This is a genomic window from Thermoactinomyces sp. CICC 23799, from assembly GCF_016055145.1.
Lineage (GTDB): Bacteria > Bacillota > Bacilli > Thermoactinomycetales > Thermoactinomycetaceae > Thermoactinomyces > Thermoactinomyces intermedius.
Genome location: NZ_JAECVV010000011.1, coordinates 288 through 57,303, shown reverse-complemented (window position 1 = coordinate 57,303; position 57,016 = coordinate 288). Strand labels below are relative to the sequence as shown.

Below are 57,016 nucleotides of genomic sequence, written 5' to 3'. Positions count from 1 at the left end.
CAAACGGATCGGATAAATCTTCGGTAAAGGTATGCCAATAAGCCACACTGAACCGCAAGATCTCTTCCATGGTTTGGCTGCCGACTTTTTCCTCCGGATTGTAGTGCTTAAAAGCAAATGGATTGGATGATTCCGGACCTTCATACCGGATTTTTTTGATATTGGGGAAACTGCTCATCTGCCTCTTCTCCTTTCATGATTCGACGATGGAAAAAACCAAACTTTGTTTATCCTTTAAATTAAGTTAACCGCAAAATGAAAACGTTGTCAATATAAAATGCTTATTCAAACAAAGATATCTCGTTGTATCCATCAGATTATTTTCATCGACTTTATTCACCCTTTAAACTATTTATATCAAAAAACGAATAAAAAAGAGGCCTCCATTCATGGAATGGAGGCCTCTTTTATCAGATCAACGGGCTTTCAGGGCTTGATTACATCATGCCGCCCATTCCGCCCATTCCTCCCATATCCGGAGAACCGCTGTCTTTTTGTTCTTCCGGTTTGTCAGCCACAACGGCTTCCGTGGTGAGGAACATGGCAGCAACGGATGCTGCATTTTGCAGTGCGGAACGGGTTACTTTCGCCGGGTCCACAACACCAGCTTGGATCATGTCAACCCATTCGCCGGTTGCAGCGTTGAATCCGACTCCGGCTTCTTCTTTTTTCAGACGTTCCACGATGACGGAACCTTCCAATCCGGCGTTGAAAGCGATTTGACGTACCGGCTCTTCCAGTGCACGTTTGATGATGGAAACACCGGTTTTTTCGTCGCCGATCGGCAAGGAGCTTTCCAGATCTCCCACAACATTGATCACATTGACCAGCGCGGTTCCCCCACCGGCAACGATTCCTTCTTCCACAGCGGCACGGGTGGAGTTGAGCGCGTCTTCAATGCGCAATTTTTTCTCTTTGAGTTCGGTTTCGGTTGCGGCACCGACTTTGATGACGGCCACACCGCCAGCCAGTTTGGCCAGACGTTCTTGCAGTTTTTCTTTGTCAAACTCGGAAGTGGTTTCTTCGAGTTGTTGACGGATTTGGTTGACACGGGATTGGATGGCACTGGGTTCACCGTAACCGTCAACGATGATGGTGTCGTCTTTGTTGACGCGTACTTGGCGGGCACGGCCGAGCACTTCGAGTCCGACGGATTTCAGGTCGAGACCCAATTCTTCGGAGATGCGTTGTCCACCGGTCAAGATGGCAATGTCATCGAGCATTGCTTTGCGGCGGTCACCGAATCCGGGTGCTTTCACAGCCACAGCGGTGAACGTTCCGCGCAATTTGTTCACAACGAGGGTGGCCAATGCTTCCCCTTCCATGTCTTCAGCAATGATCAACAATTGTTTGCCTTGTTGTACCACTTTTTCCAAGATCGGCAGGATTTCTTGGATGCTGCTGATTTTTTTGTCGGTGATAAGAATGTACGGCTCATCCAAAACAGCTTCCATTTTGTCGGTGTCGGTTACCATGTAAGGAGAAATGTAACCGCGGTCGAATTGCATCCCTTCCACCACTTCGAGTTCGGTGGCGAATCCTTTGGATTCTTCCACGGTGATGACACCGTCTTTGCCCACTTTTTCCATGGCTTCGGCAATCAATTTACCGATTTCCTCATCGTTTGCAGAAATGGCTGCGACTTGGGCAATGGAGTCTTTTCCTTCGATCGGTTTTGCGATTTCATGAATTTGTTCAACAGCTTTTTTAACCGCTTTTTCGATTCCTTTGCGGAGAATCATCGGGTTTGCACCGGCAGCCACGTTTTTCAATCCTTCACGGATGATGGCTTGTGCCAAAACAGTAGCTGTGGTGGTACCGTCTCCGGCAACGTCGTTGGTTTTGGTTGCTACTTCTTTTACCAACTGTGCACCCATGTTTTCAAAAGGATCTTCCAATTCGATTTCTTTTGCAATGGTTACACCGTCATTGGTAATCAAAGGAGAACCGAATTTTCTTTCCAATACCACGTTACGGCCTTTCGGTCCGAGGGTTACTTTTACCGCATTCGCCAGTGCGTCCACTCCGCGCAGCATTGCACGACGGGCTTCTTCGCTGAATTGAATTTCTTTTGCCATGACTCACCGTCCCCTTTCCATATGTAAGTGAAATTTATATCTCAATGACTGTAATCAGTCAACAATTGCGAGGATATCACTTTCACGCAAGATGAGGTATTCTTTGTCGCCGTATTTTACTTCGGTTCCGGCATATTTGGAAAAGATCACATGGTCTCCTTCTTTGACTTCCAATGCGATCCGGTTTCCATTGTCATCCAGGCGGCCGCTTCCAACCGCAACAATGCGTCCTTCTTGCGGTTTTTCTTTGGCGGTGTCCGGCAAAACGATGCCGCTGGCTGTTTTTTCTTCTTTTTCTACTGCTTCCAAGACAACACGATCACCCAAAGGTTTGATCATTTGCGAAACCCTCCTTTGTTAGGTGGATGAATTTGTCATATTGTTAGCACTCATCAAAGCCGAGTGCTAACATCCATTAAATATAATATTCCTCTCATCTTCATTTTTCAAGTGGGGAGCCAAAAAAACTATCAAAAATCACGTTCCGGCAAAAAAGAAAGCGATTCCCAACCCGAATCGCTTTCCAAATCCCGGTCTTATGTTTTGTTTGCGAAATGCTCCATAAACAACCATCTCATATTGACTGGTTTAAATCAAGACGGATCTTAAAATCATCTTCCGGGCCTCCTGCTGACGAGTGGCCGGAAGAACCGCCGTCCTGGCGGGTTCCGCCTTTAAACAAAGGGAGCAACCGTTCTGCAAAAAATTTGGCGACACGCTGCCTGACCGATGGTATGGCCAATAACGTTATCAAGACAAAAGCGAAAAAAAACACCTTTGGAAAATGGTCTTTCGAACATGGACTCATGCTACTCCTCCTTCCATCAAGAATTGTTCCCCAATCCATATGAACCTATGTAACGCAAAAACTCCCGGCAGAAACCGGGAGTTTTTCGCCAATCATTCATTTTCTTCTTCCCACTCGGCATCTTCGCGCTCCATGCGCCGTGACAAAAACGAGGAAATGGAAATACTTACTTCATATAACAAGATCAGCGGAATGGAGACCAGGATGTTGGCAATTGGCTCCGGCGGCGTGATTAAAGCCGCGACAATCACCAGTCCCAAGTATGCATAACGCCGCACTTTTCGCAACAAATCCGGCGTCACCAGGCGGATGCGCGTCAAAAACAACGTGATCACCGGCAATTCAAAAAACAGCGCGAGCGGCAGGATCACCCCGAACAAAAAACTGAATGCATATTGTACGCTGAAGTTTTCCTGCAACCCCATCTGTCCGCCAAGCATCACCAAAAAATCAAGGATGTAAGGAAAGATGACAAAATACCCGAAAGCAACGCCCGTTAAAAACAATCCCAATGAGACCGGAATATAAATCAACGCGGCCCTTTGTTCATTCGGGTGAAGACCCGGACGGACAAACTGCCAAAGGTGATACATCCAGACGGGCGAACTGATCACCAAAGCCATAATGACCGATATTTGCATATAGATACGAATCGGATCAATCGGATTCAAAATGACGATTTTGTAATCGGAAAACAAGTCCTGCTTAATGAACAAAAACACATCCTGCGAATAAAAAAAGCTTCCGATTAAGGCGACGAAAAAAAAGACCAAGCTCCATATAATACGGCGTCGAAGCTCCCCTAAATGCTCTGTGATCGGCTGTTGTTCATCGCTCATGCTCCAATGCTCCCTTACAATCATCTGTGGCAATCATTTTTCCGTCGTCAAAGACTCTTCTTCGCTGTCCCCCGGGTTCCCTTCCGGAAAGTTTTTAAGGAAGTAAATCAATGTCTGCAGTTCGATCGTCAAATCGATATTGTGAATCCGCACATAAGGCGGTGCCGTCAGACGGGCCGGCGTGAAGTTTAAAATTCCCCGGATCCCGTTTTTGACCAAAAAATCTGCCGTGGATTGAGCTGCATTCAGCGGAACCGTCAAAATCGCCACTTCGACATTGTGCAGCTGGGTCACTTCCGACAGGCGATCCATGGAATAGACCGGAATGCCATCCACATCTTTTCCCACTTTGTTCGGGTCCTGGTCAAAACCGGCAACGATCTTTGTATTGTGGCTGCGGTAAAAATTATATCTCAATAATGCCGTTCCAAGATTTCCCACACCGACCAAAACCACATTGGTGACCTCGTCCTGTTTCAAGAAATCCCGTAAAAATTGAAGCAGATAAGTAACATTATAACCGTAACCTTTTTTCCCGAGCTCACCGAGGTAAGAAAAATCGCGGCGAATCGTCGCCGGATCTATATGCAATGCATCGCTCAAATCCGCTGAAGAAACGCGTTGTTTCCCAATCGCATGCAATTTTTCCAAATAACGATAATATAAAGGCAACCGCTTTGCCGTCACCTGCGGTATTTTATTTTCAGGCATCGTGCCAACATACACCTCCATCAATGTGAATCAACGCACAAAAGTTTGGCAAAAAACATCATACCATAAAACTTGTAAATTCGGGTGGTTCACTTAATTTTTAACCGGGTCAATTCCAACATCTGCTGCGGGGAAACCACCCAGTCCATCCGGCAATCATGGGGCTCGGGCTTCACATCCTTTACAATTTGCTCATCATAAGCGACGCCCATACGGACCGCTCCGGGGTGGCGGGATAAAAACCGGTCATAATACCCGCCGCCATATCCGAGACGAAAGCCTGACACATCGAAGCCGACGCCCGGTACGATCACCAATTCCACTTCCTGAACGTCAACCTCCTGACAAAAGGAAGCATCCGGTTCCAAAATGCCGTAGGCTCCTTCGGTCAAATCCTTCAACCCCCGAATCCGGAAGCAACGGATGGACTTTTTTTCTTTTTCGGTCTTTGGCAAAATCACCCGTTTGCCGGATGAAAGCGCTTCTTTCAATGCAGGCAAAACATCCGCTTCACCACGAACCGGCATATAAAACATCACCGTTTTTGCCTGCTTGTAAGCCGGATGGCCCGTCACCTTCCGGCAGATAATATCAGAACATTCTTTCTTATATGCGGAAGAAAGACGGCTGCGGACTTCAAGCAAATGCCGGCGCAGTTCCTTTTTATTTTTCATGTTATTCATTCCTTCAAGGCCATGAAAAAACAGTGATTGATTCTTACATTATAACCTTTCTTTTTTCAATAATCCACCGGCGATAAGAGACGGCCTGGATTGATTTGCCCTCCGGCAAGGACTCGATTACACTGGACATGAGCGAGGTGGAACGAATGCTGTTACAAGCGAAAAACATAGAAAAAACATTTGGGGGAAACATCATTTTTCAAAATGTGGACCTGAAAATCAATGAAGGGGAACATATCGGACTCATCGGCCCGAACGGCGCCGGCAAATCCACGCTTTTAAAAATTTTGATCCGGGAACTGCTGCCCGACGAAGGCGAAATTCATCTTTCCAAAAAAGCCGGAGTCGGCTATTTGGCGCAAAACAGCGGGCTTCAGTCCGAAAAAACGGTCTGGGATGAACTTTTGCTCCCGTTTCAAGAACTGATCGGGATGGAAAAACAGCTCCGCCAGTTGGAAACGGAAATGGGCAAAGAAGAAGTATACACCCGGCCGGACATCTATGAAAAGACATTGGAAAAATATTCCTCTTTACAATCCGCATTCGAAGAAAAAGGCGGATATGCTTATGAAGCCAAGATCCGGAGAGCTTTAACCGGATTGGGATTGGGCGGCATCGACTGGAAAGCGACACCGGTCCAATCCTTGAGCGGAGGGCAAAAAACCCGGGTCGCCCTGGCCAAATTGCTTTTGGAAGAACCGGATTTACTCATCTTGGACGAGCCGACCAACTATCTGGACATGGACGCGACAGCCTGGTTGGAGCAAATGCTCGCCAATTACCCGGGGGCTTTGCTTCTGGTTTCCCACGACCGGTATTTTCTGGACCGTCTGGTCACCATCATCTATGAACTGGAAAACCATCAGGTCACCCGGTATGTGGGCAATTATTCTTCCTATGTGAAACAGAAAGAAGCGAGATGGGAGCAACAACAAAAGCGGTACGAAAAGCAACAAGCCGAAATCAAAAGGATGGAAGAATTCATCGAGCGAAACATCGCCCGGGCTTCCACCACCAAGCGGGCACAAAGCCGCCGCAAAGCGCTGGAAAAAATGGAACGCATCGAACCGCCGTCCCCGCGCCCGCGCAAAGCGGCCATCCGGTTTGAACCGGCTGTCCGAAGCGGGAAAGAGATTCTGGAAGTCAAAAATTTAACCATCGGATACGAAAAGCCGCTCATCCAAAACCTCGACTTCCGCATCGAACGGGGGGAACACATTGCGCTGATCGGTCCGAACGGACTGGGGAAATCAACGTTGTTAAAAACCATCGCCGGCAAGCTTCCTCCGCTCGGCGGGACGTGGAAGTGGGGAACACAAGTGGAAATGGATTACTACGATCAGGAACAACAAGAGTTGAATCCGGATCTTTCAGTGATTGACGAACTGTGGAATGATCACCCCCGCCTGGATCAGACCACCATCCGCTCCGCACTCGGGCAGTTTCTGTTTTACGGGGACCATGTCTTTAAAAAGGTAAGCAGTTTGAGCGGCGGGGAAAAAGCGCGTCTTTCTTTATGTAAACGCATGTTAAACCGGGCGAATTTTTTGCTGATGGATGAGCCGACCAACCATTTGGATATGCCCAGCAAAGAACGGTTGGAGCAAGCCTTGGAAGAATTTCCGGGAACCTTGCTGTTCATTTCGCACGACCGGTATTTCATCCGTCGCCTGGCCACCCGCATCTGGGAATTGACCCCCGACGGCATACGGGATTACCGGGGAAATTATGAATGGTACCTCGAGAAAAAGTCATTGGAGCAGTTTGAAGACAAAACCGTCCCTTCCGCGCAGGGCCCTTCATCCCCTCCTTCGCGGACCGAAGCGGATGCCTACCGGAAACGGGAAAAAGAAAAGCAACGCAAACAAAAACAACGCCGTCAGAAGTTGGAACGGCTGGAGCAAGAAATTGAACAACTGGAATCAAAAATTGAAGAGATTCACGCCAAGTTGTGCGACCCGGAAGTTTACAACGACCCGGCCTCCAGTGCGCCTTTGCAACAGGAATTGGCAAAACTGGAAGAGCAATTGGAAAAAACCACCAACGAATGGGCGGACTTGGCGGATGAATCATAGTCAAGCAACGCGGTTACGGCTGCCATCTGACAAAGAAGGCAGCCTTATTTTTGGTTATGGGCGCTTAATTGTTTTAAAAAGCGGGCTTGTTCCATCAACGCTTCCCGCGCTTCTTCAAGCGACACCCGACAAAACCGGATCCGGTCGCCCGGCATCAACTGGGCGATCTTCGGAAAATCCGCACGGATCACCGTTGCAATTTGTGTGTACCCGCCGGTCGTCTGGCGGTCGGCCAACAGAATAAAGGGCTGTCCGTCCGCCGGAACCTGAATGGAACCAAACGTGACCCCGGCGGATATAATATCCGCTCCGTTTTTGTGTTCCACCGGCCCACCCAAACATTGCAGGCCCATGCGGTTCATCCGGTGTGAACATTGGAATGTGGCGGAAGTAAACCGTTCTTTACCTTTTTGGGTGAAGGCATCATCATGCGGGCCAAAAATCACCCGGATTTTTTCCGGTTCTTTCTTTTTTTTCTTTCGGAACCACACCGGCGGAAGCCTCCGCCCCTTTAAAACCGAAGGATCCATCCACTTTTTTCCCACTTTCAGCTTGTCCCCTTGTTTGAGAGCCCGTCCGCCGTTTCCGCCGATCCCGGCGATGAGATCCGTGGACGCGCTCTTTAACACCTTGGGCACATCAATGCCTCCGGACACGGTGAGATAACAGCGGGCGCCATCCGGCTTTCCTTTCAGGGAGAGCAGACTTCCTTCCTTCCACAAAAAGACGGTTCCAAGCGGAATGTCCTTCCCGTCCAGCTTGGCCGAAAAATCCGCCCCGGTCAGGGCGGCCGCCAATGTTTCATGCGCACGGAAAACCGCCCCGATCAGGTTCATCTCAATGCCGGGGGCATCGGGAGGATTTCCGACCAACAGATTCCCGGTGTTTAACGAAAAACGGTCCACGGCCCCGCCGACCGTCACTCCCCACGCCTGGTAACCCGTTCTTCCCCCGTCTTGTACTGTGGACAAGAGTCCCGGATCCACCACTTCAATCATCCGAACCGGTCCCCCGCCGGACGAAGCACAATCCCCTCGTCCTCCAATTGTTTGCGTAAACGGGATACGAAAGAAACCGCTCCCGGATGGTCGCCATGCACACAAATCGTATCCGCCCTTAAAGGGACTACGGTTCCTTCGACAGTTGTCACCATCCTGTCTTTCACCATGGAGATCACTTGCCGGGCAGCTGCATGGATGTCATGGATCACGGCCTTCGGATGGCGCCGGGGGGTTAACGATCCGTCCGGCTGGTAAGTGCGGTCGGCAAATGCTTCTTCGGCCACCGTCAATCCGGCCTGTCGTCCGGCTTTGACCAGTTCGCTTCCGGACAGTGCAAACAAGATCAACTGCTTGTCCAAATCGCGGACGGCTTCGGCAATCGCCCGGGCCAATTCAGGTTGGACGGCGGCAAGATTGTACAACGCCCCGTGAGGTTTCACATGTTTCACCCGAACCCCTTCCACATCGGCAAATGCTTTTAATGCCCCCACCTGATAAATCACCATGTGGTACACCTCGTCTGCGGACATCTTCAGCTCACGCCGCCCGAATCCCATCAAATCGGGAAATCCCGGATGCGCCCCCAGGGACACTCCATATTGTTTGGCCAGTTTGACGCTGTGATACATGGTTTCCGGATCTCCTGCGTGGTAACCGCAGGCCACATTGCAGGAAGTAATCCACTTCATGATTTCCTCATCGTTTCCCAGCCGGTAATGCCCGAAACTTTCCCCCAAATCACAATTTAAGTCCACGGATGCTTGACCATTCACTTCCCTTCCCTCCTTTGACATAACGAATTGCAACAGGAAGTTCCCCATGATTGCATTTCTCTTTGATGGCGTAAAACGCCGGCTCGTCAACGGGGACAAATTGCACCAGGTCCCCGGCGCGCAATAATGATGGAGGAGATTGCTCCGGGAGAAACAAAGGCAGCGGTGTCCTGCCGATAATTCTCCAACCGCCCGGCACCTCCAGCGGATAAACGCCGGTTTGTTCGCCGGCAATCCCGACGGAACCGGCCGGAATTTTCGGGCGGGGCGATTCCCGCCTCGGCATCGCAATCCGGGAAGACATCCCTCCCAGATAAGCAAATCCCGGAACAAAGCCGATCATATAGACAAGGTAAGTTCCGCCGGCATGAATCCGGATCACCTCTTTGGCATCCATCCGGCGGAAGTGGGCCAGTTCCTCCAAATCGGGGCCGAATTCCCCGCCATAACAAACCGGAATTTCAATCACCCGCACCCGATCCTGCCCATCATCCACGGATTCGGCGGAAAAATCCACCAACTTGGATTGAAGTTCAAAAGAGGATAATAAAAACGGATCAAAATGAATGGTCACCCCTGTATACGAAGGAACCCATTCCACCACCCCGTTGATCTTTTGCTGCTCCAGCCATTTGCAAAAAGCCAGCACCTTCCGGTGAACGGCCGGATCGATTCGATCCCCCAGTTCAACAATCAGGGCTTGTTCCCCCAAGCATCGAAACCGGATCATGTTCCCTCCTCCCTGACCAGTCTTCATCTCACTTCATAATTTATTTTAATTTTAACATAATTTTATCTAAAATCTGATTATTCTTATCCTTATCTTTAAAAATAAAAAACCAATGTCGTCAGACATTGGTCAGTCTTCTTTTTGTCTCTATTTAATTTTCCCTGATCAGCGGGAGGTTGGCGTCTGCGTTTAAGGTTAACCCGGCCGTTTTCCCGTCCAACAGCTGATAGGTTCCTGCCGCAGCAATCATGGCCGCATTATCCGTACAAAGTTCCAGCGGAGGCATTTGAAGCCGGATGCCTTCTTGTCCGGCCCGCTCCTGCAAATGTTTCCGCAAGCCTTTGTTGGCCGAAACCCCGCCGGCGAGCAACAAATGTTTCGCGCCGGTTTGATGTACCGCCCGCATCGCCTTTTCAATCAGCACCTCGAGCACCGCTTCCTGGAAGCTGGCCGCCAAATTGGCTTCATTGATTTCTTCTCCCCGTTGCCTGGCGTTGTTCACCAAATTCATGACAGCCGATTTCAGCCCGCTGAAGCTGAAATCCAAGGAATCCGGTTCCAGCCAGGCCCGCGGCAGGTCATATTCAGGCGTTCCCGTTGCCGCCAGCCGGTCGATGTGCGGCCCTCCCGGATAAGGGAGATTCATCAACCGCGCCACTTTGTCAAATGCTTCCCCGGCAGCGTCATCCCTTGTTTTTCCCAAAAGCTGAAATTGATTGTGCTCCTCCATGTAGATCAGTTCCGTATGTCCGCCGGAGACCACCAGCGCCACCAACGGGAAGGACAGCGGTTGCACCAGATGATTGGCATAAATGTGCCCTGCAATATGGTGCACCGGAATAAGCGGTTTTCCGGTGGCAAACGATATCGCTTTGGCCGCAGCCACCCCGATCAACAGCGCCCCGACCAACCCCGGGCCCTGAGTCACGGCAATTCCGTCCACTTCCTCCAAGCTGACCTTGGCATCCTGCAAAGCTTTTTCGATAATCAACGTGATCCGTTCCACATGGCGCCTGGAAGCCACTTCCGGCACCACGCCGCCAAATTTGCGGTGGATGTCCATCTGTGATGAAATCACATTGGATAAAACAGTGGTTCCGTTTTCCACAACGGCGGCGGATGTTTCATCACAACTTGTCTCAATTCCCAGAATGATGGTCCTTCTGTTCTCGTTCATTTAATGTCACCCACATAATTATCGCATCTTCTTTATTGTCGGTATAATAGCCTTTTCGAATTCCCGAACGGACAAATCCCAGTTTCTCATACATTCTTTTGGCCACTTCATTGGATACCCGCACTTCCAAGGTCATCTTTTCCGCCCCCAATTTTCTCGCCAAATCCATCACATAACTTAACGTCGCTTCGCCAATCCCTCGGCCCCGGTAATCCGGGTGAATGGCAATGTTGGTAATGTGCGCCTCGTCCAAAATCAGCCAGAACCCGCAGTAGCCGATCACTTTCTCATCATACGTGGCAACGGTGTAGTAAGCAAACTGGTTAAACATCAACTCATTATAAAACGCCTTGCGCGGCCAGGGGGTGGGAAATGAGCTTTTCTCCACCAGTTCAATCTGCGGCAAATCCATGATTTCCATCGGACGAAAAGCCACCAGATCGAGCGATTTTTTAGCCATTCGCCCCTTCCTTCCGTTGTTTTTTTAACCAATTGGCCTCGGCTTCGGTCATCTGCAAATACTCCGGGGAGAAATCCGGTGGTTCCGGCTGTTCCTGCCGGCTCCATTTTTGATAAGCCAGCCAAGCCAACGATGCCGGTCGGGGAATGTTTTCCTGCGGGGTTCCGAAACATGCCTGTTTGCCGAGTGTGGACCGGATGTCTTCTTCAAAACGAACCACGTCATCCCCCAAAAACAAAATTGGTTCGCCGGACTCTTTCAATTGTTGCAACCAAGCATCCACGGCAATCACTTGTTGGGGCAATTGTTCACGGATTTCATGGTTGCCCATGCGAAAGGCCCCGGTATAAACCCTGCGCCGGCGCGCATCAAACATCGGAACCACCCATCCGTCAAAACGGGCGCCGTTTAATGCCAACACCGCCAAACTGGACGCACTGTAAAGCGGGATTTGTCTTGCCCAGGACATGGCCTTGGCGGTGGTCACCCCGATGCGAATGCCGGTGTAAGACCCCGGTCCCCGTGTCACCGCCAAATGGGTGAGATCATCCACGGCAAGATCCAGGTCGTTTAACAGCCGCTCAATGGTGGGCATCAAGCGGACCGAATGGTTCTTGTGTAAATTGGTCACCGTCTCTCCCAAAATTTTTTGGTTTTCCAGATCCATCACGGCCACACCCATCACCAGCGTGGAGGTATCCATGGCGAGTAATTTCATCGGGCTGCCAACTCCTTCATCAATGAATTCCAACGCGGATCTTTGGAGCAAATCCGGATACGCCTCCGGTCCGTCTTCACCGTCAAAAACATCCACAACGTGGAATCCGGCAGGAGCGGCTCCACACGGGACGCCCATTCCACCAAACAAACCCCGTCCCCGTAAAAATACTCTTCCAATCCCAGCTCTTCTTCCGGAGAATCAATGCGGTACACATCCATGTGATAAAGGGGAAGCGTCCCTTCATATTCTTTGATAATGGTAAAGGTCGGGCTGTCCACCGGCCCCGGGATCCCCAGTGCTTTTGCAATTCCTTGGGCAAATGTCGTTTTGCCGGCTCCCAAATCCCCTTCCAGCGCGATGATATCCCCGGGTGTCAAATGCCGTGCAATGGTTCGGGCCAATGCCTTCGTCTCTTCTTCGCTGAACGTGTCAACCGTGCATTCTTTTTCCACAAATATCACCTGTTTGCAAAATGATTGTAACCGGATTTCTCCACTTTCAACCGCTTTTTATCCACTATTTTTTCAACACCGGGTTTCCCGGATTCCACTTGGCCGATGGCGGCGATTTTCCAATTTCTTCTCTTTGCCTCCCATTCAAAAGCTTCCCAGTGCTGGAACGGAACAGTTCCCAACAATTGAAAATCTTCCCCTCCGCTCCATACCCACTGATACGGATCCTGCCCGGAACTTTCCGCATAAGAAAGCAAAGCCGGAGACAAAGGGATTTTGTCTTCTTCAATCACGATCGTGACGCCGCTGGCTTCGGCAATTTCCCAAGCTTCCCGCGCCAGCCCGTCACTGATGTCATTCAGGGACACGCGGCTGTAAAAAGGAGAATCCGAGAGCCAAGGTCCGATCTGCAGCGGGGGATCCGGGCGACAGTGCGCTTCAATCAACGGTTTTTCCCCGTCAGAAGCTGTCCGGTTCTTCAATAGCAGATCCAATCCTGCCGCAGAATCCCCCAAAGTGCCCGTGACAAACAAAATGTCCCCCGGTTTGGCCGCCGAACGCCGGAGCGCATGTCCTTTCTCCACTTCCCCCGTCAAGGTCAACGTTAGGGTCAAAGGTCCGTCGGTACGGGTGGTGTCCCCGCCGATCAGGGTCACTTTGATTTCTTCTGCATACGCATACAATCCCTCGTAAATTTGGAGCAATTCATCTTCCTGCCATCCATCCGGAACCGATGCGCTGATCAGGGCATAAACCGGCACCCCGCCCATTGCATTGATGTCGCTTGCATTGACGGCAAGCAGTTTGCGCCCGATTTCCTGCAATGAAAGGGTGTCCCTGCGAAAATGGACGGTTTCCACCATCGTATCACAAGTCAAGACCATGGAATTTCCGGAAAGAGGCTGGACAACCGCCGCATCATCCCCGATATCCACTTCGATGTGCCTGTCCGGAGTCGGACGCCGGCTCAACCAAGACCGAATGAGCGCAAATTCGTCTTGCACCTTCAATCTCTCCTTTGACGGTAAAAAAATAAGGATCGCAGCAGTCACCGCGATCCGTTTTTCTCATCTCTATTTTGGAGCGGGTGAAGGGAATCGAACCCTCGCATTCGGCTTGGAAGGCCGATGTTCTACCACTGAACTACACCCGCAAATATAAAAATGGTCGGGGTGACAGGATTTGAACCTGCGACCTCCTCGTCCCGAACGAGGCGCTCTGCCAAGCTGAGCCACACCCCGATATAAGAAGTCTTTGCTTGGTGCGGTCGGCGAGACTCGAACTCGCATGGCCAAAGGGCCACTACCCCCTCAAGATAGCGTGTCTGCCAATTCCACCACGACCGCCCGGTTTACGTTTGGTGCGGGTGGAGGGAGTTGAACCCCCACGCCCGAAGGCGCTAGAACCTAAATCTAGTGCGTCTGCCAATTCCGCCACACCCGCATGACTGCTATTACGCACTGTCAGCTCTCATATCGACGAAAAACAGAATAACATGCTTTCGGGATAAAGTCAATAGAAAATTTATTTTTTATCGCATGTCCATTCATCATGTAAAGCCTCCTCAGCGAAAACCCCACCAAGGAGGCCAACCACTGTGGTGAGCCATGAAGGATTCGAACCTTCGACACCCTGATTAAAAGTCAGGTGCTCTACCAACTGAGCTAATGGCTCAAATTTGAAATGGCTGGGGAAGCAGGATTCGAACCTGCGCATCACGGAGTCAAAGTCCGTTGCCTTACCGCTTGGCTATTCCCCATCAATGGGGCGACCGGTGGGAATCGAACCCACGAATGCCGGAGCCACAATCCGGTGCGTTAACCACTTCGCCACGGCCGCCACGCATAAAATTGGCGGAGCTGACGGGATTCGAACCCGCGATCTCCTGCGTGACAGGCAGGCATGTTAGGCCTCTACACCACAGCTCCGCAACATCATATGGAAATGGTGGACGCTGACGGGATCGAACCGCCGACCCTCTGCTTGTAAGGCAGATGCTCTCCCAGCTGAGCTAAGCGTCCGTTTTGGTGACCCGTAGGGGATTCGAACCCCTGCATGCCAGCGTGAAAGGCTGGTGTGTTAAACCGCTTCACCAACGGGCCACGTTATGGCGGAGAGAGAGGGATTCGAACCCTCGCGGGGCCAGTAAGACCCCCTAACGGTTTAGCAAACCGTCCTCTTCAGCCACTTGAGTATCTCTCCGCATGGCTCCTCAGGCAGGACTCGAACCTGCAACCTACCGGTTAACAGCCGGGCGCTCTACCATTGAGCTACTGAGGATCATCAACAAGAGACGGATTGTATTATACCAAATCCCAAGCCAAATATCAAGGGATTTTTTCGTTTTTCTTTCGTCGTCATCAGTGACAATTAATAAATTACCATGCTCCACATTTCTCGTCAAGAGTTTTTTTAAAAAAATAATTTTTATTTTACAGCCCTCCCGCTTCAGCAAGAGGGCCTTTGTTGCCATCAGTCATCACTGCTTAAGATCGACAAAAGGTTTTTAAAGATGATGATAAAATCAAGATACAACATCAGCGCGCCGAAAATGGCCAATTTGGTTGCCGTTTTTTCATCATATGCCCGTTCGCTCATTCTTTTGATGTTTTGAATGTCATAAGCCGTGACAATGCAAAAGACCAAAACCAAAAGATAAGAAATCACCAGTTCCACAACGGAGCTATGCAGGAAGAACAAATTGACCAGCGATGCCAAAACGAGGCCGATCGCCCCCATGATTGCAATGGAACCGATTTTGGTCAAATTGATTTTGGTCACGTAACCGATGACGGCAAACAAGCCAAACATCCCGGCCGCAATGAGAAATGCCGTCCCGACCAGGGCCAGATCAAACTGCGCCAGAATCAATGTGAAGGTAACCCCGTTTAAAGCGGCATAGAGAAAGAAAGCGAAGGTTGCCATAAACGGAGTCAGCTTGTGAAGCAGCGCAGACAATCCGAACACCACAATCAATTCGGCAATCAAAATTCCCCAGAAAACTCCGGGAGTGGACGCCAAAAAGACCGGCACATCCGGATTGCTGTACAAAGCGATCGCGATAATCGCGGTCATGGACAAACCGGCAAACATCCAGGAAAACACACGTTGCATCAACCGTTGTTGAATTTGTACCGCAGTGGTTTCATTCATACCGGGAAAACGGGTTTGCTCCACGGAAATCCCCCTCATCTTCATCTTTATCAAAAAATTAGTATATTTCCAATCCCCCATAAAATCAAGCCGGCTCCCCCGGCAAAGAAAGCAAGGATCCCGTTCTTTCCCGTCAGGATTTACCGGATCACCCCGATTTCCCGCAATTGCTCCCGGGTCTTTTCGGTTCCCAATTGGTAAATCATTTGGTAGATCCTGTTGATTTCTCTGTCTTCTTCCGCATTTTCCGCCGCTTCATTATCCAAAAACGGAACATGGGCTTTGGCGAAAAACTGCAACTCCGTTTCCTGGGCCTCGGCAAATAACTTTTCCAACTGCTCCACCTCTTGCGGGGTGGCTTCAATCTCATATTGGAAAACGGGGCTGTTTTCATCTTTTTGTGCCTGTATTTCGCCCGTGTGCGTTCCGAACTCAAGCGATACATAGTATTTTCTTTTTTCCTGTTCCACCTGATCACCTCCTCTCTTTTTCACTGTTTCCTTTTCTCTAAACATTGATGCACCCAAACTCTCCATTCTCAGTTTCATCCTTCTGTGAGAAAATAAGGATATGCGAAAACCAAAGGAGGCACAGCAGCAAAGTGGACCAGCAACGATACTCCAGACAAATTCTTTTTGCCCCGATCGGTGAAGAAGGACAAAAAAAATTGTCCCAAGCCCGTGTGGCCGTCGTGGGAATGGGAGCGCTCGGCACCGCCCTTTCCAACCATATGGCCCGGGCCGGCGTCAAATTTTTGCGTCTGATCGACAGGGACTTTGTCGAAGCCAGCAATTTGCAGCGGCAAATGCTTTACGACGAAACGGATGCCCGGCAACACTTGCCGAAAGTGATCGCCGCCAAAAACAAATTGCAAGCCATCCGCTCTGATCTTGAACTGGAGGCACATATCGCCGATCTGACCTGGCGCAATGCGGAAGAACTGTTGTCCGATGTGGACCTGATTTTGGACGGGACAGATAACTTTCAAGTGCGATATCTTATCAATGACTTGAGCATCAAACATCAAATTCCCTGGATCTACGGAGGCGTTGTCGGTTCCCGGGGAATGTCCTTTACAATCCGGCCGGGAAAAACGCCTTGCTTGCGCTGCATCTTTCCGGAATCGCCTGCCCCGGGAACCGCGGAAACTTGTGACACCGCTGGCGTCATCGGGCCGGCCGTGCATGTGATCACCGCATTTCAAGGAGCGGAAGCGATCAAACTGTTGACCGGAAACGAAGAGGCTTGTGAAACACGCCTGCGCCATATCGACTTGTGGTCCAACCATTTTCAAGCCTTGGATATCAGCCACCGGAAAGAAGACTGCCCGGCATGCGGCCGCAAACAATGGGAATTCCTTCACCCGGCCCGCAAAGGCCCTCAAGAAGTATCCATGTGCGGAAGACAGTCGGTGCAAATCACGCTTTCCCAGCCGCTGGATCTGGACGTTTTGGAATCCCGGCTGCAAAAAGTGGGAAAAACCAGCAGAAATCCCTTTTTGTTAAAAGCGGATCTGTCTGAAGACGGGCTCGAATTGGCCATCTTTCCGGACGGGCGCATCTTGGTGCAAGGAACCACGGAAATTAAAATGGCCAAAGCGGTGGTTGCCCGTTATGTGGGCATTTAAAAAAGGAGCGGATGAATACCGCTCCTTATTTCTTATCCACAATCTCGACATTCCCCAGCTTTTCCATCACCCGGATCAATGATTGGGTTCCATCCTCATTTCCCCCATAGGCTTGGACCGAACGGAGAAGCTGTTGAACCACGGCCGTCCCCGGAAGGGGCAATGCCATTTTTTCCGCTTCTTCCAAAACAATCCGCAAATCTTTTTGCTGGAACCGGACGGTGAATCCGGGCGAAAGATCCCCTTTGATCAACCGGGGACCGTAATTGGACAAAGCCCAGGATCCCGCAGCCCCCCGGGTCGTCACCTCCAGCATTTTTTCCAAATCCACCCCGGACTTTTTGGCAAACGCAAACGCTTCAACCATGGCCAGCAAGTTCAATCCGCACAAAATCTGGTTGCAGGCTTTGACGGTTTGCCCGGCACCCACGGGCCCGCAATGGGTGATGGAAGACCCCATCGCTTGAAAAACCGGCATCACCCGCTTTACATCTTCGTTTTCTCCGCCAACCATGATCGATAACGTCCTGTTTTTCGCCCCGGTGTCCCCGCCGCTGACAGGGGCATCCATCATGATGATCCCTTTCTTTTTGGCCCGTTCGGCAAAGTCCCGGGTGGCATCGGGAGAGATGGTGCTCATGTCGATCCAATAAGTTCCCGGCCGGGCTCCGTGAATCAATCCGTTTTCCCCTTCCGCCACTTGCCGCACGTCATCGGTGTCCCCGACCATGGTGATCACCAATTGGCAGGTTTTGGCCAGCTCTTTGGGAGAAGAAGCAGTTTTGGCCCCCCATTTTTCCGCTTCTTTCATTTTGGACTCCGTCCGGTTCCACACCGTGACGTCAAATCCGGCGCGGTAAAGGTTATAAGCCATCGACCGTCCCATGATCCCCAAACCGATGAAACCGATTTTCCACGATTGCTCCATCAATCCTCTTCCTTTCTTCGAACCAATCTTCACACTTCTTATCTTACAAAATCCGTCCGGAAAGCGGAGCACATCGAACGCATTTTTACATATGTATAAATAAAAGTTTTTTTAGGGGGAACGGAAACAATGCCTAAGTGGCTGATCAAGCAACTCATGCAAGCGTTTCTCAACAAAGACCGCCGGCAAATTATTTTTTTAAACCAATGTTGGTTTGAATACCACAAGCAGGGAAAAATCCGACTTGATTCGCCACAAGCCTGATTAAAAAAGCGCCCGCATCCGGGCACTTTTTCAGCTTAAAGGAACCATGCTCAATCCGACTCTTTCCCGTTCGATATCCACTTCGGCCACCCACACGTCCACAATGTCCCCGACCGTGACGACATCCATCGGGTTCCGCACGTACTTTTCACTCATTCTCGAGATATGAACCAAACCGTCATTTTTCAGCCCGATGTCCACAAAAGCGCCAAAGTCCACGACGTTCCGGACCGTTCCTTTCAAATGCATGCCGGGGCTGAGGTCTTCCAGCTTCAACACGTCCGAACGGAGAAGCGGTTTCGGCATTTCATCGCGGGGATCCCGCCCCGGACGCAACAAAGCTTCAATGATATCCTTTAACGTGGGAACCCCGCAGCCCAACTCAGCGGCCGTTTTTTCGACATCCACTTTTTTCAGCATTTCTTTGCATGCATCGGTTCCGATTTGTTCTGGCTTGAATCCCGACAGGTTCAAAAGGCCTTCTGCAATATGGTAAGACTCGGGGTGAATCGGGGTTTGATCCAGTGGGTTGTTCCCGTCATGAATTCGCAAAAACCCGATGCATTGCTCATAAGTTTTGACTCCCAGGCGGGGAACGTCTTTCAACTCGGTGCGATCCATGAAACGGCCTTTTTCTTCCCTTAGTTTCACAATATTTTTGGCAACCGACGCACTGATCCCGGATACATATTGCAAAAGAGACGGGGAAGCGGTGTTGACATCCACCCCCACATAGTTCACGACCGATTCCACCACATTGGCCAAACTGCGGCTCAGCTCTTTTTGCGAAACATCATGTTGGTATTGTCCCACGCCCACTGATTTCGGGTCAATTTTCACCAATTCCGCCAAGGGATCTTGAAAGCGGCGGGCAATGGAAACCGCACTGCGCCTGGCGGCATCCAGGTCCGGGAACTCTTCTTTGGCCAATTTGGAAGCCGAGTAAACACTCGCTCCCGCTTCATTGACAATCACATAATAAACCGGGCGCGGTGCTTCCTGAATCACTTGGGCGACAAAAGCCTCCGTTTCGCGGGATGCCGTTCCGTTTCCAATGGTGATGACCTCAATCGGATATTTGTCAATCAGCTCCAACACCGTGGATTTGGCTTCTTCCACCTTTTCCTGGGGCTTGGTCGGGTAGATCACGCCCACTTCAAGCATTTTTCCCGTTTCATCCACCACTGCCCATTTGCAACCGGTGCGGTAAGCCGGATCGATCCCCAACACCGTTTTTCCGCGGACCGGCGGCTGCAACAATAAATGCCTCAGGTTTTCAGAAAAGATCTGAATGGCGTGCTCTTCCGCCTCCTCCGTCATCCGGGAACGCACTTCCCGCTCGATGGACGGGGCAATCAGCCGCTTGTAGCTGTCTTGAATCACCGATTCCAAAAAAGAATGGACCGGAATGGAAAACCACCGGGCCAACCGCTCATAAATTTTTTCTTCGTCCACGTTGATCTTGATTTTGAGAATTTCTTCGCGCTCTCCCCGGTTTACCGCCAAAATCCGGTGGGGCGGCATCTTATGTACAGGCTCCGAATAATCATAATACATTTCATAAACGGACCGGCTTTCCTGATCTTTGGCGGCGGAAACCAGAATGCCCGTCTTCCAGGTGAATTCGCGCACCCATTTCCGGATCTCCGCATCCTCGGACAATTCCTCCGCCAATATGTCCATCGCCCCTTGCAACGCTTTTTCTTTTGAATCAATCTCCTTTTCCTCATTGATAAATTGAAGCGCGGTTTCTTCAATCGCAGACGGATCGGTCGTCTCCGCCATGATGCGCGCCAGAGGTTCCAGCCCTTTTTCACGGGCAATGGATGCTCTGGTTTTTCGCTTCGGCCGATAGGGAAGATACAAATCCTCCACTTCCTGTAACTTGGTCGCCTGCTCAATTTTTTGCCGCAGTTCATCGGTCAACTTCCCTTGTTCGTCAATGAGGCGGATCACTTCTTCTTTCCGGGAGGCCAGTTGCGTCAAATAATGATATCTTTCTTCAATCTGCCGTAATTGTTCTTCATCCAGTTCCCGGGTCTTCTCTTTGCGGTAACGGGCAATGAAAGGAATGGTGTTTCCTTCTTCCATCAGCCGGACAGCGGCTTGCACCTGTTCCGTCAAAATCCCCATCTCTTTGGCGATCAGGGAAAACATCCGTTGTTGATCCATAACTTCTATCACCTGCTTTCTTCCTCTCAAACAAAACCGAGCATTTACGGCTCAACTTTATTTATTGTAACGAAAATGCAACCGGACCGGTCCGCAGCTTGGAACAAAAGATGGAAGATTCGTTGACAAAACAATAAAACGACTTCTCCAGCCCCTGTAAAAATACCTGCCTCAGGCGGGACAACCCCCTCCGGTTTCCCTTGCCATCCCCGGATAAAATCCTCCTCCCCCCTTCCGGAAAGCCCGATGACGCAAAACGGCTTTATATGGTTGCAAGTCCCATATAAAGCCGTGGCATTGTTTTTTGATCCGGAAATTATTCTTTTGAAGCGCTGTAATCGTTAAAATAAGCGACATTGTCCGAAGCCGTGTCTCCGGAAGATTTTCTCCGGTTTGCATGGAACCAGAGCTTATCCCCGTTGGCAATTCCGACCCCTTCAATCTCGAAAAGATCCGGATATTGACCGGACGTGATGCGGAAAGACAGATCATCATCGGCATGGATCGTGCCGGAAGCCGTGGAGATATTCCGGTATACGAGGATGATGCTGACGTTTTTGTATTTTTCCACCGTATTGCCGGTCAGCGGAAAATATAACGTGTCGTTGTAATAACCGATTCCCTGGGTGGCAAATTCCGTGATTTCCGGAGGGACGGGCTGATGATTGACCAACGCGTCTTTAATATTTAATTGAAAAGCTTGAGTCACATTGATCGTGCCGCTGGTTGCATTCAGCGGAAGATCCCCCCGGTAAAAAGTGGTTCCGGATTTAAAGAGAAAGTGGATGTTGTCAGCATCTTTTCCGGTGATCGCCACTCCCGACATCGCTTTGTTTTCGCCATTGTATTTGATCGTGTAGTTTCCGGCTTTATAATACTTCGTCCCTTCATACTTCAGTTTCACCAAGCTCATACTGCCGGCTTTCATGGTGACAACAAACATATAATAATTTCCGTTGTTGCTGTGTAAGGCAATATCATTGGCGTGGCCAAGGTAGTTTGCGTAAGTGGTTCCGTTATCCCCGTTCGTCATGAGTGTCGTGGTTCCGTCACTCATCCTCGTCCGGTAAATCACTGCCTTGGTTTCATCATTGTTGATTTTGACGGAATAGGTGTAAGTCGACCCCACGGCAAATCCTTGCGCGGCGTAACAACTGTTGGCATTGCCGAGAAGCGAAACGGTGGTATACGTGTTGTAATAGGCCGCACCGGCAGTGTCCGGCAGCAGGATCGAAGCGCACAAGACAATCACCACAAACATCAGAACCCATTTCATCTTGCCTGGTTTCATAAACGACCCCCCTTATGAATAATATTCTATGCATTCATCTAATTCCTCTTTAAATTCAAAATAAACAAACGATATTTACTCTGCGGGAAGACCAATTTGAAACCGGATCATCCCTTCCCTTTGACAGGCTTGAATTGTTCCTTGATGCATTTCTACAATCCGTTTCACGATTGCCAGCCCCAATCCGGATCCGCCTTTGGAACGGGAGGGATCCCCCGTGACAAACATCCCGAACAGTTGTTGAAAAGTGTCCGGATCAATCGGGTCGGCCGGATTCGCGATCTCGATCACCGCTTTCTTTTCCCTGGGATATGTCTTAATTTCCAAAAACCCCGGCCTTTTGGCATAGCAAACGGCATTTTGAATGAGATTGTCAAACAACCGCACCATCAAAAGCGGATCTCCTTTGACCCGCAGTTCGCCGTTACATAACATCTTTTTCATTTCCAAGTCTTCCTGTTCCCTCAGCATGAACGATTCTTCCAATAACTGTTCCAACAAAGTATTCAAGGAAATAGTTTCGGTTTGGATTTGGATTGGTTCATGTGTCAACCTGGCATAATCAAACAAGTCATCGATCATTTGTTTCAGCTTTTCAGACTTGGAAAGGGCGATCTTAATAAATGAAACCAATTCTTCTTTTTTCATGTCGGAATGGTCCTGCACGAATTTCAAATAGCCGATAACAGAGGTCAGGGGTGTCCGCAGGTCATGGGAAATGCTGGTGATGAGCCCGTTGCGTTCCCGCACTGCTTTTTGTTCTTGCTCCCGCTTTTTTTCCAATTGTTCCGCCATCCGGTTCACATGAACTGCCATCGAGGCGATTTCATCCCGTCCCGTCTCCTGCAAACGGCAGCTGAAGTTCCCTGCTGCAATCTCATTCATCCCTTGCACGACCATTTCAATCTGTTTTAATTTCTTATGGGTCAGAAGCAAATACACCACGATAAAGAGAAAGACAGCCGTAAGCGATGTCAGGACCGAATTGACCCTTCGATAAACTCCGGTGACCGGACGATGCTTCTTGCCGGCGATAAAATAAACCTCTTTCTTCCCCAACGAAAAAGGATATATCGCAACAATTTCCCTTGATCCCGCGTCCTGACGGACGGTTTCTTCTTGCCGGGCCATCTTCATCTGGATTTGATAAAGATCCACTTTGGTTTCCGAAACATTTCCCGAATGATAAAGAACCTCCCCTTCCTTGCTTACAATCATCAGCTTCATGCCGGTCTTTTTCATCTGCCGGTTTAATGAATGGTTGATTTCCTCCTGTTTCATCCGTTGAATGACCGGCGCCAAACCTTTGATCCTTTGTTGCAATTCCAGGTTTGTCGGATACGTATAATAAGGTTCAGTCGTATAAAAAATATATTTTGTGAATCCAAATGAAAGCCATGCACAAGCCACACTTATCAGAACCATCCCGATCATTTGAATCCTGAAACTAAATGCAATCCTTTGGTACAAACATAAAAAGACTTGAGGAATCCACTTTTTAACCACGGAAATCCCGGGCCGGTGATGCCTGAACTTTATAACCAACCCCCCATACCGTTTGAATGATCGTCGGCCGTTTGGGATCATGCTCAATCTTTTCCCGAATCTTTCGAATATGAACCATAATGGTGTTATTGGATGTCAACATCGGTTCATTCCATACCCTTTCATAAATTTGTTCAGCGGTAAAAACCACTCCGGGATGGCGGGCCAGCAAAACCAAAATATCAAATTCCCTGGGGGTAAGCCGGACTTCTTTTCCATTTGCAAAAACTTGTCTTGAAAGCAGATGGATGATCAGGTGCTGAACCGTGATCACATTTTTTAAACCGGAACTTTTCGCAGCAAAATAAAGATACCTTCGCAAATGAGCTTTGATTCGGGCCACCAGCTCCAAGGGATTAAAAGGTTTGGTCATATAATCATCCGCCCCGATACTCAATCCCTGAATTTTATCCAAGTCATTCGTTTTTGCCGTCAGGATGATAATCGGCATCCAGTATTTTTCCCGGATGCGGATACAAGCTTCCAGCCCGTCCATTTCCGGCATCATCAAGTCCAACACCATTAAATCAATGGAATGTGACCCGGCCAACTGCAATGCTTCCTTTCCATTGGTCGCCTGTAAAATGCGATATCCTTCGTTGTGTAAATAAAGTTGCATGAACCGTCGGATTTCTTGATCATCATCCACGAGCAGAATCACCGGTTGATCCTTTCTCATTGTTTTCCCAACCGCCTTTTTCTTTGAGTTTTGAGAACGCCGCAAAACAGATGGAATATTCCAAAAAACCAAAAGCTGCCCAAAAAGGGCATCCTCTGTTGCACCCCCGGCAACCGGACCCATACCAAGAGAGAATGCACCGGTCCGGAAATCCGTTCCCCGTATTTCGCCCATAACCCCATTCGTCACCAATAAACCTCTTCTCCTGTATCCATGCAATTCTCCTTCTTATTTTGAACATACATAAACAAAACCGGGGGGGCAAATTCACGGGTACAAACCGCACGTCCACTTTTCCGAAATGGCTTCTCAGCATGGACAACATATGCAAAGAATATTGATAAGCTACAAACACCCCGTTACCCGACAATACTTGCCGGATTTCATTCAATATATTCATACAGTCCTGTTTGGAAAAATTGGCAAAAGGCAACGAAGAAACCACACAATCCGCCTGGTTCATTCCCCGCAGGTGTAATTCCCGTTTCAAATTTCTTGCATCACAACAATGAATAAACCTTGGAAATTGATCTTTTAAATACCGGCGGAGCTCAGGATCCAGTTCAAAAGTGATCACCCGGCAGGAAGGATTCACCCGGTTTGCAATTTCCCAGGTTACCACTCCGGTTCCCGCCCCCAATTCCAATACGGTTTGGGTTTGGTCCCAATTTACCGGTTTCAGCAGGGAATTGGCAAGATACCTGGAACTCGGGGTGATACTGCCGATGGTTCTGGGCGAAGACATGAATTTCGAGAAAAAAAGGATTCTTTCCATGAGCGATTGCATTCATTTTGCAGCTCCTTTTTGCGAATTTGAATACAAGATAAAGCATAATTCTTAAAATAAAAGAAGCTTTTTTCTTATCATTTCCTTAAGAAACATTTTCTTGCGTAAAACCTCCTCCTTATTTTTTGAATATTCCAAAAACATAATAGATGAAACGCCTCCATTCCTTTATTCACCGATGTGGAAAGGAGGAGCCCTAAAGAACAGGGGAAGCCGGTTTTGAAACAGAAGATTGTTCACCTTAGCACATACCAATGATAGCGCATTCATAATTAAAATTTATCATTTCAAAACAAAACTCATAAAAATACAAATCAATTAAAAAATCATGCGAACTAAAATTTATCTTTCCGCCGAACCGGTTTCTTTATAAAACCGTTTTTTTCCACGGGTAAAAAAGAGGAAATATGTGGAAAACGACGCAATGCTTATAACTTTGGGTTTTGGAGAATATTAATATATGAATTTTTCATGCAATCATCTTCTTGAAAAAGAAAAATTATACAATTTGAAATTAAGTGTGGAAGAAACCTATGGATGTTTGGTAAACTATATTATATAAATATTTATTCATTTTGATTAATAGAAGTTTATTAATTCTATTAATCGAAAAATTTATTATCTAAAAGTTTTTTGTGAACAATTTTACTAATGAAAGGATGATTCAAAGTTGCCAGTATCCACCGTTACGTCTGACAAACTTGAGTCTTTGAACCCGTATGAAATTGTTCAGATCCAGATCGATCAAGCTGGCAAGAAGCTGGGGGTTTCCGAGGATATTCTTAATATTCTCAAAAAACCAAAACGCGTTTTGAGTGTCTCCTTCCCCGTCAAAATGGATGATGGTTCCATCCGTGTCTTTGAAGGATTCCGCTCCCAGCACACCGATGCCATGGGGCCGACCAAGGGGGGCATCCGCTTTCATCCTGATGTCACGATGGATGAAGTCAAAGCTTTGTCCATGTGGATGAGTTTCAAATGTGCGGTGACCGATGTTCCTTACGGCGGCGGAAAAGGAGGCGTCATCTGCGATCCGCGCAAGCTGAGCAAAGGTGAGATTGAGCGTGTCAGCCGCGGCTTTATTGAGGCTATTGCCGATATCGTCGGGCCGGAAAAAGATATTCCTGCTCCCGATGTTTATACCAATGCCCAAACCATGGGTTGGATGATGGATACTTACAGTCGGATGAAAGGAAAATTCAGCCCCGGAGTCATCACCGGGAAACCCCTCAGCCTGGGCGGATCCAAAGGACGCAATGAAGCGACGGCCAGAGGTTGTGCCTTCGCTATTGAACAGGCAATGGAAAAATTAAACAAACCCCTCCAAGGCGCCACTGTGGCGGTGCAAGGATTCGGAAATGCCGGCCGCATCGTTGCTGATTTGTTGGCCGAAAAAGGTTGCAAAATTGTTGCCGTCAGTGACACCTCGGGCGCCATTTACCAAAAAGACGGTTTAAACCTTGACGAAGTCAAAAAATTGAAGGATGACAAAAACAGCAAAATCACCGATCTCTCCGATGCACAGGTCCTCGGAAACCCGGAAGAAATCTTGGAATTGGATGTGGACATTCTCGTTCCGGCCGCACTGGAAAATGTGATTACCCGCAAAAACGCAGACCGCATCCAAGCCAAGGTTGTCGCTGAAGCAGCCAACGGACCGACAACCCCCAAAGCCGATGAAGTCTTATTCAAAAAAGGAGTGCATTTGATCCCCGACATTCTGGCCAATGCCGGTGGAGTCATTGTCTCCTATTTCGAATGGGTGCAAAACCTGATGCATTATTATTGGACTGAAGAAGAAGTCAACGGCAAATTGAAAGAAAAAATCGTGCGCTCTTACAATGAAGTCTACGATCTTGCCCAAAAAGAAAACACCGATCTGCGCACGGCGGCATACATGGTGGCCATCAAACGGATTACAGAAGCCATTGAAGCCAGAGGCTGGATCTGATCAAGCGTTCTCTCCTTCTCTCTTTTGAAAGCGGGAACCGGTCATTCCTCCCGCTTCATTCCTCTGTCTGTTTCTAAAAGGCACGGCTCCTCCAAGCTCTCCGGACGTACCAGGAACCTGGAGGGGCATTTTTTTCCAAAATAAAAAAGCATACCTCAACAAGGTACACTTCATATCACTTCGGAAGGCTCCATCCGGATTGCCTGCCTCAATTTTTGCAGGGCACGGCGCTGCAAACGGGATACATGCATCTGGGAAATCCCCAACCGGTCCCCTGCCTGTTTTTGGCTGAGGTTTTCAAAAAAGGTTAATTTTAATATCTCTTGTTCCCTTTCGCTTAAAGCCGAAAAAATTTTTTCCAATAACAATTTCCGGTCAATTTGTTCGAATTCTTTATCCTCTGCCCCCACCAGATCCAGCAGGGTCACCTGACTTCCGTCATTGCTTGCCTCGATCGGGTTATCCACAGAAACCGCATGATAACTTCGCCCCATCTCCATCGTTTCCAAGACTTCCTCCTCACTGACTCCCAAATACTCCGCAATCTCATTCACACGAGGCGATCGCTGCAATTGAGCCGTCAGGTCTTCCACCGCCTTTTTGATCCGGGGCCCCAGCTCCTTAATCCGCCTTGGGACGTGAACGCTCCAGGTTTTATCCCGCATATGCCGTTTGATTTCGCCTACAATGGTAGGGACGGCAAAACTTTCAAAGTTCCGCCCCATGGACAAATCAAATCGTTTCAGCGATGCAATCAATCCGATCATTCCCACTTGCACCAAATCTTCATACGGTTCATTGCCGTATGCAAATTTATGCGCAATGGTTTCGACCAGATCGCGATAATGATGGATCAAGGTTTCCTGTGCTTTTGAATCCTCATTTTTCTGAAAGCGGCTGATCAAATCCAGTATTTGTTCATCGGTTAGTGGGGAAGGATGTGGACGTTTCGACATGATTTTCCACCACGTCCTTTCGGATATACTTGGTCATTCTCACAATGACTCCGTTATCACCTTTGATATCGACGTGATCCATCAAGGATTTAATCAAATACAATCCCAACCCGCGCTCACGGATTCCGTTCATGGAACCGCTCACTTTAATCGGGCCGGTTCTCTTTTTCACTTCATCCAGATCAAAACTGTTTCCACGGTCGATCACTTCAATCTGAATGCGGTTGGGGAAAATATTGCAAGTCACCTCAATTTCGCCTTCACCGCCGCAATAAGCATGATCGACAGCATTGGTGCAAGCTTCGGAAACTGCCAATTTCAGATCCTCGATGTCGTCATAAGAAAACCCCATGCGATTGGCAATCCCAGATACAGTCAATCTTGCAATCCCAACATAATCCGGTTTGGCGGGAATCATCAAATTAACCAAATCCAAGGGTTTATCACTCATTGGCGGCCATCCTCCTGCGCTTTGTCTTCAATTTCCATAATCTCATACAAACCTGTGATTTTAAAAAGACGGGACAATCGGGGATTCATCCCGGAAATGATCAGTTTTCCTGCCGTTTGCCTTTGTGCTTTGTATGCCCCGATTAAAACGCCGAGTCCGGTGCTGTCGATATAATCCACTTGTGACAAATTGACCGTGATCTGTCTTGTTCCGTCACAAAGCGGCAGTAATTTTTCCCTTAACTTGGGAGCGGTATAAACGTCAACTTCCCCTTCCACCATGACTGTGATCTGATTCTCTTTCTCCTTTTTCTCGTGCACAACCAGATTCATTCACCCACGACCTCCTTCTGCTCTGGGTCCCCCGTATCCATTTCGTCTGCGTCACGTTTTAAAATAACTATCGTTTGATCATCTCGAATTTTATAACCACACATATCATAAAGTGCTTGGTGAATGGTTTCAACAGCTTTTTGTGCCGGGAGATGAATATGCGTGCGGATAATCTCTTTCAACATATCCCGCTCAATAAACCGGCCATCCACTTTACACTCCGTTACCCCGTCGGAAAATAAAATAATCGCATCTTGAGGTGATAACCGGATTTTATATTCCGGATACCTGACTTCCCTGGATACGCCGAGCACAAGCCCCTTGGTCTCCAGATCAACAAACTCGCCAGTTTCATGGCAATAATAGAGCCCGGGTTCATGCCCGGCGGTTGCATACCGAAATTGATGGTTCAACGAATCATATACCCCGTAAACCATGGTGATAAACATACTCGGATCCACATTGCGCTCCACCACGGTGTTTAAATCGCGCAAAACCTGGGACGGTGATAAAGGAGCGGATGGTTGATCATCCAGCCGGTCCATCGCATATTTAATCATCGACATACAAAGTGCCGCGGGAATCCCTTTTCCGATAATATCGGCGATGGCAATCCCCAGCGATCCCGAACCATGATCAACGAAGTTATAGTAATCGCCGCTCATCTGCTTGGCGGCCACACTCACCACGCCAATATCGACGCCACCCAACTTCGGAGGCCCGTCCGGCAACAAAGTTTGTTGCATTCCGACGGCCACTTCGATCTCATTTTCCAATTCCCGGTGCCGATTGACCAGTTTCTCTTTTTCACGATAAGAAATACCGTAACCGATCATGATCTCAATCAACAGATCAAACGAGGCTTTCAGATCATCCGGCATATCGGGATATTGCTCTTTCATGGCCTTGACATGCATGTTCACCACTTCGTCTGGAGGAATCCGCTTTTCCAAAAACCATTTACTCAGCTGCTGCACACTATACAAATGATCTTCTTTTTTTGAAGTAATATATGAAGCCAAAAGCTTCTGATATAACTTTTTTAAATGAATGTCCATATTGGTCTCCTTGATCCGCCTTCAATATTAAACAGAACAATCCATTTTGGAAATAAAATAACACAGATATAAAATAAATAAAATAGAATGCATACGACTTGCTGAACGATTCTATTATACCATCCTTTTATTTTGCCGGCTTACGCAAAACCAATCAAGGAGAGTACCACGATGAGATAACCCATGGGAAGAAACCGGCCAACGCCACCCCGCAAAAAGCGAAAAGAAAAAAACCGGGGACCTCCCCGATTTTCAAAAAAAGAATGGACGGGCCCATCCATTCTTTCCTAAAAGTTAATCATACCCAAACTGATCATTAACGCTTCATTGACACGATTCATCATTTCATCATCCAGATGAGTGATTTTATCCGTCAGCCTTTGCTTATCGATCGTTCGGATTTGTTCCAACAATATGACAGAGTCACGATCAAACCCGTATGCTTTGGCATCGATTTCCACATGCGTAGGTAATTTGGCCTTTTGAATTTGAGCTGTAATCGCGGCGACGATCACGGTGGGGCTGAACCGATTGCCAATATCATTTTGAATCACCAAAACAGGCCGAACCCCACCTTGTTCGGATCCGACCACAGGGGATAGATCAGCAAAATAAACATCGCCACGTTTCACAATCAAATCAGTTACACCCCACTAACCAATCGATCCAAAGTATCTTCAGCCTCTTCTTCTGCCTCAAATGCTTCCGAAGCGATGTTGAGATTGATGCGTGCCATCTCCATGTAGCCGCGTTGCATCATTTCACGAATCAAACGCTTTTTCCGCTCCTGGAGATACATTCTCATCGCTTGGCGGATAAACTCACTCCGATTGGAATTTTCCCTCGCCACAACGCCATCCACTTCTTGAAGCAATTTTGTTGGCAGGCTGATCATGATTCTTTTTGTACCGGACAAATGAAGCACCCCCAACCAATCATCACCGTTTAAATTCCCCTATCAATACTACCATTATGATGAAGATGTTGCAAAAATATACTTATCATTCATCAATAACCCAACAAAAAACGCAAAAACCTAGTTTAATCTATTCGCTCAAGTATATAAAATTCCTTCACTCAACATGTTTATACATAAAATATTAACAGTTGTCCATGCTGTCAAGTAAGACTCTGCATCCACACCGGCTCCCGCAACCGGTTGACGATCCCCGTCACTTTCCCGTCACGCAAGTAAATCCTCGGAATACGGTGACTCAACATGCAGGTGACTTCATAATGAATGGTTCCAAGCATATCGGCAACTTCATCCACCGTAATGACATTTTGCTGCTGTCTTCCGTACAACACCACTTCCTGTCCGACTTCCACGGGCATCACCCCGGTCACATTCAACATCAATTGATCCATGCAGACGCGGCCCACAATCGGCACCCTTTGCCCGTGAATCAGTGCATGCCCGCGATTGGACAAGTGGCGGTTGATCCCGTCGGCATAACCCACCGGAATCGCGGCAATCCATTCTTCCCCGTTGACGACATATGTTTTCCCGTAACTGATTCCGGTGCCGGCGGGCGGCTTCTTGACGGACGAAACTTTGGTTTTTAAAGTCAAAACCGGTTTTAACGAGACCGATTTGCGGTTCACTTCCGTCGAAGGGTAAAAACCGTACACACTGATTCCCAACCGCACCATGTCGTATGCGTATTCATCAAGATCAATGGCCCCTGCGCTGTTGGCGATATGCACCAGCGGTGGTCGGAGATGATTTTCGGACAGGATTTCAATCACTTTGCGAAACTTTTTCTCCTGGCTCAAAGCGTAATCCTTGTCGGCTTCGTCAGCCGTCGCATAATGGGTGAAAATTCCTTCCCACTCAATATGCGGCGACTGATCCAGTTTCCGCGCAAAAGACAACACTTCTTCCGGAGCCAGTCCCAATCTTCCCATTCCGGTATCCACTTTGATATGAACTCGCAAGGGCTTGCCTGCTTTGATCGCGGCCTCTTCCATCTTCTGCAAATGTTCCGGCAAATAAACCGTGCAGGTCAAGTCATTATCCACCGCCGTTTGATACGCATGCGGCGGCGTATAACCCAAAATCAAAATGGGGGCGGTGATCCCTGCATTCCTCAGTTCAACCGCTTCATCCACAAAGGCGACCGCCAGATAGGAAGCCCCTGCCGACAAAGCAGCTTTGGACACTTCCACCGCTCCGTGCCCGTAAGCGTCCGCTTTCACGACAACCATCATTTTGACTTGTTTCTTCAAATGCCTGCGAAATTCATGGATGTTGTGTGTAAGCGCATCCAAATCCACTTCAACGACCGTATCCCTGCCCACATAATCTGCCCAATTCATTTCAGCCATATTTCATCACTTCCAATTGACCGTTTAACTTTTCTAAAAAATGATTGCTTACCAGTAAGTATTCCCTTTTACCATGAATTACATATCCATACGGTAAATCGAAATCTTTTGTCATCTCCCTCAAAGGAATCGTTTCGGTGCGGGATCTCATTCGAATTTCCAATCGGTCAGGATAAAGCGTATAGTGCGGACGCAACCAACATCGGTAAAGACAGGGAAAACCAAAAAAAACGACCAAGGCAAGACCCATGACCGAAAAAATGAAAGGCTGGCTGCGAAATGGAGAAAACACGAGGGTGACGAGAAGCCCCAAAATAAAAGCAAACGACTCCATCGTCCGCATCCAGCGCTTTTTCCGATAAAGAAGGGTCCAGTATGAAGTATGCTCTTCTGCAATCTGTCGGTTCATGATTTGCTTCATCCCTTTACCGCAAACACTAGAAAGTATTATACCAGCTTTCTTTCCTTCTTGAAAGAAAAATGAATGCATGCGGGCTTCGTTCAGAAACCCGCCGTTTCAGCAGGAATCCTTATTTGACCAACTGATCAAAGGTGGAATTGGCGATTTTCACCATTTCCTCCTCAGCAAGCTTACCAATCATTTCAAATTCCATCCCTTGATAAGTCCATGCCAGCCGTTTCATCTCCCCGGACTCCAACAAGACTCCGATGGCACTTTTTAATTCCACGGGTTTTCCCATCAGCGGCAGGCTGGTGGCAACGGCTTGCGGCTTCCGCTGGGTCAAGGTAAAACTTTTTTCCCCTTGGAAACGCATGATTTGGACCGGTCCGTCCGGGGTTTGGATCGTTTGTTCACTCACCAGATGGCTTTTTTCCGGAATATAGCCGGGCAACACGGACGCCAATTCGTTTTTTTCCGGATCCGCCGGGGCGACGACTTGTTTTTCCGCTGACGGAAGATCCTTCATATTCCGCTCCGTGTCAAAAGCATCGTCATCAAAGGACGCATCCAGTTGGAAACGGTCAAATTGCACTTGCACCAGCTTTTGATTTTGCTCACTCAGAACTTCCAGACGGGTCGGCAACAGTTTGGAATCCAACCAGATTTTTTGTTTGGCAGCTTCCTGATTAAACGGATATTTTGCGGATACTTCCAATTGATATGTTTTTTTCTCGGCCTGAAACATACGTTCTTCATCGTCAATAATGCTTTGAATGATGGATTGGTATAAATAAATCTGCCCGTTCGTTTGCGGCCAGTCGCTTTGAAACCGAAAACTTTTTTTCAGATGGGGTGTCAGGACAAAGACCCCTTCGTCATTCCGCAAAATAATTTGAGTGATGTTTTTCTTTACATTCTTAATGGAAACCCGGTAAAAAGAAGGTTTCTTATACCAGACTTCAATGTCATAGACTTGTGGCTCGGAGCTGGTTAAAATGGTCATTTTCCCGTGGCTGATGTATGACTCCATTTTTTCCGTCCGCTGTGCCAGTTCACTGACTACATCTTGTTCATCTTTGACACCACATCCGGCCACCGCCAAAAGCATGAGGCAGATGCAAAAACATAAAAATGGTTTCTTCCGACACATAGAACCATCCCTTTCGTCAATTTCCCGGGAAATGTGTCGGCTAGCGAGGGACATCACTCGACAAATTCCTGGCGGACCGCGCGTTGAATCCCGTCCAGCAAATCGGTATACACCATACTGTGCGGATGGGTTCCGCTCAACCCGGAGGCTTTTCCATGCAGGTAAACGGCCATCGCCGCCGCTTCAAACGGCGAAACCTTTTGTGCCAGAAGGGAACCGATCATCCCGGTCAACACGTCACCGGAACCGGCTTTGGCCAGTGCAGGGCTTCCTGTCGGATTCAGAATCACCGTGCCGTCAGGATGGGCAATCAATGTAAACCTTCCTTTTAAAACAACAATCATTCCGGTACGCTTGGCATATGAACGGGCCACATCCACCCGGCCGGCCTCCACTTCTTTTACCGACAGGGAGGTCAGGCGGGCCATTTCTCCCGGATGAGGCGTGATAATCGCCGGCACCTCTCTCTGCCGGAGATCTTCAAGCAAATCCGGATAAGCCGCCAAAATATTCAACGCATCCGCATCCAGCACCAGTGGCCCTTGCATGGAAGAAAGGACGTCCCGCAACCACTTGTCTTCCCCTTCAAACCTTCCAAGCCCCGGACCAATGGCCATCGCAGAAATTTGACCGGCTTTTTCCCGGAGCCCGGCGGCACTGTCGGGATGAAAGGTTCCTTCCCCCGGCCACGGCCAAATCAACGGCTGCGTGACTTTGGCAGCCAAGGCATGTCTTTCCGACTCCGGAACAGTGAGGGTCACATAACCCGCTCCCATCCGGTAAGCCGCTTCACCGGTCATGCATATGGCGCCGAGCATTCCTTTGCTTCCGCCGATCAGGAGCAAGTGGCCGTGGCTTCCTTTGTGTGACCACGGATCGCGGGGAGACCAGCTGTTTTTCCACCAAACCGGGTCGTTCAACCTTCCTTTTGGTTTCAACTCCGGCTTTAATTCCGGAGGCAATCCGATCTCTTTGATGACCAGCTCACCGCTCAATGCGTTTCCTTGCCGTGAAAAATGGCCCCATTTGGGATATTGGAACGTGACAGTCAAGTCTGCTTTTACTTTTTCTGAATCAATGCTTGCTCCATCTGTATGAAGTCCTGTCGGCATATCGACGGAAACCACCCATTTCCCGGAAGCATTGATTTGTTCCACCACTTCTTTGACGGGCGGACGCAGACTTCCGTTCACTCCCGTCCCCAAAAGGGCATCCACAATCACGCCGGCTTGGCTGAGATCGGATTTCAATGCATCCAGCTTCCCGGAATGATACGTTTGAATGGGCGTAAACGATTGCAGCACGCGATAAAAAACCTTTGCATCCGGGGTGAGTTGATCCGGATTTCCGACAAGCCAGCAAGCCACATCCCAATTTCGGTACAAGAGATAACGGGCGATCACCCAACCGTCTCCCCCGTTATTCCCTTTTCCCGCCAGGATCACCGCTTTTTGCGGTTTGGGAAACCGTTTTGTGATCTCGTCCGCGACCGATCTCCCGGCATTTTCCATCAACACCGTTCCGGGAAGTCCGGTTTCTTCCATGATCCGTTCCTCAATTCTCCGCATTTCTTCTGCCGTGACCAAATACAACGTTTGTCCCTCCTAACCGCGTTATATATGTATGTCCACCATTTATGAGTTATGATCGATTTCAATCACCGCCATCGCCATGGCATAATGTTCGCTGTGAGAAATGGACAGATGGATGGAAACCGCACCGGTTCCGTACAATGCCTGAAGCACCCGGGGCGAAACGGTCACCACCGGTTTTCCCTGCGCATTGTTTAAAACTTCGATATCCTGAAATGAACATGTTTTTCCAATGCCGGACCCCATCGCTTTGGATACGGCCTCCTTGGCCGCAAACCTTCCGGCGACATATTCCAAACGGCGTACGGGAGATTCGGGCAAAGCGGCCTGTTCGTCCGGTGTCAGGATCCGCTTTGCCAACCGTGAAATCACTTTTTCCACTCGGTTCAGTTCAATCAAGTCCGTTCCGATTCCGGCAATCATTCACTTCACATCCCATTGAAAAGTCCATGCCGCGATGGCAAACGATCCTGCCGCCCAGGCAAGCAGGATGGAGACGGGAACCATCAACTGGCCGAGGGCCAAACCGTCATTCATCACACCGCGCAAAGCATCCGTCAAATGCACGATGGGAATCACCTGTACCACCGACTGAAGAATCCCCGGCAAATCCCGGACCGGAAAAAAGATGCCTCCCACAAAGATCATCGGAAACGAGATCAGACCGGCGATGGGAGCTGCACTTTCCGGGGTTTTGGACAAACTGGCCACAATAAAGCCCATCGACATAAATGTCAGTGTCCCGAGAAAGATCAATAAAATCAAAGTGCCCCACGATCCGTACACATGAACATCAAACAGAAAGAAAGCCACCAGCAAGACCACGATCACCTGGACGGCATTTAACAAAATCCGGGCCGTCATTTGCCCTGCGATAAAAGTGGAACTTTTCAGCGGCGTCCCCTGCATCCGGCGCAAAATCCCGCGCTCCCTCCAGGACGCGATCGTGGCGGCGACGCCGTTTAAATTGTTGCTCATCATCATTAAAGACAAAATGCCCGGCACCAAAAAATCAATATACGACAGCGTCCGGCTTTGGATGGATACCACATCCGTCAAAATGACCGGTTGAAAGCGGGTCTTTTCTTTGTTCATGGCATCCACTGTTTGGTCCACAAGCATCCGGGCCATGCCGGCTTTGGTTTTGTTCACCGGATCCATGTAGATCAACACTTTTTTCGCGCTTTGTTTGGTTTGGTAAGCTTGTTCAAATCCTTTTTCAATTTTCACCACAAAATCGATATCCCCCGATTTCAACTTCTTCATCAGTTCCGCTTCGGACCCGGATGCAGGTTTGACGGCTTCCTGCCGGAACAAATTTTGCTTCCATTCTTCGGACAGTGCCGATTGATCCAGATCCACCACTCCGGCTCTCAAAGAAATTTGGGAACCCCCGTCCCCTAGAAACAACCCCAGGCCCAGCATCATCAAAACCGGCAAAAAAAAGGACCAGATCACGGTGTTTTTGTTGCGGAAAAACAAAAGAAGCTGCGCCCTCACCAACTGCCAATATGCTTTCATTCCCCTCTCAACCTCTCTCCCGTTTTATGGAGAAACACATCCTCCAGCGTTGCGCTTCTTGTGCGAAGCCCGGTTAACGGAATCCAATGGCGGCTTGCCCATGGAATCAGCTCTTGCAGGGTTTGGGATAAATCATTGGTGTGGATGGACACAATTTCATTTTCTTCCCGGCTGACTTCCATCACCCCCGGCAATTCAGACAATTCTTGATCCAAACCGGAGTCCGGCAGCACAAATTCAATCCGGCTTTGAAAATCCAACCCGCGAATCAATCCGTGAGGAGAATCCACCTCCAGCAACCGGCCTTGACTCATGATCGCCACCTGATCACACAGGACTTCCGCTTCTTCCATGTAATGGGTTGATAAAACAATGGTCCTTCCTTCATCGCGAAGCTGAAAAATAAGATCCCACAAACGCCGTCTGGCCTGGGGATCCAGTCCCGTCGTGGGTTCATCCAAAAAAATCACTTTGGGATCATGCACCACCGCAATCGCAATCGCCAGTTTTTGCCGTTGCCCTCCGGACAGATGTTTCACCTGTGTTTTTTCCTTTTCTTGAAGATCAAAGGATCGCAAAAGTTCCTGAACCGGACGGGCTTTCGGGTAAAAACCGGCATACAGCTCCAGGCTTTCCCGGACGGTCAAATGCTCAAACAATGCGGTGGACTGCAGTTGCACTCCGATGATTTGCTTCAACTGATCCCGGTCTCTGACCGCATCCACCCCGGCAATTTCAATGCTTCCCTCATCGGGATTCCTTAATCCTTCCATCATTTCCATGGTGGTTGTTTTTCCGGCACCATTGGGGCCCAGCAATCCAAAAATGTGATGTTCTTTCACTGTAAAAGAAATTCCCTTGACAACCACCTGATCCCCGTATTTTTTCGTTAAGTTTTTAACCTTGATCAATTCCCATCACTTCTGTTTCGTTTTTTATTTCAGTATACACTTTCCGGTCTCTCTTAAAAATGGGGTCCGTTCCTCTTGATTCTTTTTGATTATGGGAAGGAGAATGGTATATACTATAAATGAATGACTCATTTTGCCCCGGGAAGGAGGACCTGTATGTATCTGGTCAACAATCATATCAAGATACAATCCGAAGAGCATCTGAAGCATTTGAAGGAAGGTTTCAGCCGGGCTCCTGAATCCATGAAACAAGTACCGGGTTTTGTCTCTTTCCGTCTGCTTCTGTCTGAAGATGAATCGCATGTCGTTGCCGAAACCGTCTTTGCTTCCAAAGAGGATTTTATAAATTGGATCCAAAGCGAACATTTTGAAAGAGCACACGGTGGGCGCAAAGGGGATGTCGAACGGCAGGAACTGTCCGCTTATCATATCATCGTGAAATGAAAGGGGTTTAACCAGTGACTGCCTACGGTATCATCAAATTTTTACATATCGCCTTTGTTGCTGCTTGGTTTGGCGGAGCCTCACTGATGGCCATGTTTTTAAGGGATGCCATCCGCACCGGCGAGACGGGACGGATGGATCATGCGTTGAATCGCGCCCAACGCTGGAATCTGACCATGTTTATCCCCATCTCTGTCATTGTTCTCCTGACGGGGATCTACATGATGCTGCAATTCGCCGGGGACAAGCCGCTGTGGCTGTTGGTGAAAGAACGTTTTGGAAGTTTGTTTATCCTTGCGTTCATTCTCGTCATTGTCTTGTACGGCCGCAAGGCATTGGCAAAAGTCCAATCTGACGGTATCGAAAAAGAACAAGTGATCGGAACCGTCAAACGCTATATCATGCTGCTGAATATTTCGGTTTTGTGCATGGCGGTTTTGATATTCTTTGCATCGGTCAAACTCTGATGACCCAAAAAAACCTGCTGACCAAAGTCAGCAGGTTTTTTCTTACTCCTGATCCGGTTCCAGTTGACAAGATTCAAGCGGAACCATTTTTGTTTTCTTTTTCCATTTGAAACCGAGCCACAGGCAGATGAAGATCGGCAGGCCGATATAGGAGACCACCAGCCGGTACCAGTCGAAGGCTTCTCCCGTGAAAGCCTGATAATCTTGTCCCAGGATCACCACCAAACACAGGAAGAAAGCAAACAACGGCCCAAACGGGAACAACCTCGCCCGGTAAGGAAGAACATCCAGGCTTTTTCCCTGGGCAGCAAAAGCGCGGCGGAACCGGTAATGGCTGATCGCAATGCCGAGCCAAGCCAAAAATCCGGACAACCCCGAAGCATTGAGCAACCAGATGTAAATGGTTCCGTCACCGACCAGCGACGCCAAAAATGCAAACGCCCCGACCAGTGCCGTCAACAGCAATGCATAAACCGGCACTCCACGCCGGTTCACTTTGCTGAACACTTTCGGCGCTTTTCCTTCTCTCGCCAACTGCCACAACATCCGGGTGGAAGCATACATGCCGGAATTTCCCGCGGAAAGGACCGCCGTCAGAATCACCGCATTCATCACCGAAGCGGCAAAGGCAAAACCGGCCCGTTCAAACACCATGGTAAACGGGCTTTTGGCCACCTGGTCCACATCGCCGCCCGCCAGATTCGGATGGGTGTAAGGCAAAATCAAACCGATCACAAGGATGGTCAACGTATAAAAAAGCAAAATCCTCCAGAAAATCTGCCGGACCGCCTTCGGGATGTTTTTGCCGGGATTTTCACTTTCACCCGCTGCAATCCCGACCAACTCCGTTCCCTGGAATGAAAAACCTGCAATCATAAACACGCCGACGGTGGCCATCCATCCGCCGTGAAATGGTGCGTCACCGATGGTAAAATTCTTGAAGCCGATCGGTTCGCCTCCCATGATGCCGAGAATCATCAAAAATCCGATAACCAAAAAGATGATGACGGTCGATACCTTGATGAAAGAGAACCAATATTCTGACTCTCCGTATCCTTTGACGGAAAGAAGATTCAATCCCAGCATCAATGCCAGGAAAATGGCGCTCCAAATCACGCCCGGCACATCCGGGAACCAATATTTCATAATCAACGCACCGGCAGACAATTCGACTGCAATGGTAATGGCCCAGTTATACCAATAATTCCATCCTATCGCAAATCCCAATGCCGGATCCACAAACCGGCTTGCATACGTGCTGAAAGAACCGGACACCGGCATGTACGCAGCCATTTCCCCCAAGCTGGTCATCAAGAAGTAAACCATCATGCCGATCGCCATATAAGCAACCAGCGCACCCCCCGGGCCGGCTTCCTGAATCGCCGCTCCGCTGGCGAGAAAGATCCCGGTCCCGATGGATCCGCCAATGGCGATCATCGACATATGCCTGGACTTCAATCCTTTTTTTAATTGTCGGTCATCACTTGAATTGGACATAAAAAAGTATCTCTCCCTTTCTTAAGCCGAGGTCCGGCAGGAAAAAACAAAAAAACCGTCACTTCTGGATGGGACGGTATGATGAAACCCACACCAAACCCCCGCAAGATAGCGCACCACGTTTGTCTGGGCAAGAACAAACGTGACAGTGCTGACCCTGTTTGGAATCAGCCCCAGCTTGTCCGCCTGGAGCAAGCGAACAAACTTCGGCGACTTTTCCTTTCCCTTGCAGTCATCAAACGAAACTCCAAATTCTCGTGCAAAGTACTGATAAAAGCCGCAACCTCTACCTCACCGAGAGAAATCGATGAGGGTAAATATGCACTTGTAACTTATTCTTAGTATAAATGAAAACATATGGATTTACAATGGTAATTCCTTCAATCCCTGTTCCGTCCCGACATACCGGATCCATTTTGTTGTTGTTTTTTTCCAAGACAAGCATAGATATAGTGACAAGTTGTCATAAAGGAGTCGTATGCATGGAAACGTGGATGGGCTATTTTATATTGGGATTTGCTTTGTCCACCCCAATCGGACCGGTCAACATCGAGATGATCCGGCAAGGGATTTCAAGCGGTTTTTATCCTTCCTGGCTGGTCGGCTTGGGAGATGTGATCTCCAACCTGTTGATTGTCGGCATCATTCTTTACGGCTTTTCCAGCGGCATTGTGGATTTGTCGTATTTGGCGTTCATAGCGGTCGCGGGCGGGGCTTACCTGATTTATTTGGGGACGTCGAATCCGAAAACCAAGTTGTCCATTTCGTCGTGGCCCCGGCCTGTCCATCTTCTTGCCAAGGGATTTGTCCTTGGGTTCATCAATCCCATGGATTTTCTCTCCTGGTCCGGTGTGTACAGCACCATTCATCAGCGGCCTTTGTCGTTTCTGATCACGGCTTTTACTTATCTGATGATCGGTTGCGGAATGTGGAATCTCCTCTTATCTTTGTCGGTCAGTTGGTGCCGGCCTTACATCAAGCCGGCCTTTATCCAGGGATTTAAACTGATTTCCGGACTCATTCTTTGCGGCTACGGCATTTTTTTGGCTTGGTTCGGCTTCAAAATGCTTGTTCAATAATCCTTTCCGGAATCACCGGTTTTCACGTTTTGCTTTTCTTTTAATCTTCCCGAATGGTTTGTAATAGGTGACCAGGGTCATCATGACCATCGCCGCCACATTGAAGATGGCGCCCAAAGTCAAGGAAATGCTGGTCCGATGGAAAGAGGCATTTTCTAAAGCTGCCAAATGATATTTCTCCGCGGTCTCGATCAAAAAAGACAACCCGTCACTCAGAAACAGGATACCGAGCAAAATAATGAGGAAAGTCGTTACCAACTTGATTAACACCCAGTAATGCTTCGTCAATCCCCAATGGGTCCAGACCGACAGCATCAGGCCGGTGATCAGGACCACCATGGCCGGATATTTGATCAGCGTGCCATCAATCATGTGCATACTTGAAAGTGTGTAATAAAGCTGTTCCCCATTTTCCGCGTTTCCCATGTAAATCCCCAGGATCAACATTCCCAACGTTCCGCCAAACCATGCCATGGCCCCCAGCACATGTATGGAAACCAATAAATGCTTTTTTCTCATATTTAACCGGTAACCCATCAAAATATCCTCCTTTCTGCTCTATTCCTCCAACTTCACCTGTTTTCCACCGATCCATTCCCGGATGAATGGCGATGTTTCCATTGGCGCCAATCGATCACGGGAACGGCAACCGCGCCCGCCAACGCACACAGATAGGGAAGAAACGGAATTCCAAACGGCTTGAAAAAGAATTGGAAACTGAAAATGCCGATGACGCTGGACAACAAAACGCCGATGATAAATCCGCCCAAAATCCCCGTGACAGCGGCAATCATGATTCTCATCCCCTTTTCCCTCCTTCCGGTCATGACATCAAAGCGGTGCAAGCAATGCATGAAAAACACCCGATCCTTTTAAAACCTATTGATTCTTTTGGCGGTGCCTTTCTTTCAACCGCTCCAAACGCAGTTTAACAGACCAAAATAAACACCACACAAACGCAATCTTAACAGCACCTTAATTTTTATACGGAAACCAAAGAGTGATCCGGGTGCCTTCATTCTGCTTGCTTTCCACTTGGATGAAGCCCTGCATCCTCTCGATGAATTGCTTGGCAATCACCATGCCGAGCCCGGAACCCAACGCGGACCGGTCGGTGGGGGTTCCCCGGTAATAGCGGTCGAACAAATGTTGAATGGTTTTCCGGTCCATTCCCTTGCCATGATCCTGAATCACGATCAAAAGCTTGTCTTCTTTCAATTCGGTTGTCACCTGAATGGTTGTTTCCGGGGGATTATGCCGAATGGCATTCATGACGAGGTTTTCCAGTGCCCTTTTGAGCAAATGTTCGTCAAACGTCCACCGGATCTCCCTGGCCGGGGATTTGAATCGGATATCATACCGGTCCGCCAGGGGATGTTTTTTAAGATCGGCCAAAACCCGTTCCAAAAAGGTAACCAGGTTTAAGGTGCGCTCATTCAAGGGAATTTGGCGTTCTTCCAATTGGTAAACGATGCTCAAATCTTGGATCAATTGCTCAATATGGATCGATTTTTCCTCAATGATCCGGCTGAACTCTTTCACTTCTGCTTCTTCCCAGGTATGATCCGAGCGGAGCATCGCCGCATACCCTTTGATGTAAGATAAAGGGGTTTTCAAATCATGGGCGATGCCGGAAGCCCAGTTTCTCCTCGATTCTTCAAGCGCTTGACGCTCCTTTTCGACGGAATGAAGCCGTTCGGTCAAATTGCCCAGTTTCGATTCCAATTCCAAAAACACCCCGAACTTCCGGGCGGCCAGATTTGGAAAATCCGGCTTTTGAAATTTCCCTTCGGAAAGGTTCTCAATCCATTGGATCAGAAAAAAGAGCGGCTTGCTGATTTTCCTCCCCAAAAAGATCCCGATCATCATAAAAATCACGACAAAGGAACATAAATACAAGCCGATCAGCAGAGGGACACGGGTTCCCACCGGGATCTGAAGAAGCTTGTGAATCAGCAGGACAACAACCGGAACCACCGTCAACCCTGAAAGCAAAAGAACGCCTCCGACAGCCAGCAAAATCGCCACAAACTGGAGGGATATTTTGTATTTGAGGTCCATCACCGTCTCTCCTTATCTGATACCGCGAGCATATATCCCAATCCCCTGATGTTTTTTAAATACACCGGGTGCTTCGGGTCCTTTTCGATTTTTTGCCGCAACCGCCTGATATGCACCATGACGGTGTTTTCCTTTCCCACTGTCGGATAATCCCCCCATACGTGCTCATAAAGGCTGTCCACACTGAACACCTGATTGGGATGCTCACACAAGAATTTCAGCAACTCAAATTCCTTCGCCGGGCATTTCACTTCTTTCCCGTCCACCACCAATTTCGCCTGGTCCATGTACAACACAAAATGATCGGTGCGAAATTCGCGAAGCCGGGAATTCAGGCGTCTTTGCCGGTGTAAAATCGCTTTGATCCGGGCAACCACTTCCAAGGGATTAAACGGTTTGGTGATATAATCGTCCGCTCCCATGGAAAAACCGGTCAATTTATCCATATCCGCCGTGCGGGCCGTCAAAAAAAGGATGGGAACGTCGGTCATTTCCCGGATTTGCCGGCACAGCCGGAAGCCGTCTGTATCCGGCAGCATCACATCCAGCAAAATCAAGTCCACCGGGTTGTTTCTGATTTTCTCCAACGCTTCTTCGCCGGAGGTGGCCTCAAGGATCCTTTCGAATCCTTCTTTTTCCAGCAGCCGTCTCATCATTTGAATGATGCCGGTCTCATCATCCACCATCAACAGCGTCTCCCTCATCATTTTTCCCCTTTCTTCTTCATTCATGAAAACAAACCCCCTGAAGCGGCGCTTCCCCTTCAAGGGGTTTGGACGCAAGATGAAATCAAGCCGGTTTCCCCGCTTTTAACAGCACTTTGTTCTTTCCCAAAAACATGGCCAGCATGCACATCAACAAGCCCGTGCCGGCCAAAATCCATTCAATTTCGATCCAATCGGCAACCGGTCCGAAAACAAGGATCCCAACCGGCATCATGGAAGTGGAGATCATACTGAATACCCCAAACACCCTTCCTGTATAATTTTCCTCAATCTTTTCCTGCAACAAGACTGTTGTCGGCGTATTGAAAAAGGGCATGTCCACCCCGAATAAACCCATGACCAACAAGTAAATCCAAAAGTCGGGAACCAATCCCAGTGCCAAAGTGCAAATCCCCATGATAAAGCCGGAGAGAGCCATCGTATGGACTTTATTGCCTAAGCCTCCCCATAAGGCGATCAAACCTCCCCCTGCCATCATCCCGACGGAAAAAGTGATTTCAATGGCCGTCAACCGCCACACATCATCCCCAAAACTCCGGGTCACCTGCAGCGGGGTTAAAAACGAAGCCGGGGCAATCAACACAAAGAATACAGCGAAGTACGAAAAGAAGCTCTTTAAAAAAGCATGTTTTTTAATATACGCGATCCCTTCGGTGACATCGCTGTAATAAGTGGTTTTCTGTTTTTCGGACGCCTTTTGGTGAACCGGAATGTGAACCCATGCCAGCATGATGAAAACCGCAACGGCGGCCGTGAGAACATCCACAAAGAAAACCGCTTCAATGGAGGCCATGGTGATGAGTGCCGCACTCACCATGGGGGAAACCAGCATGATCAATGACTGGAGGCTTCCGTTGATTCCATTCACCTTCGTCAGATGATCCTTCGGAACCAATTGCGGCAATACCGCGCCAACAGTGGGAGTTTGAAAGCCCGTCCCGATTGCGCGGACAGCGGAGATGACAAAAAGCAGCCAAACCGCATCATATCCCGCAAGAAACAAAATGGCGAGGATCAACGTGGCCAAGGCAATCATGGCATCCGACCCGATGATCAACATTTTGCGGTTGAAACGGTCTGCCCACACCCCGGCAACCGGCGAGAGAAGAAAAGTGGGAACAAAACCGCAAAGAATATAGATGGTCATCATCACACCGGACCGGGTATCCAAGGTGATATACCACAGGATGGCATATTGCACGAGCGATGAGCCAAACAGGGAAATGGTCTGGCTGGTTAAAAAAAGGACAATCTCCCGTTTCCATTGTTCTTTCCTCTGTTCATGGATAAAATTCATTCGGTTTCACGCCCTTTTCTTTTTGCTGAACGTTTTAATCTGTTTCCAATTTCTTTTTTTCTGCCAGCAGCCTTTGAAATTCCTTTTCCAGCTCTTCGGAAGGCTCCACGCTCAGCCGGCTGAGCACCTCGGATATTTTGGTTTCAAGCAACAGCCGCCGGTCCTCCCCGGCATCCCTCTCCTTTTTCCGCCCGGACTGCCGGTTCTTTTCATCCGGCCGGTCCAAAAAACGAATTTCCCGGTTTTTGATCTCCAGGATCCGGGTTGCCAGCTTTTTCACAAAACGCCGGTCGTGGGTGACAAAGATGACCGTGCCTTCGTACTCTTGAAGGAGGGATTCCAAAGCCTCCACTGCTTCAATATCCAAGAAGTTCGTCGGTTCGTCCAAAACGAGGGTGTTGATGTCACTGACAAATACTTTGGCCAATGCCACTTTGACCCGTTCCCCGCCGCTTAACACTTCCACTTTTTTATAAACATCGTCCCTCCGGAAATGCAACCGGGCAAGCACAGTGCGGATCAACGTCTCATCCTGCTTGGAAGTGGAACGGACATTTTCCAAAATCGATTCTTTCAGATCCAGAATGTTGAGATTCTGGCTGAAATAACCGATTTTCACAGACGGTGAAACCGTGATTCCCTCATCCTGGCGGATGATCTTTTGGATCAGCGTGGTTTTTCCGGCACCGTTCGGTCCGGTGACGGCTATCTTCTCCCCTCCGCGCACATCAAAACGCGCCGGCTTCCACAAAAGCTTGTTGCCCGCCATCCCGGAAACATCCAGCACCCGGATCACCACTCTTCCCTTCATGGCTTCCTGGTGGGGCAAACTCATCTTGACCGGCGTGATTTCTCTCGGTTTTTCCACCTTCTCCAGTTTTTCCAGACGGGTTTCCATGGCTTTTTTGGCTTTTTCCAATTTCTTTTGTTTTTTGGCAAAGTAGGGTTTGGCCTTCTTCGCTTCAATCCGGTTGGCGTTTTTCGGTATTTTGGTCGCTCTCTGCGCTTTTTGTTCTTTCATTCGCAGCGCTTCTTCCAATTGCCTTTTCTTCTTGGCATATTTTTCGTATGCCTGGATCTGTTGTGCTCTTTCCAATTCCTTTTGACGGACGTAATCCGAATAATTTCCTTTAAAGGTTTTGATCTTGCCTTCATCAATCTCCCAAATGGTCGTACAAAGTGTATCCAGGAACTCCCGGTCATGGGAAACGACCACAAAGGCCCCCGGCCAGTTTTTCAGCTTCTTTTCCAACCATTCGATATGCCCGGTGTCCAAATGAGTGGTCGGCTCATCCAAAAACAAAATCTCCGGATCCTTCCCCAAGGCTTGCAAAAGATATTCCTGGGCCAATTCACCGCCACTTTTGGTTGAATCCTGCCGTTTGATCTGCGGCAAAAATTCAACCGTGGCCCGGCTGATCACTTGGCCTTGATCCGGAATGAGCTGACCCGTCAACGTCTTGAGCAACGTGGTTTTTCCACTGCCATTTTTGCCGACCAAACCGATCCGGTCCCGGTGATCAATGATCAACCTTTTCACGTCAAACAACAAACGGTCTTTGACATACAGCTTCAAATCACGCGCTTCCAGCAACATTTGTATCATCTCCGTACCTGTTGTATTTTTTGGGAGACGAAAAAAGCCTCCCATCTTTTTAAGAATAGGAGGCATAAATAAGGCACGGGTGTACAGACCGTCAACAGACAAAAGATCCATACCACCGGATTCACTTGTTATCAAAAACGGGTGATGCCAATCCTATTCTTAAAAGACACATTGAAGGCAGCACAAAGAAGCAGACTTCCCCTCTGCCAAAAAATCCTTCAATCCATCTGCTTTCAAAAATAGGATTAGCACTTCATCGTCCCGATGTTCACCCTTCCGTACATATGATTTAACAGCATAATAAACCAGAAAGAGAAGATTTGTCAAATGATAAGACGCGATTCGCATCCGGTTTTCTCAAAAAACACCCGTTTTCTCCTTTAGCTCCGTCTGTGCCTTTTTAATCTTTCAATTTCTCCGTTGATGATAAACTCCAGATTTTGATGAATCTCTTCCACATCCCAGTCCCACCATCTGATTTCCAGCCAGTCCCTGATCACTTCATCAGGATAGCGTTTTTTAATCAACTTTGCCGGGTTTCCTCCAACAACGCAATACGGGGACACATCCTTTGTCACAACCGACCGGGCGGCAATGATGGCTCCATCCCCGATGGTCACTCCGGGCAGGATCGTGGCATCCCGTCCGATCCAGACATCATTTCCGACTTTTGTATCCCCTTTGAGCGGCAACGCTTCCAAAGATGGAACGTGTTGTTCCCACCCGTTGCCAAACAGATGAAAAGGAAAAGTGGAACCATCCATCCGGTGGTTGGAGCCATTCATGAGAAACGTCGTTCCGGGACCGATGGAACAAAACTTTCCGATGATCAACCGGTCCCCGATTGCTTCATAATGATATAAAACCTGATCCTCGAAGGATTCGCCATGTTTACTGTCATAATAAGAATATTCCCCCGCAATGATGTTTTTTCTTGTGATCGAAGGTTTGATGAATTGAAGCTTTTGGTTTCCCGGGACCGGAAACCGGTTTTGCGGATCGGGTCCCATCTGTCGGTGCAAAGGCAACAGCCTCACCTCGTTTCATTCGTTTTGTGTCAATTTGCCGATTTTCCCGCATTCCAGGGCAAACCACACCGTTTTCCCATCCCCGCTTGCAATGCCGTGCGGTTCGGCATGAGGGGTTGTCAAGTTGTATATTTCAAAGGCTTGATTGCTTTTTATCCTTCCGATCTGATTCGATCCCCACAGTGTCAACCACAATTCATGGCCGGCTCCGGTCATGATGGCATGAGGCCGGGCGTTTTTCACCGGAATTTCATATTCCGTGATATCGCCGGAAGGGGTGATTCTCCCCACCTTGTTTCCGTTGATCTCCACAAACCACAAAGCATCATCGTTTCCCTGGGTGATCCCGACAAGCGCTGATTGAGGCGTGGGAATTTCAAACTCCGTGATTTCGCCGCTTAACGTGATTCTCCCGATGCAATTGGCTTGGTTTTCCGTGAACCAGAGTGCTTTGCCCGGCCCCGTTGTGATCATCGATGGGAAAGCCCCTTTGCGGGGCAATGCATATTCCACAAAGGTGCCATCTTTTGAAAGATGCCCGATCCGGTTTCCGTTGATTTCGGTAAACCATATTTTTTGATCGGGTCCTTCGGCAATCCCGAACGGGGCGGAATCCGGATGAGGCAAGGGATACTCGATCATTTCCCCGTCCCTGGTCAACCTCCCGATTTGATTTGCGGCATTTTCCGTAAACCAGACTTCACCGTCTGACGAAACGGTTATACATAACACTTTTGCACCCGGTGTCGGCACAGGATATTCCTTAATGGTTCCGTCCGGGCTCAGGCAACCGATCTGATTGGCTTCATGCTCTGTAAACCAGACCTCCCCACGGTCCGAAACGGCCATGCCGTAAGGTCCCGTGTTTGGATCGGACAGTGTGATTTCTTGCAGTTGGTATTTCATCTTCTTTTTTCTTTCCATCACAAAAACAACCTCCCGTCTCATTCTTCCGAGACAGGAGGTCATGTTATGCATAAACAACAGCTGCAGTCTATTTGCCTGAATTCAGACACACGGATGCATGCCAAAAAATGCACATTTCATTCATCCTGCCTCAGAAGAATCCGTCGTTCTGTTCATTCGCATGACTGATTTTTCTCCGGAGTCAGGATAAATAGATCATGTGCATACATTCTTCCTTTCCGTTGTTGGATGTCTTCCTTTAAACTTATCTGATTTTTTGCGCTCCGTCAACTTCCGGATCGGTTCAAACCGCTTTCCGCATCACCAATCATTTATAAAAACAAAAAACCTCTTGCGGTTGATGGCAACCGAAGAGGTTTTTTCACAAATGATCTTTGTTCCGTTCATTTTTTCTTTATTCCACCGTCACGCTTTTTGCCAGATTCCGCGGTTTATCCACATCGAAGCCGCGCTCCAGACATGCATAGTAGGCGAACAATTGCAGCGGGATGACCGTCAATACCGGAGCCAAAAGATCCAGTGTCGACGGGATGTGGATCACTTCATCCACGGATTTGATCATCTCCGTGTCGCCTTCCCCGGCAAACCCGAGAACATAAGCGCCACGGGCTTTCACTTCCTGGATGTTGCTGATCATTTTTTCATAAACACTGCCCTGGGTGGCCAGCGCAATGACCGGGATGTTTTCTTCAATCAAAGCCAAGGTGCCGTGTTTCAATTCGCCGGCCGCATAAGCTTCGGAATGAATGTAGGAAATCTCTTTTAATTTGAGCGAACCTTCCAAAGCAACGGCATAATCCAAGCCGCGTCCCAGGAAGAAGAGATGTTCATGGCTGGCGATGTCCCGGGCAAATTGTTCAACCACATCGGTTTGGCCGAGTACCTGCTCTGCTTTTTCCGGCAATTCTTCCAGGTGACGGATGATTTCCGCCAGTTCTTCCCGGCTTTTTCCGCCACGAACCTGAGCCAAATAAATTCCCAGCATATAAATGGCAATCAATTGCGAAGTATAAGCTTTGGTGGAAGCCACCGCGATTTCCGGTCCGGCCCAGGTAATGATCACATCATCGGCTTCCCGGGAAACGCTGGATCCAACCACGTTCGTAATGGCAAGAACCCGGGCGCCGTGCTTTTTCGCTTCCCTGAGGGCAGCCAGCGTATCGGCGGTTTCCCCGGATTGGCTGATCACGACAACCAACGTTTTTTCGGTAATGAGCGGATTACGATACCGGTATTCGGACGCCACATCCACTTCGACCGGAATCCGTGCGAGATCTTCCAACACATATTTCCCGACTAGTCCGGCGTGATAAGCCGTTCCGCAAGCCACGAAGTGAATTTTTTCGATCTCTTGGATTTGTTCTTTGGTCAGCTTCACTTCATTGGATAAATCCACTTCCCCGTCTTTCAGACGACCGGACAACGTGTCGCGAATCGCTTTGGGTTGTTCGTGGATTTCTTTCAGCATGAAGTGGTCATAGCCGCCTTTTTCCGCTGTTTCAATGTCCCATTTGACATTCATGACTTCCCGTTCCACAGGCGTCCCGTCCACTTTCATCAGGGTCACCTGGTTTTCTTTCAGGACAGCCATTTCCCCGTCTTCCAGAATGTACACATCGCGGGTGTGTTGCAAAATCGCCGGGATATCGGAAGCAATAAAGTTTTCCGATTCGCCGACCCCGACAATCAGAGGGCTTGCCTGGCGCACAGCCACCAATTTATCCGGCTCCAATTCGCTGATAATTCCCAAGGCATAGGCCCCTTCCAAGCGGGCCACCACGTCCCGCACGGTGGAAACCAAGTCGCCGTTCCACATGTCAGCCAGCAGTTTGGCTACCACTTCCGAGTCCGTTTCGGATTCAAAGGTGAATCCTTTGGCGATCAATTCTTCTTTCAGTTCAATGTAGTTTTCGATAATCCCGTTATGAACCACCGCAAAACGACCTGTTTGGTCCGTATGGGGATGGGAGTTTTGGTCTGAAGGCTTTCCGTGTGTCGCCCACCGGGTATGTCCGATTCCCAACGTCCCCGGCAGGGATTGGGCACGGAGTTTTTCTTCGAGATTGGTCAGCCGTCCTTCGGTTTTTTGCACACCGATCGTTTCCCCGTTGTAAACCGCCAGACCAGCCGAATCATATCCGCGATATTCCAATTTGCTCAAACCTTCAAGCAACAGATTTTGAGCCTCTTTGGAGCCAATATATCCAACAATTCCGCACATATGTGAATACCCCCTGAAATTCGCAGAAACAATGACGAACCACGGGTATCCAAAGCCTGTTTGTCTTTGACCCGTTCATCATCATTTCCACGCTTTCTCTTTTTTTCTCTTTTTTGTTTTCGTCCGACCTCTCTTGGCATCATATCGCAACTTTTGTACAACGGGTCGCCCCGCTGTTTTGTGTCGCGATTCCTCGGCTTTGATGCGAAGCCGGGAGGTATCCGCCGATCACTCGATACTCCTCCTCCTCGTCAACTACAGATCCACGTCTCCTCTGCAGCCCAGGCGCTTTACAACAACCATATTCATTGAATAAGCCGCTCCCTCTTTCCGGACATCACCTCCTGAACGGATTCATTCATGAAAAAACACTCATGTATATGGTATTCAAAGATGTTCCGGATGTAAAGGGCGGGATAAAAATGATCCCACCAGCCAAACCCGTGATTTTTCAACCGTTGATCCCTCTTGAAAAGAAGGTTTTTAATAATTTGTGATGAAAAAATAATATATTTCTGAAATATTCAAAGCGGGGTTTCACTTGAAAAACATTCAAATAAAAGATGCGGAAAAAGATGAATCGCTATCAATTCACCACCGGGGCACTTTTGCCCGATTGGTTGGATGGACCGGCCATCTTGTTGGTGGCGGGAGCCGCCTTTGGTTTCTTTTATTCAATCACCGTGAATCATATTCACAATAAAAACCCTGTTTCTCTGATGAATAGGAAGAAACAGGGCTTCAGCTTACGATTATTTTTTAATTCAATTGGTTGCAGACTTCTTCCGCGATTTGATTCACATATTTTTGCAACAACTCTTCGTCCGGGCCTTCGGCCATCACACGGATCAGCGACTCGGTACCAGAGGGGCGCACCAATACCCGGCCTTCATTTCCCAAAGCTTTTTCCACGGATTCAATCGCAGAACGGATCGCATGGTTCTGGTCCCAGCCTTCTTTGGTTTTCACGGGGACATTGGTCAACAATTGGGGGTATTTGGTCATAATTTTGGTCAAATCCGACAAGGTTTGTCCTTTTTCCTTCACCACCCGCAAGAGTTGAACCGCTGTCAACATGCCGTCGCCGGTTGTGTTGTAATCGAGGAAAATAATGTGGCCGGATTGTTCACCGCCGAGATTAAAGCCGCCTTCTCTCATTTTTTCCATCACATAACGGTCGCCCACTTTGGTTTTTTCCGTGGCGATTCCCAATTTCTCCGCCGCTTTAAAGAAACCGATGTTGCTCATCACGGTGGTGACAATGGTATCTCCTTTTAAGGTGCCGTTTTCCTTCATATAGGCTCCGCAGATGGCCATGATTTGATCGCCGTCCACCACATTTCCTTTTTCGTCCACGGCAATCAACCGGTCCGCATCTCCGTCAAAAGCCAGCCCAAGGTGCGCTTGTTGTTTTAACACTTCTTCCTGCAAACGCTCCGGATGCGTCGAACCGCAATTCACATTGATGTTGACGCCGTCGGGATGGGCGAAAATGGTGGTGACATCCGCCCCCAGATCCCGTAGCAACATCGGTGCCAACTCATAAGCCGCTCCGTTGGCACAATCCACCACAATATGCATTCCACACAAATCGGTGTCTATGGTTTGTTTCAAATGTTCCAAATAGGTTTGCGCTGCATCGTGATGATCTGTAACACGACCGATTCCTTCTCCGACCGGGCGAGGCAGGTTGTCGTCTTCGCGATCCAATAACGCTTCAATCTCTGCTTCCGTTTCATCCGACAATTTGTAGCCGTCGGCTCCAAAAAATTTGATTCCATTATCTTCAAAGGGGTTATGGGATGCGGAAATCATCACTCCGGCATCCGCTTCAAAATGACGGGTCAAAAAGGCCACACCGGGGGTTGAGATGACACCCAACCGAAACACATCACATCCGATGGAAAGCATTCCGCTGATGAGCGCGGATTCCAACATTTCCCCTGACAAGCGTGTATCTCTTCCCACAACAATTTTCGGGCGCTTTTTTCCTTTGGTCAGCACATAGGCTCCGTAACGTCCGAGGCGGAAGGCTAATTCAGGTGTTAACCCTTGATTCGCTACTCCCCGTACTCCATCGGTTCCAAAATATTTACCCATGTTTTCTCCTCCTCAATCATCAAGAACCATTATTCGCTGTCACGAATCCTGATCTTTGCCTTTAAATTGTTCTGTTCGGCCACTTGGATAAAGTCAGGCAAAATAAACCGGATTGGTACTTCATGAATTCCTTCCGACAAACCTGAAATATCAATGACCGCTTTGATGTCCGATTGATTGAGCCCCGTCAAGTTTTTCGGTGCCCCTGAAAGAGTGATATTCATGTTTCCTCCGGAGGGTGAGAGAATATCAATTTTTTGTTTCTCTTCCTGCCCCGTCACGGTAAGCGGAACATCTTCCAACGTCTTTTCCTTGGCAGAAACCATTTTAACATAAATCTCTATCTCCTTGGGCTCCACTTTGATCGCGCCTTCACGGATTGGAATTGGCACGGTCCGTTTGAAATCTTTCCGGGCATTGCTCAAGTCCAACTCCGGACCAATGTAATATTGAAGGTTTTCAAGATATTCATTAAAACCGTAAACCGTCACTTGATCCTGGCTGGCCCGAATGCTTTCCACCGCGTAACCCGCGGGCGGCGGCTCTTTCACATCAATCAAAAGCGGAACCTGTTTGTTGGGAATGCTGATGGGCACTTCCACCGTAACGACGCTTGGCGAGATCTCCACTTGTTGAATCAACCCATTGTCACCATACGCCTGTAGCCGGACAACTTTTTTAAGTGTTTGAGTTTGTCCCGACAAATACACAACGGCCTTCACCGCTTTTACCTGGTCCAAACGGCTTTCGGTTCCCCGGACCAACACCCGTTGGGGGGTGACAACCGGTTTATTGATATGTAAACCGTCCGGAACGTTGCCAATCACATCCGCTTGCACCGTCATTTCTTTCTGCACTTTCTGTTTTAAAGTCACAGAAACCCGTTCCGGCTTTACTTTTCCTTTGACGCCAAGGGGCAATCCTTCGATCTGTACGGGAAGACGGTGTTCCCCTTCCCCCACTTCATTTGCATCCACAAACAATCGGTAAGTTCCCGGGACGTTTTCCAACGCCCGCTTGTCTCCGTATAACTGCAATTCCACTTTGGGAGGATGCCCTGTCAGTTCAAATTGTTCCTTGTCGTATTTTACCTGAACCGTCACATCCCGAATGGTCATGCTTTCCTTGACTGAAAAGGAAGAAAAGGAATGATCGGTCACGGTCAGCCACAACATGACGGCCAGCAATAAGGAAACAATGCGCAACACCAAATCATTTTCCAGCCATTTATTCATCTTTCTCCTTCCCCTCTTCCTTTTCCTTACGCATCCAGAAGACGGTTGAGAACTTTTCCGGGGGTTTCAGCAATTCGTATAAACGCGACACCAATTCGTCCTCGCTCAAATTCCGCTCCAATTCTCCTTGATAAGCCAGAGAGATTTGCCCGGTTTCTTCGGATGCGATCACAACCACGGCATCGGTCACTTCGCTTAACCCGATTCCCGCCCGGTGCCTGGTGCCCAAATCTTTGCTGATGTAGGGATTTTCGCTAAGCGGCAAATAACACCCGGCCGCCATCACGGATTCTTCCCGGATAATCACCGCCCCGTCATGAAGCGGTGCTTTCGGAATAAAAATATTTTTGAGCAACTCCGCACTCAGCCGGGCTTCCAGAACGGTTCCGGTTTCAATGTAATCAGACAAGCCGGTATCCTTTTCGATCACAATCAATGCACCAATTTTTTGTTTTGCGAGTTGAACAACGGCTTTGGTCACTTCACTGACAATTTTGGTTGCGATTTGGTCTTCCACCTGACTGCTTCTCCCAAAAAAATAGCCTCGTCCCAGTTGTTCCAACGCCCTGCGCAACTCCGGCTGAAAAATCACGATGACGGCAATGAGTCCCACGGAAAAGAAATTTTCAATAAAAAACTCCAACGTTTTCAGTTCAAATTCATTACTGATCAGCCAAATGACCAGTAATACGGTGATTCCTTTCAATAATTGAACAGCCCGGGTTCCCCGCATCAATTTCAGCAAATGATAAATCACATAACTGACAATCAGAATGTCTACAACATCACTCAGATAATTTTTTACCTCAGCCAATGACTGCATCAAGCCCCTCCATTTAAACCATTCGTTCGGTAGATCATCTCTTTTTATTTTTTCGTAAACGGAAAAAAATATTATTCCGGATCCCGTTTTTTCAAATCCCTGTTTCCGCTGCTCAGGTATTTTGACGGATGACTCCTTCCCGTTTCACCATTAATATAACACTTCCTGTCCGGCAACCCAAATCAAAGGGGTTCTTCCAACCCTTTCCTCCCCTGCCGTCATTCTCAGGCGGTGCGATGCCACGAAAAAAGCTGCAACCCGGACAGGTCACAGCTTTTTTCTATCTGAAGCATAATATCTATCATAAAATCTTTTGCCCAAAAGCAGACCCCATCAACGCAACGGCCACTTTGGCAGTCTGATTCTCCCGGTCAAGAATGGGATTGACCTCCACAAACTCGGCAGAAGTTAAAATATCCGCTTCGGCCAACATTTCCATGGCCAAATGACTTTCACGATAGGTCAAACCACCTTGCACCGGAGTCCCGACTCCGGGGGCATCTTTCGGATCGAGTCCGTCCAAATCAAGACTCAAGTGAACCCCGTCGGTTCCGTTCGATACAATGTGGATGGCTTCTTCCATCACTCCGGCCATTCCAATGCGGTCGATTTCATGCATTGTAAAAACTTTGATTCCCAATTCTTTGATCAATTCACGCTCCCCCGGATCCAACGAGCGTGCCCCGATAATCACCACGTTCTCAGGGGATACTTTTGGTGCAAAACCCCCGATATTGACAAGATCAGGATGTCCGATTCCCAGGCTGACAGCAAGCGGCATCCCATGAATGTTTCCGGAAGGCGAAGTTTCGCCTGTATTCAAGTCCCCATGAGCGTCATACCAAATCACGCCCATTTTTTCAAAGTGCCTTGCCGCACCAGCCACGGTTCCGATCGCAATACTGTGGTCTCCTCCAAGAACCACAGGAAAACGCTTTCGTTTCATGACATCAAAAACAGCATCCGCCAAATTTTCACACGCCTGGCGAACTTCATTTAAATACTTCAGCTTCGGATCTCCCTGATGCCGGGACTCGGGCGTCGGAATCGACAAATCGCCCAGATCTTCCACATCATATCCCAAAGATTCCAACAATGACTGCGCAGATGCATAACGAATCGCACTGGGGCCCATATCCACACCGCGACGTCCTTGCCCCAAATCCATTGGCATGCCGATAAATGTTATGGACTTTTGCTTCATTGAAACATAACCCCTTTGTGTTCTATATCATCGACAACGCTATTTTAACACACCCTGAAAAATGAAACAAAAAAATATTGCAACAAATGAAAATGTATTGTATAATTATTCATTTTCATATTTTATATAATCACTTTTACCACTTGTTATAGTGTGGACGAATGAACACAAATCTATGCCAAACCCCAAGCAAACAGGCAAAAAAACAACCATGACCGCGATCATGGTTCATAATGGATGCCTTATCCCATTCTCATAAAAAAAGACATTTCATTCATCTTTTTCATACACTTTTTTAAGATCAATTTTTTGTTATGATTCATCTTTTGTTATGATCAATTTTTTTATGGATCGACGACGCTTCAATAACTCTTCGCAGTTCAAAACCGTCATGCATCGTTGGGGAACGTTCCAAACAGCAGCACCGTTTCGATAAGAAGATGAGAAGTGGCGGAGCATTCGGAGATGAGATTACCTGTATGAGCAGCAAACGGATCGTTTCCATAAAGAGAATCCCATAAAAAAACACCCGGATTCTAAACACAAAAAATAAAAAAACCTTCATTGTATCATCTTACAATGAAGGTTTTTCAGTCTGGAGCGGAAGACGGGATTCGAACCCGCGACCCTCGCCTTGGCAAGGCGATGCTCTACCCCTGAGCCACTTCCGCATTATATTGGTGAGCCATGAAGGA

At 48.5% G+C, this 57,016-nt stretch carries 57 protein-coding genes, 13 tRNA genes and 1 riboswitch (1 of these 71 running past the window's edge); of the genes, 7 read left to right on the top strand and 63 right to left on the bottom strand.

Annotation, left to right across the window (positions count from 1 at the left end; translation table 11 throughout):
* The 7 genes from xylA to I8U21_RS13835 all read right to left on the bottom strand — a co-directional run.
* Positions 1-178 carry the 5' portion of a xylose isomerase gene (gene xylA / locus I8U21_RS13865; RefSeq protein ID WP_198054120.1) on the bottom strand. 1,148 nt of this gene lie to the left of the window's left edge, so only the first 178 of its 1,326 coding nucleotides appear in the window; it begins with the start codon at positions 176-178; its stop codon lies beyond the left edge, outside the window.
* Between the two features lie 259 nt (positions 179-437).
* On the bottom strand, positions 438-2,078 hold the full coding sequence (groL, locus tag I8U21_RS13860; RefSeq protein WP_181732731.1) for a chaperonin GroEL: 1,641 nt from the start codon (positions 2,076-2,078) through the stop codon (positions 438-440).
* 54 nt (positions 2,079-2,132) lie between these two features.
* Positions 2,133-2,417 carry a co-chaperone GroES gene (gene groES / locus I8U21_RS13855; RefSeq protein WP_037998287.1) on the bottom strand — a complete coding sequence of 95 codons (285 nt, stop codon included), beginning with the start codon at positions 2,415-2,417 and terminating at the stop codon, positions 2,133-2,135.
* Between the two features lie 235 nt (positions 2,418-2,652).
* Positions 2,653-2,886 (bottom strand): hypothetical protein, encoded by a 234-nt coding sequence (locus I8U21_RS13850; protein ID WP_181732732.1) that lies wholly within the window; start codon positions 2,884-2,886, stop codon positions 2,653-2,655.
* 92 nt (positions 2,887-2,978) lie between these two features.
* Positions 2,979-3,725, bottom strand: coding sequence for a twin-arginine translocase subunit TatC (gene tatC / locus I8U21_RS13845; RefSeq protein WP_198054119.1), 747 nt, complete (start codon positions 3,723-3,725; stop codon positions 2,979-2,981).
* A 33-nt stretch (positions 3,726-3,758) separates the two neighbouring features.
* Complete coding sequence (locus I8U21_RS13840; RefSeq protein ID WP_181732734.1) at positions 3,759-4,436, bottom strand: redox-sensing transcriptional repressor Rex; 678 nt, start codon at positions 4,434-4,436, stop codon at positions 3,759-3,761.
* A gap of 89 nt (positions 4,437-4,525) precedes the next feature.
* Positions 4,526-5,110, bottom strand: coding sequence for a 5-formyltetrahydrofolate cyclo-ligase (locus I8U21_RS13835; protein WP_181732735.1), 585 nt, complete (start codon positions 5,108-5,110; stop codon positions 4,526-4,528).
* A gap of 155 nt (positions 5,111-5,265) precedes the next feature.
* Between I8U21_RS13835 and I8U21_RS13830 the strand changes: the two genes are divergently transcribed.
* Positions 5,266-7,194 (top strand): ABC-F family ATP-binding cassette domain-containing protein, encoded by a 1,929-nt coding sequence (locus I8U21_RS13830; protein WP_198054118.1) that lies wholly within the window; start codon positions 5,266-5,268, stop codon positions 7,192-7,194.
* A 44-nt stretch (positions 7,195-7,238) separates the two neighbouring features.
* Here the strand turns inward: I8U21_RS13830 and I8U21_RS13825 are convergent, their stop codons facing one another.
* The 22 genes from I8U21_RS13825 to I8U21_RS13720 form a co-directional block, all read right to left on the bottom strand.
* Positions 7,239-8,192 (bottom strand): 5-oxoprolinase subunit C family protein, encoded by a 954-nt coding sequence (locus tag I8U21_RS13825; protein WP_198054117.1) that lies wholly within the window; start codon positions 8,190-8,192, stop codon positions 7,239-7,241.
* Positions 8,189-8,989 carry a LamB/YcsF family protein gene (locus tag I8U21_RS13820; RefSeq protein WP_181732777.1) on the bottom strand — a complete coding sequence of 267 codons (801 nt, stop codon included), beginning with the start codon at positions 8,987-8,989 and terminating at the stop codon, positions 8,189-8,191. Before I8U21_RS13820 ends, I8U21_RS13825 begins: the two co-directional genes overlap by 4 nt.
* Entirely contained in the window at positions 8,934-9,698 is a 765-nt protein-coding gene (pxpB, locus tag I8U21_RS13815) for a 5-oxoprolinase subunit PxpB (RefSeq protein WP_198054116.1), read from the bottom strand. The genes I8U21_RS13820 and pxpB overlap by 56 nt, the downstream gene beginning before the upstream one ends.
* Before the next feature lie 151 nt (positions 9,699-9,849).
* On the bottom strand, positions 9,850-10,875 hold the full coding sequence (tsaD, locus tag I8U21_RS13810; RefSeq protein WP_181732739.1) for a tRNA (adenosine(37)-N6)-threonylcarbamoyltransferase complex transferase subunit TsaD: 1,026 nt from the start codon (positions 10,873-10,875) through the stop codon (positions 9,850-9,852).
* The gene (rimI, locus tag I8U21_RS13805) at positions 10,838-11,335 is read right to left on the bottom strand and encodes a ribosomal protein S18-alanine N-acetyltransferase (RefSeq protein WP_181732740.1); all 498 of its coding nucleotides are present in this window, start codon (positions 11,333-11,335) and stop codon (positions 10,838-10,840) included. Before rimI ends, tsaD begins: the two co-directional genes overlap by 38 nt.
* A complete protein-coding gene (tsaB, locus tag I8U21_RS13800; RefSeq protein WP_181732741.1) occupies positions 11,328-12,053 on the bottom strand; it encodes a tRNA (adenosine(37)-N6)-threonylcarbamoyltransferase complex dimerization subunit type 1 TsaB in 726 nt (241 codons plus the stop codon). The genes rimI and tsaB overlap by 8 nt, the downstream gene beginning before the upstream one ends.
* Positions 12,050-12,508: a tRNA (adenosine(37)-N6)-threonylcarbamoyltransferase complex ATPase subunit type 1 TsaE gene (gene tsaE / locus I8U21_RS13795; protein WP_198054115.1), complete on the bottom strand. Its 459-nt coding sequence runs from the start codon at positions 12,506-12,508 to the stop codon at positions 12,050-12,052. The genes tsaB and tsaE overlap by 4 nt, the downstream gene beginning before the upstream one ends.
* Positions 12,509-12,513: 5 nt before the next feature.
* A complete protein-coding gene (gene thiL, locus I8U21_RS13790; RefSeq protein WP_198054114.1) occupies positions 12,514-13,512 on the bottom strand; it encodes a thiamine-phosphate kinase in 999 nt (332 codons plus the stop codon).
* A 75-nt stretch (positions 13,513-13,587) separates the two neighbouring features.
* Positions 13,588-13,661 (bottom strand) — tRNA-Gly (locus tag I8U21_RS13785).
* Between the two features lie 11 nt (positions 13,662-13,672).
* Positions 13,673-13,749: transfer RNA gene (locus I8U21_RS13780), tRNA-Pro, on the bottom strand.
* Positions 13,750-13,767: 18 nt separating this feature from the next.
* Positions 13,768-13,854, bottom strand: a tRNA-Leu gene (locus I8U21_RS13775).
* A 12-nt stretch (positions 13,855-13,866) separates the two neighbouring features.
* Positions 13,867-13,951 (bottom strand) — tRNA-Leu (locus tag I8U21_RS13770).
* 155 nt (positions 13,952-14,106) lie between these two features.
* A tRNA-Lys gene (locus tag I8U21_RS13765) sits at positions 14,107-14,182 on the bottom strand.
* 10 nt (positions 14,183-14,192) lie between these two features.
* Positions 14,193-14,267 (bottom strand) — tRNA-Gln (locus I8U21_RS13760).
* Between the two features lie 4 nt (positions 14,268-14,271).
* Positions 14,272-14,347, bottom strand: a tRNA-His gene (locus I8U21_RS13755).
* Positions 14,348-14,359: 12 nt separating this feature from the next.
* A tRNA-Asp gene (locus tag I8U21_RS13750) sits at positions 14,360-14,436 on the bottom strand.
* 17 nt (positions 14,437-14,453) lie between these two features.
* A tRNA-Val gene (locus I8U21_RS13745) sits at positions 14,454-14,529 on the bottom strand.
* A 4-nt stretch (positions 14,530-14,533) separates the two neighbouring features.
* Positions 14,534-14,610, bottom strand: a tRNA-Glu gene (locus I8U21_RS13740).
* Between the two features lie 6 nt (positions 14,611-14,616).
* A tRNA-Ser gene (locus I8U21_RS13735) sits at positions 14,617-14,710 on the bottom strand.
* Positions 14,711-14,713: 3 nt separating this feature from the next.
* A tRNA-Asn gene (locus tag I8U21_RS13730) sits at positions 14,714-14,788 on the bottom strand.
* Positions 14,789-14,980: 192 nt separating this feature from the next.
* Positions 14,981-15,685, bottom strand: coding sequence for a Bax inhibitor-1/YccA family protein (locus I8U21_RS13725; RefSeq protein ID WP_370527095.1), 705 nt, complete (start codon positions 15,683-15,685; stop codon positions 14,981-14,983).
* 116 nt (positions 15,686-15,801) lie between these two features.
* Positions 15,802-16,131 (bottom strand): hypothetical protein, encoded by a 330-nt coding sequence (locus I8U21_RS13720; RefSeq protein WP_037998138.1) that lies wholly within the window; start codon positions 16,129-16,131, stop codon positions 15,802-15,804.
* Positions 16,132-16,262: 131 nt separating this feature from the next.
* Between I8U21_RS13720 and I8U21_RS13715 the strand changes: the two genes are divergently transcribed.
* The gene (locus tag I8U21_RS13715) at positions 16,263-17,288 is read left to right on the top strand and encodes a ThiF family adenylyltransferase (protein ID WP_370527094.1); all 1,026 of its coding nucleotides are present in this window, start codon (positions 16,263-16,265) and stop codon (positions 17,286-17,288) included.
* Between the two features lie 25 nt (positions 17,289-17,313).
* Here I8U21_RS13715 and I8U21_RS13710 read toward each other — a convergent pair whose 3' ends face one another.
* The gene (locus I8U21_RS13710) at positions 17,314-18,216 is read right to left on the bottom strand and encodes an NAD(P)-dependent oxidoreductase (protein ID WP_232337677.1); all 903 of its coding nucleotides are present in this window, start codon (positions 18,214-18,216) and stop codon (positions 17,314-17,316) included.
* 129 nt (positions 18,217-18,345) lie between these two features.
* On the opposite strand from I8U21_RS13710, the gene cmpA reads away from it, so the two are divergent.
* A complete protein-coding gene (gene cmpA, locus I8U21_RS13705; RefSeq protein WP_181732746.1) occupies positions 18,346-18,480 on the top strand; it encodes a cortex morphogenetic protein CmpA in 135 nt (44 codons plus the stop codon).
* Between the two features lie 30 nt (positions 18,481-18,510).
* Here the strand turns inward: cmpA and I8U21_RS13700 are convergent, their stop codons facing one another.
* From I8U21_RS13700 to I8U21_RS13680, 5 genes are all read right to left on the bottom strand, one after another.
* Positions 18,511-20,652, bottom strand: a complete 2,142-nt coding sequence (locus tag I8U21_RS13700; protein WP_181732747.1) for a Tex family protein — start codon at positions 20,650-20,652, stop codon at positions 18,511-18,513.
* A 316-nt stretch (positions 20,653-20,968) separates the two neighbouring features.
* On the bottom strand, positions 20,969-21,943 hold the full coding sequence (locus I8U21_RS13695) for a hypothetical protein (protein ID WP_181732748.1): 975 nt from the start codon (positions 21,941-21,943) through the stop codon (positions 20,969-20,971).
* Positions 21,944-22,018: 75 nt separating this feature from the next.
* Complete coding sequence (locus I8U21_RS13690) at positions 22,019-23,368, bottom strand: HAMP domain-containing sensor histidine kinase (protein ID WP_198054112.1); 1,350 nt, start codon at positions 23,366-23,368, stop codon at positions 22,019-22,021.
* Between the two features lie 73 nt (positions 23,369-23,441).
* Complete coding sequence (locus I8U21_RS13685; RefSeq protein ID WP_198054111.1) at positions 23,442-24,167, bottom strand: response regulator transcription factor; 726 nt, start codon at positions 24,165-24,167, stop codon at positions 23,442-23,444.
* Complete coding sequence (locus I8U21_RS13680) at positions 24,130-24,954, bottom strand: class I SAM-dependent methyltransferase (RefSeq protein ID WP_198054110.1); 825 nt, start codon at positions 24,952-24,954, stop codon at positions 24,130-24,132. Before I8U21_RS13680 ends, I8U21_RS13685 begins: the two co-directional genes overlap by 38 nt.
* Before the next feature lie 670 nt (positions 24,955-25,624).
* On the opposite strand from I8U21_RS13680, the gene I8U21_RS13675 reads away from it, so the two are divergent.
* The gene (locus I8U21_RS13675) at positions 25,625-26,905 is read left to right on the top strand and encodes a Glu/Leu/Phe/Val family dehydrogenase (protein ID WP_198054109.1); all 1,281 of its coding nucleotides are present in this window, start codon (positions 25,625-25,627) and stop codon (positions 26,903-26,905) included.
* Positions 26,906-27,075: 170 nt separating this feature from the next.
* On the opposite strand, the gene sigB is transcribed toward I8U21_RS13675, so the two are convergent.
* The 13 genes from sigB to I8U21_RS13610 form a co-directional block, all read right to left on the bottom strand.
* Positions 27,076-27,861 (bottom strand): RNA polymerase sigma factor SigB, encoded by a 786-nt coding sequence (sigB, locus tag I8U21_RS13670; protein ID WP_181732753.1) that lies wholly within the window; start codon positions 27,859-27,861, stop codon positions 27,076-27,078.
* Positions 27,824-28,312, bottom strand: a complete 489-nt coding sequence (rsbW, locus tag I8U21_RS13665) for an anti-sigma B factor RsbW (protein WP_181732754.1) — start codon at positions 28,310-28,312, stop codon at positions 27,824-27,826. Before rsbW ends, sigB begins: the two co-directional genes overlap by 38 nt.
* Positions 28,309-28,644, bottom strand: a complete 336-nt coding sequence (locus I8U21_RS13660; RefSeq protein WP_181732755.1) for an anti-sigma factor antagonist — start codon at positions 28,642-28,644, stop codon at positions 28,309-28,311. Before I8U21_RS13660 ends, rsbW begins: the two co-directional genes overlap by 4 nt.
* Positions 28,641-29,702 carry a PP2C family protein-serine/threonine phosphatase gene (locus tag I8U21_RS13655; protein ID WP_198054108.1) on the bottom strand — a complete coding sequence of 354 codons (1,062 nt, stop codon included), beginning with the start codon at positions 29,700-29,702 and terminating at the stop codon, positions 28,641-28,643. The genes I8U21_RS13660 and I8U21_RS13655 overlap by 4 nt, the downstream gene beginning before the upstream one ends.
* Before the next feature lie 287 nt (positions 29,703-29,989).
* On the bottom strand, positions 29,990-30,340 hold the full coding sequence (locus tag I8U21_RS13650) for a type II toxin-antitoxin system PemK/MazF family toxin (RefSeq protein ID WP_037998060.1): 351 nt from the start codon (positions 30,338-30,340) through the stop codon (positions 29,990-29,992).
* 5 nt (positions 30,341-30,345) lie between these two features.
* Entirely contained in the window at positions 30,346-30,597 is a 252-nt protein-coding gene (locus I8U21_RS13645; RefSeq protein WP_175413226.1) for a CopG family ribbon-helix-helix protein, read from the bottom strand.
* Positions 30,598-30,821: 224 nt separating this feature from the next.
* Complete coding sequence (alr, locus tag I8U21_RS13640) at positions 30,822-32,030, bottom strand: alanine racemase (RefSeq protein ID WP_232337675.1); 1,209 nt, start codon at positions 32,028-32,030, stop codon at positions 30,822-30,824.
* Complete coding sequence (locus I8U21_RS13635) at positions 32,023-32,364, bottom strand: hypothetical protein (protein ID WP_198054107.1); 342 nt, start codon at positions 32,362-32,364, stop codon at positions 32,023-32,025. The genes alr and I8U21_RS13635 overlap by 8 nt, the downstream gene beginning before the upstream one ends.
* A 196-nt stretch (positions 32,365-32,560) precedes the next feature.
* Entirely contained in the window at positions 32,561-33,583 is a 1,023-nt protein-coding gene (locus I8U21_RS13630; RefSeq protein ID WP_198054106.1) for a LolA family protein, read from the bottom strand.
* Positions 33,584-33,636: 53 nt separating this feature from the next.
* Positions 33,637-35,175: an NAD(P)H-hydrate dehydratase gene (locus I8U21_RS13625; protein WP_198054105.1), complete on the bottom strand. Its 1,539-nt coding sequence runs from the start codon at positions 35,173-35,175 to the stop codon at positions 33,637-33,639.
* Positions 35,176-35,217: 42 nt separating this feature from the next.
* The gene (acpS, locus tag I8U21_RS13620; RefSeq protein WP_181732760.1) at positions 35,218-35,598 is read right to left on the bottom strand and encodes a holo-ACP synthase; all 381 of its coding nucleotides are present in this window, start codon (positions 35,596-35,598) and stop codon (positions 35,218-35,220) included.
* A complete protein-coding gene (locus I8U21_RS13615; protein ID WP_181732761.1) occupies positions 35,599-36,696 on the bottom strand; it encodes an ABC transporter permease in 1,098 nt (365 codons plus the stop codon).
* Positions 36,693-37,607 (bottom strand): ABC transporter ATP-binding protein, encoded by a 915-nt coding sequence (locus tag I8U21_RS13610; protein ID WP_181732762.1) that lies wholly within the window; start codon positions 37,605-37,607, stop codon positions 36,693-36,695. Before I8U21_RS13610 ends, I8U21_RS13615 begins: the two co-directional genes overlap by 4 nt.
* 156 nt (positions 37,608-37,763) lie before the next feature.
* On the opposite strand from I8U21_RS13610, the gene I8U21_RS13605 reads away from it, so the two are divergent.
* Entirely contained in the window at positions 37,764-38,051 is a 288-nt protein-coding gene (locus tag I8U21_RS13605; protein ID WP_181732763.1) for an antibiotic biosynthesis monooxygenase family protein, read from the top strand.
* Between the two features lie 14 nt (positions 38,052-38,065).
* Entirely contained in the window at positions 38,066-38,518 is a 453-nt protein-coding gene (locus tag I8U21_RS13600; protein ID WP_181732764.1) for a DUF2269 family protein, read from the top strand.
* A gap of 42 nt (positions 38,519-38,560) precedes the next feature.
* Here the strand turns inward: I8U21_RS13600 and I8U21_RS13595 are convergent, their stop codons facing one another.
* The gene (locus tag I8U21_RS13595; RefSeq protein WP_198054104.1) at positions 38,561-40,015 is read right to left on the bottom strand and encodes an amino acid permease; all 1,455 of its coding nucleotides are present in this window, start codon (positions 40,013-40,015) and stop codon (positions 38,561-38,563) included.
* Positions 40,016-40,116: 101 nt separating this feature from the next.
* Positions 40,117-40,312, bottom strand: a riboswitch (Lysine riboswitch).
* 185 nt (positions 40,313-40,497) lie between these two features.
* Here I8U21_RS13595 and I8U21_RS13590 point away from each other — a divergent pair.
* Positions 40,498-41,094: a LysE family translocator gene (locus I8U21_RS13590; protein WP_198054103.1), complete on the top strand. Its 597-nt coding sequence runs from the start codon at positions 40,498-40,500 to the stop codon at positions 41,092-41,094.
* Positions 41,095-41,106: 12 nt separating this feature from the next.
* On the opposite strand, the gene I8U21_RS13585 is transcribed toward I8U21_RS13590, so the two are convergent.
* From I8U21_RS13585 to I8U21_RS13520, 14 genes are all read right to left on the bottom strand, one after another.
* On the bottom strand, positions 41,107-41,631 hold the full coding sequence (locus I8U21_RS13585; protein ID WP_037997117.1) for a hypothetical protein: 525 nt from the start codon (positions 41,629-41,631) through the stop codon (positions 41,107-41,109).
* Positions 41,632-41,666: 35 nt separating this feature from the next.
* On the bottom strand, positions 41,667-41,897 hold the full coding sequence (locus I8U21_RS13580; protein ID WP_131470890.1) for a DUF5957 family protein: 231 nt from the start codon (positions 41,895-41,897) through the stop codon (positions 41,667-41,669).
* Positions 41,898-42,069: 172 nt separating this feature from the next.
* A complete protein-coding gene (locus I8U21_RS13575; protein ID WP_181732768.1) occupies positions 42,070-43,155 on the bottom strand; it encodes a sensor histidine kinase in 1,086 nt (361 codons plus the stop codon).
* The gene (locus I8U21_RS13570; protein WP_181732780.1) at positions 43,155-43,862 is read right to left on the bottom strand and encodes a response regulator transcription factor; all 708 of its coding nucleotides are present in this window, start codon (positions 43,860-43,862) and stop codon (positions 43,155-43,157) included. Before I8U21_RS13570 ends, I8U21_RS13575 begins: the two co-directional genes overlap by 1 nt.
* Positions 43,863-43,944: 82 nt before the next feature.
* Complete coding sequence (locus tag I8U21_RS13565; protein WP_198054102.1) at positions 43,945-45,177, bottom strand: MFS transporter; 1,233 nt, start codon at positions 45,175-45,177, stop codon at positions 43,945-43,947.
* Positions 45,178-45,211: 34 nt separating this feature from the next.
* Complete coding sequence (locus I8U21_RS13560; RefSeq protein ID WP_198054101.1) at positions 45,212-46,783, bottom strand: Vga family ABC-F type ribosomal protection protein; 1,572 nt, start codon at positions 46,781-46,783, stop codon at positions 45,212-45,214.
* Positions 46,784-47,163: 380 nt separating this feature from the next.
* Entirely contained in the window at positions 47,164-47,793 is a 630-nt protein-coding gene (locus tag I8U21_RS13555; RefSeq protein WP_198054130.1) for a Vat family streptogramin A O-acetyltransferase, read from the bottom strand.
* 33 nt (positions 47,794-47,826) lie between these two features.
* Positions 47,827-48,717, bottom strand: coding sequence for a Vgb family protein (locus tag I8U21_RS13550; RefSeq protein ID WP_198054129.1), 891 nt, complete (start codon positions 48,715-48,717; stop codon positions 47,827-47,829).
* Between the two features lie 415 nt (positions 48,718-49,132).
* Positions 49,133-50,959, bottom strand: coding sequence for a glutamine--fructose-6-phosphate transaminase (isomerizing) (gene glmS / locus I8U21_RS13545; RefSeq protein ID WP_198054100.1), 1,827 nt, complete (start codon positions 50,957-50,959; stop codon positions 49,133-49,135).
* Positions 50,960-51,718: 759 nt separating this feature from the next.
* Positions 51,719-53,059 (bottom strand): phosphoglucosamine mutase, encoded by a 1,341-nt coding sequence (glmM, locus tag I8U21_RS13540; protein WP_198054099.1) that lies wholly within the window; start codon positions 53,057-53,059, stop codon positions 51,719-51,721.
* 29 nt (positions 53,060-53,088) lie between these two features.
* A complete protein-coding gene (locus I8U21_RS13535) occupies positions 53,089-54,294 on the bottom strand; it encodes a CdaR family protein (RefSeq protein ID WP_181732773.1) in 1,206 nt (401 codons plus the stop codon).
* Positions 54,287-55,117, bottom strand: coding sequence for a diadenylate cyclase CdaA (gene cdaA / locus I8U21_RS13530; RefSeq protein WP_181732774.1), 831 nt, complete (start codon positions 55,115-55,117; stop codon positions 54,287-54,289). Before cdaA ends, I8U21_RS13535 begins: the two co-directional genes overlap by 8 nt.
* A gap of 301 nt (positions 55,118-55,418) precedes the next feature.
* Positions 55,419-56,321 (bottom strand): arginase, encoded by a 903-nt coding sequence (gene rocF, locus I8U21_RS13525; RefSeq protein ID WP_198054098.1) that lies wholly within the window; start codon positions 56,319-56,321, stop codon positions 55,419-55,421.
* Between the two features lie 596 nt (positions 56,322-56,917).
* Positions 56,918-56,992, bottom strand: a tRNA-Gly gene (locus I8U21_RS13520).
* Positions 56,993-57,016: the final 24 nt, after the last annotated feature.

Excerpts from the sequence above, each read along its gene's own strand:
- tatC (WP_198054119.1), bottom strand. The coding sequence starts at position 3,725 with ATGAGCGATGAACAACAGCCGATCACAGAGCATTTAGGGGAGCTTCGA.
- I8U21_RS13700 (WP_181732747.1), bottom strand. The coding sequence starts at position 20,652 with ATGGATCAACAACGGATGTTTTCCCTGATCGCCAAAGAGATGGGGATT.
- I8U21_RS13690 (WP_198054112.1), bottom strand. The coding sequence starts at position 23,368 with ATGGTTCTGATAAGTGTGGCTTGTGCATGGCTTTCATTTGGATTCACA.
- I8U21_RS13580 (WP_131470890.1), bottom strand. The coding sequence starts at position 41,897 with ATGAGAATCATGATTGCCGCTGTCACGGGGATTTTGGGCGGATTTATC.
- I8U21_RS13630 (WP_198054106.1), bottom strand. The coding sequence starts at position 33,583 with ATGTGTCGGAAGAAACCATTTTTATGTTTTTGCATCTGCCTCATGCTT.
- pxpB (WP_198054116.1), bottom strand. The coding sequence starts at position 9,698 with ATGATCCGGTTTCGATGCTTGGGGGAACAAGCCCTGATTGTTGAACTG.
- I8U21_RS13615 (WP_181732761.1), bottom strand. The coding sequence starts at position 36,696 with ATGAAAGCATATTGGCAGTTGGTGAGGGCGCAGCTTCTTTTGTTTTTC.
- I8U21_RS13555 (WP_198054130.1), bottom strand. The coding sequence starts at position 47,793 with ATGGGACCCGATCCGCAAAACCGGTTTCCGGTCCCGGGAAACCAAAAG.
- I8U21_RS13565 (WP_198054102.1), bottom strand. The coding sequence starts at position 45,177 with ATGAATTTTATCCATGAACAGAGGAAAGAACAATGGAAACGGGAGATT.
- I8U21_RS13575 (WP_181732768.1), bottom strand. The coding sequence starts at position 43,155 with ATGGACCTCAAATACAAAATATCCCTCCAGTTTGTGGCGATTTTGCTG.
- I8U21_RS13835 (WP_181732735.1), bottom strand. The coding sequence starts at position 5,110 with ATGAAAAATAAAAAGGAACTGCGCCGGCATTTGCTTGAAGTCCGCAGC.
- I8U21_RS13635 (WP_198054107.1), bottom strand. The coding sequence starts at position 32,364 with ATGGAGTCGTTTGCTTTTATTTTGGGGCTTCTCGTCACCCTCGTGTTT.
- glmM (WP_198054099.1), bottom strand. The coding sequence starts at position 53,059 with ATGGGTAAATATTTTGGAACCGATGGAGTACGGGGAGTAGCGAATCAA.
- alr (WP_232337675.1), bottom strand. The coding sequence starts at position 32,030 with ATGGCTGAAATGAATTGGGCAGATTATGTGGGCAGGGATACGGTCGTT.
- rocF (WP_198054098.1), bottom strand. The coding sequence starts at position 56,321 with ATGAAGCAAAAGTCCATAACATTTATCGGCATGCCAATGGATTTGGGG.
- rimI (WP_181732740.1), bottom strand. The coding sequence starts at position 11,335 with ATGGCTAAAAAATCGCTCGATCTGGTGGCTTTTCGTCCGATGGAAATC.
- sigB (WP_181732753.1), bottom strand. The coding sequence starts at position 27,861 with ATGTCGAAACGTCCACATCCTTCCCCACTAACCGATGAACAAATACTG.
- I8U21_RS13825 (WP_198054117.1), bottom strand. The coding sequence starts at position 8,192 with ATGATTGAAGTGGTGGATCCGGGACTCTTGTCCACAGTACAAGACGGG.
- I8U21_RS13655 (WP_198054108.1), bottom strand. The coding sequence starts at position 29,702 with ATGGACATTCATTTAAAAAAGTTATATCAGAAGCTTTTGGCTTCATAT.
- I8U21_RS13535 (WP_181732773.1), bottom strand. The coding sequence starts at position 54,294 with ATGAATAAATGGCTGGAAAATGATTTGGTGTTGCGCATTGTTTCCTTA.
- tsaD (WP_181732739.1), bottom strand. The coding sequence starts at position 10,875 with ATGAACGAGAACAGAAGGACCATCATTCTGGGAATTGAGACAAGTTGT.
- I8U21_RS13560 (WP_198054101.1), bottom strand. The coding sequence starts at position 46,783 with ATGATACAAATGTTGCTGGAAGCGCGTGATTTGAAGCTGTATGTCAAA.
- I8U21_RS13590 (WP_198054103.1), top strand. The coding sequence starts at position 40,498 with ATGGAAACGTGGATGGGCTATTTTATATTGGGATTTGCTTTGTCCACC.
- acpS (WP_181732760.1), bottom strand. The coding sequence starts at position 35,598 with ATGATTGCCGGAATCGGAACGGACTTGATTGAACTGAACCGAGTGGAA.
- I8U21_RS13680 (WP_198054110.1), bottom strand. The coding sequence starts at position 24,954 with ATGCAATCGCTCATGGAAAGAATCCTTTTTTTCTCGAAATTCATGTCT.
- rsbW (WP_181732754.1), bottom strand. The coding sequence starts at position 28,312 with ATGAGTGATAAACCCTTGGATTTGGTTAATTTGATGATTCCCGCCAAA.
- I8U21_RS13710 (WP_232337677.1), bottom strand. The coding sequence starts at position 18,216 with ATGGAGCAATCGTGGAAAATCGGTTTCATCGGTTTGGGGATCATGGGA.
- groES (WP_037998287.1), bottom strand. The coding sequence starts at position 2,417 with ATGATCAAACCTTTGGGTGATCGTGTTGTCTTGGAAGCAGTAGAAAAA.
- cdaA (WP_181732774.1), bottom strand. The coding sequence starts at position 55,117 with ATGCAGTCATTGGCTGAGGTAAAAAATTATCTGAGTGATGTTGTAGAC.
- I8U21_RS13850 (WP_181732732.1), bottom strand. The coding sequence starts at position 2,886 with ATGAGTCCATGTTCGAAAGACCATTTTCCAAAGGTGTTTTTTTTCGCT.
- I8U21_RS13830 (WP_198054118.1), top strand. The coding sequence starts at position 5,266 with ATGCTGTTACAAGCGAAAAACATAGAAAAAACATTTGGGGGAAACATC.
- I8U21_RS13660 (WP_181732755.1), bottom strand. The coding sequence starts at position 28,644 with ATGAATCTGGTTGTGCACGAGAAAAAGGAGAAAGAGAATCAGATCACA.
- I8U21_RS13595 (WP_198054104.1), bottom strand. The coding sequence starts at position 40,015 with ATGTCCAATTCAAGTGATGACCGACAATTAAAAAAAGGATTGAAGTCC.
- I8U21_RS13820 (WP_181732777.1), bottom strand. The coding sequence starts at position 8,989 with ATGTCAAAGGAGGGAAGGGAAGTGAATGGTCAAGCATCCGTGGACTTA.
- tsaB (WP_181732741.1), bottom strand. The coding sequence starts at position 12,053 with ATGAAATTACTCGCCATGGATACCTCCACGCTGGTGATGGGTGTGGCC.
- I8U21_RS13695 (WP_181732748.1), bottom strand. The coding sequence starts at position 21,943 with ATGAAACCAGGCAAGATGAAATGGGTTCTGATGTTTGTGGTGATTGTC.
- glmS (WP_198054100.1), bottom strand. The coding sequence starts at position 50,959 with ATGTGCGGAATTGTTGGATATATTGGCTCCAAAGAGGCTCAAAATCTG.
- I8U21_RS13840 (WP_181732734.1), bottom strand. The coding sequence starts at position 4,436 with ATGCCTGAAAATAAAATACCGCAGGTGACGGCAAAGCGGTTGCCTTTA.
- I8U21_RS13645 (WP_175413226.1), bottom strand. The coding sequence starts at position 30,597 with ATGATCAGCCTGCCAACAAAATTGCTTCAAGAAGTGGATGGCGTTGTG.
- I8U21_RS13605 (WP_181732763.1), top strand. The coding sequence starts at position 37,764 with ATGTATCTGGTCAACAATCATATCAAGATACAATCCGAAGAGCATCTG.
- I8U21_RS13585 (WP_037997117.1), bottom strand. The coding sequence starts at position 41,631 with ATGGGTTACCGGTTAAATATGAGAAAAAAGCATTTATTGGTTTCCATA.
- groL (WP_181732731.1), bottom strand. The coding sequence starts at position 2,078 with ATGGCAAAAGAAATTCAATTCAGCGAAGAAGCCCGTCGTGCAATGCTG.
- I8U21_RS13570 (WP_181732780.1), bottom strand. The coding sequence starts at position 43,862 with ATGATGAGGGAGACGCTGTTGATGGTGGATGATGAGACCGGCATCATT.
- I8U21_RS13550 (WP_198054129.1), bottom strand. The coding sequence starts at position 48,717 with ATGAAATACCAACTGCAAGAAATCACACTGTCCGATCCAAACACGGGA.
- cmpA (WP_181732746.1), top strand. The coding sequence starts at position 18,346 with ATGCCTAAGTGGCTGATCAAGCAACTCATGCAAGCGTTTCTCAACAAA.
- I8U21_RS13685 (WP_198054111.1), bottom strand. The coding sequence starts at position 24,167 with ATGAGAAAGGATCAACCGGTGATTCTGCTCGTGGATGATGATCAAGAA.